Annotated in this window: 47 protein-coding genes, 2 pseudogenes and 1 riboswitch (1 of these 50 cut by a window edge); of the genes and pseudogenes, 20 read left to right on the forward strand and 29 right to left on the reverse strand. The window is 71.9% G+C overall.

Going from position 1 to position 57,278, the window contains the following annotated elements; all coding sequences use genetic code 11:
• Positions 1–104: 104 nt before the first annotated feature.
• A complete protein-coding gene (locus ACFQ7Q_RS01330; protein WP_383548318.1) occupies positions 105–992 on the reverse strand; it encodes a bile acid:sodium symporter family protein in 888 nt (295 codons plus the stop codon).
• Between the two features lie 261 nt (positions 993–1,253).
• On the opposite strand from ACFQ7Q_RS01330, the gene ACFQ7Q_RS01335 reads away from it, so the two are divergent.
• Together ACFQ7Q_RS01335 and ACFQ7Q_RS01340 are read left to right on the forward strand one after the other, a co-directional pair.
• The gene (locus ACFQ7Q_RS01335; RefSeq protein WP_383548119.1) at positions 1,254–2,123 is read left to right on the forward strand and encodes a helix-turn-helix domain-containing protein; all 870 of its coding nucleotides are present in this window, start codon (positions 1,254–1,256) and stop codon (positions 2,121–2,123) included.
• Positions 2,124–2,506: 383 nt separating this feature from the next.
• Positions 2,507–3,862, forward strand: coding sequence for an MFS transporter (locus ACFQ7Q_RS01340; protein ID WP_383548122.1), 1,356 nt, complete (start codon positions 2,507–2,509; stop codon positions 3,860–3,862).
• A 188-nt stretch (positions 3,863–4,050) separates the two neighbouring features.
• Here the strand turns inward: ACFQ7Q_RS01340 and ACFQ7Q_RS01345 are convergent, their stop codons facing one another.
• The 4 genes from ACFQ7Q_RS01345 to ACFQ7Q_RS01360 all read right to left on the reverse strand — a co-directional run bounded on the left by ACFQ7Q_RS01345 (position 4,051) and on the right by ACFQ7Q_RS01360 (position 7,980).
• Positions 4,051–4,767 (reverse strand): flavodoxin family protein, encoded by a 717-nt coding sequence (locus tag ACFQ7Q_RS01345; RefSeq protein WP_383548124.1) that lies wholly within the window; start codon positions 4,765–4,767, stop codon positions 4,051–4,053.
• A gap of 327 nt (positions 4,768–5,094) precedes the next feature.
• A complete protein-coding gene (locus ACFQ7Q_RS01350; protein ID WP_383548127.1) occupies positions 5,095–6,039 on the reverse strand; it encodes an endonuclease/exonuclease/phosphatase family protein in 945 nt (314 codons plus the stop codon).
• 148 nt (positions 6,040–6,187) lie between these two features.
• The gene (locus ACFQ7Q_RS01355; protein WP_383548130.1) at positions 6,188–7,360 is read right to left on the reverse strand and encodes a hypothetical protein; all 1,173 of its coding nucleotides are present in this window, start codon (positions 7,358–7,360) and stop codon (positions 6,188–6,190) included.
• A complete protein-coding gene (locus ACFQ7Q_RS01360; RefSeq protein ID WP_383548133.1) occupies positions 7,357–7,980 on the reverse strand; it encodes an ankyrin repeat domain-containing protein in 624 nt (207 codons plus the stop codon). The genes ACFQ7Q_RS01355 and ACFQ7Q_RS01360 overlap by 4 nt, the downstream gene beginning before the upstream one ends.
• 240 nt (positions 7,981–8,220) lie before the next feature.
• On the opposite strand from ACFQ7Q_RS01360, the gene ACFQ7Q_RS01365 reads away from it, so the two are divergent.
• The 10 genes from ACFQ7Q_RS01365 (at position 8,221) to ACFQ7Q_RS01410 (ending at position 20,568) form a co-directional block, all read left to right on the forward strand.
• The gene (locus tag ACFQ7Q_RS01365) at positions 8,221–8,685 is read left to right on the forward strand and encodes a hypothetical protein (RefSeq protein ID WP_383548135.1); all 465 of its coding nucleotides are present in this window, start codon (positions 8,221–8,223) and stop codon (positions 8,683–8,685) included.
• 263 nt (positions 8,686–8,948) lie between these two features.
• Positions 8,949–10,169, forward strand: a complete 1,221-nt coding sequence (locus ACFQ7Q_RS01370) for a T4 RnlA family RNA ligase (RefSeq protein WP_383548138.1) — start codon at positions 8,949–8,951, stop codon at positions 10,167–10,169.
• Positions 10,170–10,171: 2 nt separating this feature from the next.
• The gene (locus ACFQ7Q_RS01375; protein ID WP_383548140.1) at positions 10,172–11,089 is read left to right on the forward strand and encodes an AAA family ATPase; all 918 of its coding nucleotides are present in this window, start codon (positions 10,172–10,174) and stop codon (positions 11,087–11,089) included.
• Positions 11,090–11,299: 210 nt separating this feature from the next.
• The gene (locus ACFQ7Q_RS01380) at positions 11,300–12,055 is read left to right on the forward strand and encodes a (Fe-S)-binding protein (protein ID WP_383548142.1); all 756 of its coding nucleotides are present in this window, start codon (positions 11,300–11,302) and stop codon (positions 12,053–12,055) included.
• On the forward strand, positions 12,052–13,536 hold the full coding sequence (locus ACFQ7Q_RS01385; RefSeq protein ID WP_383548144.1) for a LutB/LldF family L-lactate oxidation iron-sulfur protein: 1,485 nt from the start codon (positions 12,052–12,054) through the stop codon (positions 13,534–13,536). Before ACFQ7Q_RS01380 ends, ACFQ7Q_RS01385 begins: the two co-directional genes overlap by 4 nt.
• Complete coding sequence (locus ACFQ7Q_RS01390; RefSeq protein WP_383548146.1) at positions 13,533–14,189, forward strand: lactate utilization protein C; 657 nt, start codon at positions 13,533–13,535, stop codon at positions 14,187–14,189. The genes ACFQ7Q_RS01385 and ACFQ7Q_RS01390 overlap by 4 nt, the downstream gene beginning before the upstream one ends.
• A 40-nt stretch (positions 14,190–14,229) precedes the next feature.
• A complete protein-coding gene (locus ACFQ7Q_RS01395) occupies positions 14,230–15,342 on the forward strand; it encodes a CapA family protein (RefSeq protein WP_383548149.1) in 1,113 nt (370 codons plus the stop codon).
• Positions 15,343–15,397: 55 nt separating this feature from the next.
• A complete protein-coding gene (locus tag ACFQ7Q_RS01400) occupies positions 15,398–16,675 on the forward strand; it encodes a phosphoribosyltransferase family protein (RefSeq protein WP_383548151.1) in 1,278 nt (425 codons plus the stop codon).
• A 289-nt stretch (positions 16,676–16,964) separates the two neighbouring features.
• A complete protein-coding gene (locus ACFQ7Q_RS01405; RefSeq protein ID WP_383548154.1) occupies positions 16,965–19,241 on the forward strand; it encodes a DPP IV N-terminal domain-containing protein in 2,277 nt (758 codons plus the stop codon).
• Between the two features lie 154 nt (positions 19,242–19,395).
• On the forward strand, positions 19,396–20,568 hold the full coding sequence (locus ACFQ7Q_RS01410; protein WP_383548157.1) for a hypothetical protein: 1,173 nt from the start codon (positions 19,396–19,398) through the stop codon (positions 20,566–20,568).
• Positions 20,569–20,680: 112 nt separating this feature from the next.
• Here the strand turns inward: ACFQ7Q_RS01410 and ACFQ7Q_RS01415 are convergent, their stop codons facing one another.
• The 4 genes from ACFQ7Q_RS01415 to ACFQ7Q_RS01430 all read right to left on the reverse strand — a co-directional run bounded on the left by ACFQ7Q_RS01415 (position 20,681) and on the right by ACFQ7Q_RS01430 (position 27,103).
• Complete coding sequence (locus ACFQ7Q_RS01415) at positions 20,681–21,850, reverse strand: hypothetical protein (protein WP_383548159.1); 1,170 nt, start codon at positions 21,848–21,850, stop codon at positions 20,681–20,683.
• A gap of 176 nt (positions 21,851–22,026) precedes the next feature.
• Positions 22,027–22,917: a transglycosylase SLT domain-containing protein gene (locus ACFQ7Q_RS01420; protein ID WP_383548162.1), complete on the reverse strand. Its 891-nt coding sequence runs from the start codon at positions 22,915–22,917 to the stop codon at positions 22,027–22,029.
• A 4-nt stretch (positions 22,918–22,921) separates the two neighbouring features.
• Positions 22,922–23,081: riboswitch (cyclic di-AMP (ydaO/yuaA leader) on the reverse strand.
• Between the two features lie 301 nt (positions 23,082–23,382).
• On the reverse strand, positions 23,383–25,407 hold the full coding sequence (locus ACFQ7Q_RS01425; protein ID WP_383548165.1) for a phosphocholine-specific phospholipase C: 2,025 nt from the start codon (positions 25,405–25,407) through the stop codon (positions 23,383–23,385).
• Positions 25,408–25,534: 127 nt separating this feature from the next.
• Complete coding sequence (locus ACFQ7Q_RS01430) at positions 25,535–27,103, reverse strand: flavin-containing monooxygenase (protein ID WP_383548167.1); 1,569 nt, start codon at positions 27,101–27,103, stop codon at positions 25,535–25,537.
• 69 nt (positions 27,104–27,172) lie between these two features.
• Between ACFQ7Q_RS01430 and ACFQ7Q_RS01435 the strand changes: the two genes are divergently transcribed.
• Complete coding sequence (locus tag ACFQ7Q_RS01435) at positions 27,173–28,180, forward strand: AraC family transcriptional regulator ligand-binding domain-containing protein (RefSeq protein ID WP_383548170.1); 1,008 nt, start codon at positions 27,173–27,175, stop codon at positions 28,178–28,180.
• Positions 28,181–28,260: 80 nt separating this feature from the next.
• Here ACFQ7Q_RS01435 and ACFQ7Q_RS01440 read toward each other — a convergent pair whose 3' ends face one another.
• From ACFQ7Q_RS01440 to ACFQ7Q_RS01475, 8 genes are all read right to left on the reverse strand, one after another.
• Positions 28,261–29,895 carry a SpoIIE family protein phosphatase gene (locus tag ACFQ7Q_RS01440; protein WP_383548173.1) on the reverse strand — a complete coding sequence of 545 codons (1,635 nt, stop codon included), beginning with the start codon at positions 29,893–29,895 and terminating at the stop codon, positions 28,261–28,263.
• An 11-nt stretch (positions 29,896–29,906) separates the two neighbouring features.
• Entirely contained in the window at positions 29,907–30,164 is a 258-nt protein-coding gene (locus tag ACFQ7Q_RS01445) for a LapA family protein (RefSeq protein ID WP_383548176.1), read from the reverse strand.
• A gap of 38 nt (positions 30,165–30,202) precedes the next feature.
• Positions 30,203–30,919, reverse strand: a complete 717-nt coding sequence (locus tag ACFQ7Q_RS01450; protein WP_383548179.1) for a GntR family transcriptional regulator — start codon at positions 30,917–30,919, stop codon at positions 30,203–30,205.
• A 96-nt stretch (positions 30,920–31,015) separates the two neighbouring features.
• Complete coding sequence (locus tag ACFQ7Q_RS01455; RefSeq protein WP_383548181.1) at positions 31,016–32,017, reverse strand: proline racemase family protein; 1,002 nt, start codon at positions 32,015–32,017, stop codon at positions 31,016–31,018.
• Between the two features lie 12 nt (positions 32,018–32,029).
• Entirely contained in the window at positions 32,030–32,983 is a 954-nt protein-coding gene (locus tag ACFQ7Q_RS01460) for a dihydrodipicolinate synthase family protein (protein ID WP_383548184.1), read from the reverse strand.
• A 41-nt stretch (positions 32,984–33,024) separates the two neighbouring features.
• The gene (locus tag ACFQ7Q_RS01465) at positions 33,025–34,560 is read right to left on the reverse strand and encodes an NAD(P)/FAD-dependent oxidoreductase (RefSeq protein ID WP_383548187.1); all 1,536 of its coding nucleotides are present in this window, start codon (positions 34,558–34,560) and stop codon (positions 33,025–33,027) included.
• Positions 34,538–34,885 carry a (2Fe-2S)-binding protein gene (locus tag ACFQ7Q_RS01470; protein WP_383548190.1) on the reverse strand — a complete coding sequence of 116 codons (348 nt, stop codon included), beginning with the start codon at positions 34,883–34,885 and terminating at the stop codon, positions 34,538–34,540. The genes ACFQ7Q_RS01465 and ACFQ7Q_RS01470 overlap by 23 nt, the downstream gene beginning before the upstream one ends.
• A gap of 44 nt (positions 34,886–34,929) precedes the next feature.
• Positions 34,930–36,123, reverse strand: a complete 1,194-nt coding sequence (locus tag ACFQ7Q_RS01475; RefSeq protein ID WP_383548192.1) for an NAD(P)/FAD-dependent oxidoreductase — start codon at positions 36,121–36,123, stop codon at positions 34,930–34,932.
• 254 nt (positions 36,124–36,377) lie between these two features.
• Here ACFQ7Q_RS01475 and ACFQ7Q_RS01480 point away from each other — a divergent pair, with 254 nt between their 5' ends.
• Positions 36,378–38,726, forward strand: a complete 2,349-nt coding sequence (locus ACFQ7Q_RS01480) for a collagenase (RefSeq protein WP_383548195.1) — start codon at positions 36,378–36,380, stop codon at positions 38,724–38,726.
• Here ACFQ7Q_RS01480 and ACFQ7Q_RS01485 read toward each other — a convergent pair.
• Positions 38,698–40,161: an FAD-dependent oxidoreductase gene (locus ACFQ7Q_RS01485; RefSeq protein ID WP_383548198.1), complete on the reverse strand. Its 1,464-nt coding sequence runs from the start codon at positions 40,159–40,161 to the stop codon at positions 38,698–38,700. The genes ACFQ7Q_RS01480 and ACFQ7Q_RS01485 overlap by 29 nt on opposite strands.
• A gap of 164 nt (positions 40,162–40,325) precedes the next feature.
• On the opposite strand from ACFQ7Q_RS01485, the gene ACFQ7Q_RS01490 reads away from it, so the two are divergent.
• A complete protein-coding gene (locus ACFQ7Q_RS01490) occupies positions 40,326–40,853 on the forward strand; it encodes a DUF3093 family protein (RefSeq protein ID WP_383548201.1) in 528 nt (175 codons plus the stop codon).
• Positions 40,854–40,867: 14 nt separating this feature from the next.
• On the opposite strand, the gene ACFQ7Q_RS01495 is transcribed toward ACFQ7Q_RS01490, so the two are convergent.
• From ACFQ7Q_RS01495 to ACFQ7Q_RS01525, 7 genes are all read right to left on the reverse strand, one after another.
• Complete coding sequence (locus ACFQ7Q_RS01495; RefSeq protein ID WP_383548204.1) at positions 40,868–42,004, reverse strand: PP2C family protein-serine/threonine phosphatase; 1,137 nt, start codon at positions 42,002–42,004, stop codon at positions 40,868–40,870.
• A 146-nt stretch (positions 42,005–42,150) separates the two neighbouring features.
• Complete coding sequence (locus ACFQ7Q_RS01500) at positions 42,151–43,062, reverse strand: NAD-dependent epimerase/dehydratase family protein (protein WP_383548207.1); 912 nt, start codon at positions 43,060–43,062, stop codon at positions 42,151–42,153.
• On the reverse strand, positions 43,059–44,195 hold the full coding sequence (locus ACFQ7Q_RS01505) for a cytochrome P450 (protein ID WP_383548210.1): 1,137 nt from the start codon (positions 44,193–44,195) through the stop codon (positions 43,059–43,061). The genes ACFQ7Q_RS01500 and ACFQ7Q_RS01505 overlap by 4 nt, the downstream gene beginning before the upstream one ends.
• Complete coding sequence (locus ACFQ7Q_RS01510; RefSeq protein ID WP_383548213.1) at positions 44,192–44,965, reverse strand: glycosyltransferase family A protein; 774 nt, start codon at positions 44,963–44,965, stop codon at positions 44,192–44,194. The genes ACFQ7Q_RS01505 and ACFQ7Q_RS01510 overlap by 4 nt, the downstream gene beginning before the upstream one ends.
• Positions 44,962–46,440 (reverse strand): AMP-binding protein, encoded by a 1,479-nt coding sequence (locus tag ACFQ7Q_RS01515; RefSeq protein WP_383548216.1) that lies wholly within the window; start codon positions 46,438–46,440, stop codon positions 44,962–44,964. Before ACFQ7Q_RS01515 ends, ACFQ7Q_RS01510 begins: the two co-directional genes overlap by 4 nt.
• Positions 46,440–47,180 (reverse strand): glycosyltransferase family A protein, encoded by a 741-nt coding sequence (locus tag ACFQ7Q_RS01520; RefSeq protein WP_383548219.1) that lies wholly within the window; start codon positions 47,178–47,180, stop codon positions 46,440–46,442. The genes ACFQ7Q_RS01515 and ACFQ7Q_RS01520 overlap by 1 nt, the downstream gene beginning before the upstream one ends.
• On the reverse strand, positions 47,177–48,205 hold the full coding sequence (locus tag ACFQ7Q_RS01525) for a 3-oxoacyl-ACP synthase III family protein (RefSeq protein ID WP_383548222.1): 1,029 nt from the start codon (positions 48,203–48,205) through the stop codon (positions 47,177–47,179). Before ACFQ7Q_RS01525 ends, ACFQ7Q_RS01520 begins: the two co-directional genes overlap by 4 nt.
• Positions 48,206–48,740: 535 nt before the next feature.
• Between ACFQ7Q_RS01525 and ACFQ7Q_RS01530 the strand changes: the two genes are divergently transcribed.
• On the forward strand, positions 48,741–49,787 hold the full coding sequence (locus tag ACFQ7Q_RS01530; protein ID WP_383548225.1) for an enoyl-CoA hydratase/isomerase family protein: 1,047 nt from the start codon (positions 48,741–48,743) through the stop codon (positions 49,785–49,787).
• On the opposite strand, the gene ACFQ7Q_RS01535 is transcribed toward ACFQ7Q_RS01530, so the two are convergent.
• A complete protein-coding gene (locus tag ACFQ7Q_RS01535) occupies positions 49,745–50,914 on the reverse strand; it encodes an Lrp/AsnC family transcriptional regulator (RefSeq protein ID WP_383548228.1) in 1,170 nt (389 codons plus the stop codon). The two genes, ACFQ7Q_RS01530 and ACFQ7Q_RS01535, sit on opposite strands and share 43 nt — an antisense overlap.
• A gap of 65 nt (positions 50,915–50,979) precedes the next feature.
• Here ACFQ7Q_RS01535 and ACFQ7Q_RS01540 point away from each other — a divergent pair, with 65 nt between their 5' ends.
• Complete coding sequence (locus ACFQ7Q_RS01540) at positions 50,980–52,245, forward strand: MFS transporter (RefSeq protein WP_383548231.1); 1,266 nt, start codon at positions 50,980–50,982, stop codon at positions 52,243–52,245.
• Positions 52,242–53,552 (forward strand): amidohydrolase, encoded by a 1,311-nt coding sequence (locus tag ACFQ7Q_RS01545; protein ID WP_383548233.1) that lies wholly within the window; start codon positions 52,242–52,244, stop codon positions 53,550–53,552. The genes ACFQ7Q_RS01540 and ACFQ7Q_RS01545 overlap by 4 nt, the downstream gene beginning before the upstream one ends.
• Positions 53,553–53,623: 71 nt before the next feature.
• On the opposite strand, the pseudogene ACFQ7Q_RS01550 reads toward ACFQ7Q_RS01545, so the two are convergent.
• The 3 genes and pseudogenes from ACFQ7Q_RS01550 to ACFQ7Q_RS01560 all read right to left on the reverse strand — a co-directional run.
• Positions 53,624–53,707, reverse strand: a pseudogene (locus tag ACFQ7Q_RS01550) (IS5/IS1182 family transposase); the annotation flags it as partial.
• A 3-nt stretch (positions 53,708–53,710) separates the two neighbouring features.
• Positions 53,711–54,352 carry a maleylpyruvate isomerase N-terminal domain-containing protein gene (locus ACFQ7Q_RS01555; RefSeq protein ID WP_383548236.1) on the reverse strand — a complete coding sequence of 214 codons (642 nt, stop codon included), beginning with the start codon at positions 54,350–54,352 and terminating at the stop codon, positions 53,711–53,713.
• 182 nt (positions 54,353–54,534) lie between these two features.
• Entirely contained in the window at positions 54,535–55,461 is a 927-nt protein-coding gene (locus tag ACFQ7Q_RS01560) for a dihydrodipicolinate synthase family protein (protein WP_383548239.1), read from the reverse strand.
• Between the two features lie 71 nt (positions 55,462–55,532).
• On the opposite strand from ACFQ7Q_RS01560, the gene ACFQ7Q_RS01565 reads away from it, so the two are divergent.
• Complete coding sequence (locus ACFQ7Q_RS01565) at positions 55,533–56,474, forward strand: LysR family transcriptional regulator (protein WP_383548242.1); 942 nt, start codon at positions 55,533–55,535, stop codon at positions 56,472–56,474.
• A 45-nt stretch (positions 56,475–56,519) separates the two neighbouring features.
• Positions 56,520–57,278, forward strand: a pseudogene (locus ACFQ7Q_RS01570) (IS5 family transposase); it runs 26 nt beyond the window's last position.

The raw sequence follows: 57,278 nt of genomic DNA on the forward strand, positions 1-57,278 counted from the left end.
TGGTGGAGGCAGGGAAAGCGCCGGCGCGGGCGTTGGGCGGTATCGAGGAGGCGGATTCCTTCACAGACCTCCCTCGGTGAGCGCCTTGGCGGACAGCGGTCCGATCAGATCATCGGCGCTGGATCCTCGGAGGTTCGGGACCCCCGGGTCATCAGTACTCCGGCGAGTGCCGCGACGGGATACATGATCACTCCGTAGACGGCAGCGGGCACCGCCAGGCTGACGCTGCCGAGCACGCTGATCGCCAAAGTCATGGCGACAGCACTGTTGTGCACACCGATCTCCATCGAGCAGGCGATCGACTGCGGCTTGTCGAGCCTGAACAGGCGCGGCGCGAAGTACCCGATCGTGAGGCTCGCGATGCAGAAGGCCAGCGCTGCCGGCCCTACATCCAAGAGGTAGCCGACGATGTTGCTCCGCTCGGCCACCAGCGCGCCGATGATCACGGCGACGAGGACGATGATCGACAGCTGTCGCACCGGACGGTCCATGCTCCGCGCGAACGCTTCCGAACGGCGGCGCACGGCCAGGCCGAGCGCCACCGGCACGAGCACCAGGGCGAAGACCTGCAGCACCTTCCCGAACTGCAGCCCCATTCCGTCGGGACCGATGTCCGGCTCGAAGTGCTGAAGGGCGAGGTTGGTGATGATCGGCAGCGTCACGATGGCCAGTACTGCGTTCATCGCAGTGAGCGTGACGTTCAGCGCCACGTCGCCGCCGAAGAGATGACTGAAGAGGTTTGCTGTCGTCCCACCGGGTGAGGCGGCCAGCAGCATCATGCCGACGGCGAGTACGGGGGAGAGGTCGAAGGCTATGACCAGCCCCAGACACAGGGCGGGCAGGAACAGGAGCTGGCAGAACATCGCCACGACCACGGCCCGGGGATGACGTCGCACCCGGCGGAAGTCGTCGACGGTCAGGGACAGGCCCAACCCGAACATGATGACGGCGAGGGCAAGGGGAAGGAACACGGTAGCGAGGGGAGTGTCCATGCGCGGCTTCGTCTCCAAGGGCGAGGGGGCGCGGAGGGAAGTGCAGAGTGACAGCCGTATGGCACCTGCATGGCAGCCGTATGTCCGGCAACCTGAGGGCCAACTGTTCCGCGCACAGTAGGTGCAGGCGTAAGCACTGTCAACATCAGGTGTCGGCGGCAAAGACGAACTGTGCCGCGCTCGTTGCCATGCCGAGCGATCGATCTGCACATCTCGACAACACCTGGGCCAGAGAGATCCGATCAACGCTACTGTTTGGCCATGCCAAACAGTAGCGTCTCCGGGGTAAACGCCGGAGCGAGAGTGCGAGCGCTGAGGACCGTGCGGGGGCATTCCCTGCGGGCCTTCGCCGACATGCTCGGAGTGAGTCCGGCCACCCTCAGCCACATCGAGACGGGGAAGGCCAGACTCAGCGTCGACCGACTGGAGCGCATCGCCGAACTGCTCGGAACCACTGTGGAGGGAGTGCTGACCGACAGGACGGTCGCGATGGATGCGCCGGCGCCGCGGCGCCGGCGCGGCGATATGTCGCTGCCCCTGGCGGGCTGGCGCGACTATCCACCCCTGGAGCTCGATCCGGTACTGACGGCGGCCCTCGCCGAGTTCGTGAGGGCCGGATACCACGGCACATCCGTGCGTGACATCGCGCGTGCTGCGGGTCTATCGGTGTCCGGGCTCTACCACTACCACGCCAGCAAACAGGACATGCTGCAAGCAATCCTCCATCTGACGATGTCGGATCTGCTGGAACGCTCCACCGCCGCGCGGGACGAAGGGAGCGACCCGGTCGAGCGGTTCAGCCTTCTCGTGGAGCACCTGGTGCTGTGGCACACCTATCGGCGAACACTCGGATTCGTCGGTGCCAGCGAGATGCGCAGCCTCGAGCCCCGCAACCGGCACGAGATTGCCGCGATGCGCATCGCGCAGCAGCGGATGGTCGAACGGGAAGTGGAAGCGGCAGTCCGCCTCGGCCGTTTCACGACACTCCACCCACATGAGGCCACCCGCGCGGTCGTCACGATGTGCGTGGCCATTCCCAGCTGGTACCAAGCCGACGGCCCCCTGTCACCCGAGCAGATCGCCGGCCAGTACATCGAGTTCGCACTCGATGCCATGCGCCCCAAAGCCTGACCACCCCCCCGCGCGAGGCGCGAACGACGACCTCGCCCCGCTCACAGCCGGCCGCGCCATGCCCGGGGCAGCCACCGAACAGGCCGGCCATAGCAGTTGTTCGAGAATCCTAAACAGTGGCCGATCGGTTCTGTTTGGTCCTCACCTACGCGTTGACATGGGAAATGCCTCTCATCATCGTGTTGCAACAGAGCGAGCGCTCGGATGGGTCACGAGATCACCATCGCCAGCGGAAAGCGAGAAGACCGGCGAAGGCAGCGTGACCACGTGCCGGGCGGTGCGGGGCCATTCCCTGCACGGGACGCAGACCAGATGCTCACGCCACGGCAGACAGCGTCGAAATCGACATGCCCGGACGCTCCTTCGCTGCCGAGAGGATCCCCATGGAAAGAACGGTTGCGGCCGACGTCACGGCCGGCGCGGAGAGAAACCCGCACCCCATGCGCCGGGTCGCCACAGCATCACTCGTCGGCACCACCATCGAGTTCTACGACTTCTTCATCTACGGAACCGCCGCTTCGCTCGTCTTCGGCCCCTTGTTCTTCCCGTCCCTGGGAGCGTCCGCAGCCACAGTCGCCGCGTTCGCGACGTTCGGCGTCGCCTTCTTCTTCCGGCCGCTGGGCGCCATCGTCTTCGGCCACTACGGCGACCGGCTGGGACGCAAGGCAACGCTGGTCACCACCCTCCTCATGATGGGCCTGTCGACCTTCGCGATCGGTCTGCTGCCCACCACCGACACCCTCGGCGCTGCCGCACCGATCATCCTGGTGGCACTGCGCGCCGTACAAGGCCTGGCTCTGGGCGGTGAATGGGCCGGGGCGGCCCTGCTCACCTCGGAGTACAGCACCCCCGAGACGAGGGGGAAGCACAGCATGTTCCCCCAACTGGGCCCCAGCATCGGGCTGGCACTGTCCAGCGCCACCTTCCTCGCCTCGGATCTGCTGCTGACCACGGCGGACTTCGCAGCCTGGGGCTGGCGCATCCCCTTCCTGCTCAGCGTCGTACTCATCGGCGCGGGTCTGTGGGTGCGACTGAACATCGACGAGACACCCGCCTTCAAGACCTCCACCGCACGCCAGAAGCACACCGGCTTCCCCTTCACCGATGCCCTTCGCGAACAGTGGCGAGAAGTCCTGCTCACCGGTGGCATGCTCACCATGACGTTCGGCTGCTTCTACATCAGCGTCGTCTACCTGACGACCTACGCGGGCTCACAGCCCGGAGTGGGCGTCCTCGGACTGTCCCGGGGAAGCATCCTGCTGGTCAACATCCTCACCGCGATCGTGTTCGGCCTGACCACGATCATCTCGGCCGTCCTCTCCGACCGCCTGGGGCGACGCCGAGTCCTCATCGCAGGAACCCTGTTCGGCATCGCTGCGGGCCCGCTGGCCTTCCAGATCATGCAGCCAGGCAGCACGGCATCCTTCTTCGCCGGCGTGAGCGTCCTGATGATCGCCCTGGGCATCCCCTACGGCCCCGCCGCCGCGTACCTGCCCGAACTGTTCAAGACCCGCTACCGCTACACCGGTGCAGGCATGGGATACAACCTTGCCGGGATCCTCGGCGGCGGCGTGCCACTCCTCCTCGCGCCGCCTCTGGCCGAGCGCTACGGCGGCATGGGAGTCGGCTGGTACCTGTCGGCACTCGGCGTCATCAGCACCCTGTGCCTGCTGCGCCTGAGAGAGACACGCGGCGTGGAGATCGAGATCGAGGAAGCCGCAGCGCCCGAACCCGCTTGATCTGACGACAGGCGCGGCCGCCCGGTGCTGCCTGCCCGTCTGCTCCGGTACACGTTCGAGTCGCCGGTCCCGGCGGACCAGCTCCGACAACTACCCACCCGCGACGTCGCGCTCGCGGGTACTCCGCGCGACGGACCTGCTTGATCCGGAGCTGACTTCCACCAGACTTCCGACCGTTCCGCCCGCACTCAGCGGTGTTCGGGGTTCTCGAAGTCGAAGCGGCAGCCGGCGTCCCATTCGGAGCGCTGGTTTCCGTGGGCGGGGATGCCGCCGGTGTCCTTGAGCATCCTCGCCAGGTGGAGCTGGTTCCAGGTCATGAAGGTCGCGTTGCGGTTCGTGAAGTCGTTGTCCGGTCCGCCGGAGCCGGGGTCGAGGTACGACGGGCCCGGGCCGGCCTCGCCGACCCAGCCCGCGTCGGCCTGCGGCGGGATGACGTATCCGAGGTGCTGGAGGCTGTAGAGGACGTTCATCGCGCAGTGCTTGGCGCCGTCCTCGTTGCCGGTGATCAGGCAGCCGCCCACGCGACCGTAGTAGGCGTACTGACCCTGATCGTTGAGGATCGACGAGCAGGCGTACAACCGCTCGATCACCTTCTTCATGATCGAGGAGTTGTCTCCCAGCCACACAGGCCCCGCCAGGGTCAGGATGTCGGCGGCCATCACCTGCGAGTAGATCACCGGCCACTCGTCCGTCTCCCACCCGTGCTCCGTCATGTCCGGCCAGACACCGGTCGCGATGTCGATGTCCACCGCCCTGAGCACCTCGACCTGTACGCCCTGGCGCTCCATGATCCCGGTGCTGATGTCGATCAGCCCCTGTGTATGGCTGCGCTCCGGGGAACGTTTCAGGGTGCAGTTGATCACCAGGGCGCGCAGGTCGGCGTACGACGTCGTTGAGTCCGGCACGGATTCCTCCTCCATACGCTTTGGGAGTACGGATGTGAAGGCACCGGAGATCTCCCAGTACAGCTCACCAGGCCTTCGCCCCGGGCGCTCGCGGGGCTGGGCCGGTTGCCTGACAGTCCGCCCGTCGCTCCAGGCGGACAGCCGGCGTGCAGTTGACGTACAGGGCGCGTAGATCGTCGTAGCGGTACGGAGTCGCGGACATCGGCCGTCTCCTGGCGAGGGTCGGGGCTGAGGGCACCGCCGGGGCGCGACACCCTCTCCACCTCCGGCCGGACCGGCCATCCCGGGCGGCCGACCGGATGACGGCGGGTCGCCGTACGCGCGTCGTCAGAAGCGCACTCGCGCCGCCACCGGCAGATGGTCGCTGCCGGTGGCGGGCAGCGTCCACGTCGTGGTGACCGTGGCGCCCCGGGCCAGCACGTGGTCGATGCGCGCGAGGGGCACGTCGGCGGGCCAGCTGAAGGCGAACTCGCCGCGGCTGCCGCGCACCTGGTCCATGACCGGATCGAGTCCCCGGTCGGCGGCGGTGCCGTTGAGGTCGCCGAGGACCAGCACCGCGGCGGCCCGCTCCGAAGCGAGGGCGCGGCCGAGCCGCCCCGCGCTCTCGTCGCGCCACTCCGTGGCGTACCCCTCGGTGGCCCGCACCCTGACGGACGGCAGGTGGGCCACGAACGTCGCCACCTTCCCGTGCGGGCCGTTCACGACGGCGCGGAGCCCGCGGTCCCAACCGTCGCCCACCTCACGCGGCTTGATGTCGACCCGGGCGACATCCGTCAGGGGATACTTCGACCACAGCCCGACCGTCCCCACCGTCGCGTGATGCGGATGCGTCCGGCCGAGGGCGATCCGGTACGCGGGGAGGCTCGACTCCGTCAGCTCCTCGAGAGCGACGACATCGGGGTCCGGACCGAGGAGGATCCTCGCGACCCGGGACGGGCTGGTGTTCTCGTCGCTCACGTTGTGCTGGACCACGGTCATGTCCTCGGCGCCCCGCGCGCCCGGCGCCGAGGAGGGCGGCAGCGCCGCCCGGAACACGACCAGCCAGACGGCGGCGACCACCAGGGACGCCACCGCCGCGACCGCCGACCGGCGGACGACGGCCACCACCAGCCCGACCGGCACGGCGAGGCCCAGCCACGGCAGGAAGGTCTCCACCAGGCTCATCACGTTCCCCGGCAGGCGGGGCACGGAGGAGGCGAACAGCAGCAGTCCCCCCGCGACGGCCAGCGCCGCTCCGGTGACCAGCCCCCGCGTCCCTCTGATCGCTTCCATCGCTTGCCTCCCGGGGTGAGGACGTGGTTCGAACGGAACCAGTTCCGTGCCGGGGGCATTCTCCGTGGTCGGGGCCGGTGTGCGGGGCAGGGCCGGAGACGCTGCGCGGGTCGGGCGCGCGTCGCGGGGAGTCGGCTTTCCGTGGGTCTCAGGAACCGGCCGACGGCCCGCCCGGCCGCAGGACCGCGATGCCGAGCGGCCGCTCCCCGACGGCGAGGCGCCGGGTGTCCCCGGTCCCCAGGTCGACCACGGTGATGCCGTTCCAGTAGCCGTCCCGGGTGAAGCCGCCCGTGACGTACGCGGTGCGGCCGTCCTCCGACACGGTGACGTCCTCGTGGGGGCCTTCGAGCGGGTGGACCTTCTCCGTGCCGTCGGGCGCGCGGACCGTGAGCGAGGGGCCCCGGTCCTCGTCGGGGTCGATGGGGCCCGTACCGACGACGAGGAGCGTGCCGTCGGGGGTGATCGCGGCACCGTGCTGGTGGGTGTCGGCGGTCATCGTCTCGATCTCCGTGCGGCCGGTCCGCGGATCGACGACCGCGAGCCGCTCGCCCTCGAAGGGGAGCAGCAACCTGCCGTCGGAGGGGCGGACGGCGGTGTAGTGCGGCTTGAGCCAGGAGCCGAGACCGCCTTCGGTGCCGTACGGGGCGACCTCGATGCGGCGCGGATCGAGCGTGTCCGCGCGGACCACCGTCACATCGAAGGAGTCGTGGTTCGTCGCGTACACCTCGGTGCCGTCCCGTGAGACGTCGACGTCGAAGGGCCGCCGGCCCACGGGGACGGTGGCGGTCACCTCACGGCTCGCGGTGTCGATCACCTCCAGGGTGCCGTTCCCGTCGGGAACGTTGACGCCGACGTAGACCCGCTTGCCGTCGGGAGCCAGCGCGATGCCCATGCCGCCGCCGCGGTACTCGCCGGAGGTGACGGGACCGGTGTCGGTCTCGTACGGGATGAGGGCGAGCCGTTCGCGGGTGCGGGTGTCGACGACGGCGACGCCCTCGGCGGTGGCCACCCAGGCGCGCCCGTCGGCGCCGACGACCAGGCCGTACGGGGCTGTCCCCACCTCGACCGAGCCGAGCGTGCCGCGCTCCGGGTCGACGAAGGTGACGGTGTCGGAGCCGAAGTCGGCGACGAGGAGGGTGCCTGCCGGGGTGGGGGTGGGAGCCGCCGCGGCGGCAGACGTCGAGGGGGACGAGGCGGGGGCGGAGGTGTCGCGTGCCGAGGCGTCTGCGCCCTGGCCGGGCGCGCAACCGGCGAGGACGGCCGCGACCGCGGCGGCGGGTACGAGGACGCGCGCGGCGCGCCCCGGGCGGAGGGAGCTCATCGGGCGGCCCTCCGTCCGGCGCGCGCCGAAGCGGCCTCGAGGAGGCCGGCGATGCCGGCGAAGCCGCGCCGCCGCGCGTGTTCGAGCGGAGTCGTACCGTCGTGGTCCGCGAGCAGGGGATCCGCCCCGGCGGTGATCAGCAGCTCGACGATCTCCTCGTGCCGCCGACCGCCGTCACCGAGGATGACCGCCTCCAGCAGAGCGGTCCAGCCGAGCCGGTTGACGTGGTCGACGTCCATGTCGGTCTCGCGCAGCACGGCCCGTACGTACGCGACATGGCCGCACTCCGCCGCGGGGATGAGCGAGGTCCCGCCGAAACGGTTGGTGAGCGTCAGATCGGGGTTCGCGCGGAGCAGCACGCGCATCATCGACACGCTGCCCGTCACTCCGGTGACCAGCCACGGCGTGTCCGCGCGGCTGTCGGGCGCGTCGGGATCGGCGCCCGCCTCGACCAACAGGACGGCTGCGTCCACGTGGTCCGCCCGCGCGGCCAGCAGCAGGGGGGTACGACGCTCAGGGTCGCGGCACTCGACGTCCGCTCCGGAACCGAGGGCGACGGCGATTCCGGCGGTGTCTCCGCGGTGGGCGGCCGCGAGCAGCAGCCGGTCGTTCGGATCCATGGACGTTCTCCTTCTCACGGCTGTCGGCAGCACGGACGTCGCCCCTTTCCGGTGGACGGCGGAGGCGGTCGGTCCGCGCTCCTCTCGATCGTGCGTCCACCGACGACCACCGCCGGTCGACCCGGTGGATCTCCGTGGGGAACCGTCCGGTGGACAGCGGGGTCATCCGAACGGATGACCCCTTAAGCGCGGCTAAAGTGATCATCTACGACCAACTCTGCATAATGTTTTGGGGGATTCGTGCGCTTCAAGCACACTCTGGCCGCCGCCTGCGCGACGGCCGTGGCCGCCCTGATCGTGCCGCTCGCCGCCACGCCCGCGGCGGCCGCCGTCCCGACCACGGGTGACTCCGTGACGGCGGGGGACTTCTCGTTCTCCGGAAGCTTCGAGATCGGCTGGCGGGCGGACAAGCTGGACCCCGTCAAGATCACTCTTCGGGACCAGCGGACCGACGGCTACGCGGTAGGCGCGCGGCTGGTGACCGGCGGCGCGAACGGCAAGATCACGTGGCGGATGCGGACCATCCCGTCCGGCCAGGACACCGCCTCGTGGACCACGTACGCGGCGCCCGGGGGCTGGATCAGCTACGCCTACTTCGAGGTGTGCAAGGTCAACGTGAGCAACGGCGCCGTCTCGTACTGCCACACCACGCGCGTGATGAACAACCCGATCTCGGACGAGGACAACGTCCCCTTCCCGGGCTGACCGCGACGGCCCGCGTGGGCCGAGAGCCCGCGTGAGCCGTGAGAGCTCGGGCGAGCCGAGTGAGCCCGCGTGAGCCGAGAGAGTTCGGGCGAGCCGTGAGCACCCCGGCGAGCCGTGAGCGCTCGGGCGCGCGGCGGGTTCGTGCGAGTGCAGGGGAGGGACGCCCGGCCGACGGGCGCCCCTCCTCTCCCTCACCACGAAAAGCACTGTCCGACCAGGTTCTTCGCAGGTGAGAATGGGCCATCACCGACCAGGAGGAACCCATGAGCCAGGCATACCTGACTCTCCAGGAGCTGCTGCCGCCGCAGGAGTTGACCGCGGCCATCGACGCCGGGCACGTCACCCGCAAGGCACACCCCGAGCTGCCGCTGTCGATCTACACGTACACCCGCGCCTGCCAGTACGAGCGGATCTGGAACCGGGTGACCACGCGCTGCCGTGGACTGGTCGCCGACGACACCACCGGCGAGATCGTCGCGCTGCCCCTGCCGAAGTTCTTCAACATCGGTGAGCACGAGACCGGTCAGCCCTACGCGCCCGCGCTGCCCGACGAGCCCTTCGACGTCTACGACAAGGTCGACGGCAGCCTCGCCGTGATCTTCCACTACGCGGGCCGTTGGCAGGTGGCCTCCAAGGGCTCCTTCATCAGCGCCCAGGCGACCTGGGCGCAGCGCCGGCTCGACGCCCGGGACACCGGCGCGCTGACTCCCGGAGTCACGTACCTCGCCGAGATCCTCTACCCGCAGAACCGCATCGTCGTGGACTACGGCGACCGCCGGGACCTGGTCCTCCTCGCCGCCTTCGGCCCTGACGGCACCGAGGTGCCCCTGGCCGAGGCCGCGACCGCGTGGACGGAGATCGGAACGGTCGTACGGACCTGGCCCGCGATGTCCCTCACCGAGCTGATCGCGCTCACCGAGTCGAACACGCTGCCCGGCGGCCGCGCCGCCACCGGCACCGACGCCGAGGGCTTCGTCCTGCGGTACGCCTCGGGCGTGCGGGCGAAGGCCAAGCTGAGCGAGTACGTACGGCTGCACAAGGTGCTGACCGGGGTCACCGAGCGGGACATCTGGCGCAGCCACGGCATCCAGCGGTTCGCCGGGATGTCCGTCAAGCGGCTGGCGTCGGGCCTGGGCTGCTCGGTCGCCGAACTCGGCGGCATCAGGGCCTCGGGCGGCCGGCCGCTGGACGCTCTGCTGGAACAGGTTCCGGACGAATTCGACACCTGGGTGCGCGGGGTCATCGCCCGGCTGGAGGGCGAGGCGGCGGCCCGCGAGCAGGCCATCGACGAGGCGTACAAGAGCGTCACCCACCTGGCCGCGGACCGGGGCGCCTTCGCCCGGGCGGTCAAGGCGCTGCCGGTCGCCCCGGAGATCCGTTCGGCCCTCTTCCTGCGTCTCGACGGACGACCGACCGACCTGGTCGTCTGGCGCTCCGTCAGGCCGGAGGCGGCCGACCCCTTCACCACCGACGAGGAGAACTGACCGTGCCCGTAGTACACGTCATGACGGGACTCCCCGCCTCGGGGAAGACCACGGCCGCCCGGCGGCTGCAGGCGGAGTCCGAGGGCCGGATGCGGCGCGTCAACCTCGACGACCTGCGCACCATGCTCGACGTCCCCGCCCCCGAGCGCGGCCGCTCGCACGCGCACGAGCGGACCGTCCTCGACATCCAGGACGCCGCGGTCCGCTCGGCCGTCGAGGGCGGCTTCGACGTGGTCGTCGACAACACGCATCTGACCCCGCACATCCCCAAGCGGCTCATGGCCGCCGTGACCGGCCTCGACGCCGGCTTCGTCGTGCACGACTTCACCGACGTGCCCGTGGAGGAGTGCGTACGACGCGATGCCGCCCGCGAGCGATCCGTCGGCGAGGAGATCATCCGCATCCTTGCCGACAAGCACGCCAAGGCCACCCGCGGCGGCTGGCGGCTGACCGCCGAGTGGCTGGGCAAGCGGCCCTCCGCCGCGCCCTACGTCCCCGACCCGGCGCTGCCGTCCGCGGTGATGTGCGACATCGACGGCACGCTCGCGCTGCGCGGCGACCGAGGCCCGTACGACTTCACGCGCTGCGACCTCGACCTGATCAACGTCTCGGTCCGGCAGGCCCTGCGGGCCTTCCGCAGTGCCGAGAACGACACGATCGTCCTGGTCTCCGGCCGCAGCGAGGACCACCGGGCGATGACCGAGGCATGGCTCGCGCAGCACGGAGTTCCGTACGACGAGCTGTGGATGCGGGCTTCGGACGACGGGCGCAGCGACGACATCGTGAAGGCCGAGCTCTTCGACGCGCATGTACGACACCGGTACGCGGTGCGGGTCTCGCTCGACGACCGCGACCGCGTGGTCGCCCTCTGGCGTCACATGGGCCTGCCGACCTGGCAGGTCAACTACGGCAACTTCTAGGCCCGGCCGGTGGGCGGGCGTGGAACAGGCACGCTCCTCGGCCGGGCGATCACCCGCATCGTGAGTCCGGCGCACGTGGTTCGACATCCTCGTGGTCCGCGCGCCGCCGACGCCGAAGCCACCGTCCACGTCCTGAGCGGCGGTTCCGCATCCGACCGCCGGTGCGGTATGAACCTCGGGGGAGGCCACCGACCGATACGAAGGAGCCCGATGCGTGTCGCACTGTTCCTGACCTGCGTGAACGACACGCTCTATCCGGACACCGGTCGGGCGGTGGTGAGGCTTCTGGGGCGGCTCGGCGTGGACGTGGACTTCCCGCTGGGCCAGACGTGTTGCGGCCAGGCTCACTACAACACCGGCTATCGCCGTGAGGCGGAGCCGCTGGCTCACCGGTTCGCGGAGGTGTTCGGCGGTTACGACGCGATCGTGACGCCCTCGGGGTCGTGCGGGGCGATGGTGCGGGAGCTGTATCCGCGGATGGGTGCGCGGGCGCGGGCGGAGGGACGTGGGGAGGGGCTCGCACGGGCGGTGGCACCGGTGGTGCCGAAGACGTACGAACTGACGGAGTTCCTGGTGGACGTGCTGGGCGTGACGGACGTCGGCGCGTACTACCCGCACAAGGTCACGTACCACCCGACGTGCCACGGCCTTCGCAGTCTGGGACTCGGCGACCGGCCCCTGCGGCTCCTGACGGCTGTGAAGGGCCTGGAGCTGGTGGAGCTGCCGGGCGCGGAGGAATGCTGTGGTTTCGGTGGCACCTTCGCCGTGAAGAACGCGGACGTCTCGGCGGCGATGGGCGCCGACAAGGTCCGGAACGCCGTCTCGACCGGCGCGGAGGTGCTCTGCGCGGCGGACAACTCCTGTCTGATGCACATCGGCGGGACGATGACCCGCCTCGACGTCGGGACGCGGCCGGTGCACATCGCCGAGATCCTGGCGAGCACGGAAGCGGAGCCGGTGGCATGAGCGGAACGTTCGTGGGAATGCCGTCCTTCCCCCAGGCCGCGCACGAAGCCCTACGGAACACCACCCTGCGGGCGAACCTGCGGCATGCGACCCACACGATCCGTGACCGGCGGGCCAAGGCGGTCGCCGAACTGGACGACTGGGCGGAACTGCGGGAGGCCGGCAAACAGATCAAGGACCACACGCTGCGCCATCTGGACACGTATCTGATCCAGCTGGAGGAGTCCGTCACGGCGGCGGGCGGCTCCGTGCACTGGGCGGCCGATGCCGAGGAGGCGAACCGGATCGTCGCCGACCTTGTGAAGGCGACCGGCGAGAGCGAGGTCGTCAAGGTCAAGTCGATGGCCACTCAGGAGATCGGTCTGAACGAGGCGCTCGAGGCGGAGGGCATCGCCGCCTACGAGACCGACCTGGCAGAGCTCATCGTCCAGCTCGGCGACGACCGCCCCTCCCACATCCTCGTACCCGCGATCCACCGCAACCGCGGCGAGATCCGTGACATCTTCGCCCGCGAGATGGGCCGTTGGGGCCGGTCGGCGCCGGAAGGGCTGACCGACACTCCCGCCGAGCTGGCGGAGGCGGCCCGGCTGCACCTGCGGGAGAAGTTCCTGCGCGCGAAGGTCGGTGTCTCGGGTGCCAACTTCATGGTCGCCGAGACCGGCACCCTCGTCGTCGTCGAGTCCGAAGGCAACGGGCGCATGTGCCTGACGTTGCCCGAGACCCTGATCTCGGTGGTGGGCATCGAGAAGGTCGTGCCGACCTGGCGCGATCTGGAGGTGTTCCTGCAGACACTGCCGCGTTCGTCGACGGCGGAGCGGATGAATCCGTACACCTCGATGTGGACCGGCACCACCGACGGCGACGGTCCGCGGACCTTCCACCTGGTCCTGCTAGACAACGGCCGCACCGACACCCTCGCCGACGATGTCGGCCGCCAGGCCCTGCGCTGCATCCGCTGCTCCGCCTGCCTCAACGTCTGCCCGGTGTACGAGCGGGCCGGGGGGCACGCGTACGGCTCCGTCTACCCCGGCCCCATCGGCGCGATCCTCAGCCCCCAACTCCGCGGCACGGCAAGCGAGATCGATGCCTCGCTGCCCTATGCCTCCACGCTGTGCGGCGCCTGCTACGACGTCTGTCCCGTCGCCATCGACATCCCCGAAGTCCTCGTCCACCTCCGCGAACGCATCGCCCAGGGAGGCGCGGCCACCCGCGACGGCAACAGGGTCACGCTCAAACCCGCCAAGGGCCACGCGGCCGAGCGCGCCGCCATGCGCGCCGCGCAGTGGGCGTTCCGTCACCCGGGGGCGCTCGCCGCCGGCCAGCGCCTGGCGGCCCGCACCCGCCGTTTCCATCCCCGTACGGTGCCGGGTCCGGGTCGTGCCTGGACGGCGACGAGGGACCTGCCGACCGTGCCGGCCGAGTCGTTCCGGGACTGGTGGCAGCGGACGCACGGCACAGGAGCGAAGGAGACCGGCCGATGAGCGGCAGGGACGTCATTCTGGGGCGGATTCGGCGCGCGCTCGGCCCGCACGAGGCTCCCCGCGCCTACGAGGAGGCCTTCGGGCACGCCGTCGACCGCGAGTATCTGCGCGAGCACGGGTCACGGACGACGGAGCAGACGGTCGATCTGCTGGCCGAGAACCTCGCCGACTACAGGGCGATCGTGCATCGCACGGACGCGGAGGAGCTTCCGTATCTGATCATGAGGCTGCTCGCCGCGCGGGGTCCGCAGTACGTCCTCGTGCCTCCCGGGCTGCCGTCCGAGTGGATGTCGGCGGCGGATCCCACCCGGGTCCACGACCGGGCCGCGAGCACCTCCCACGAGCTCGACCGGGTGGAGAGCGTCGTCACCGGCTGCGCCGTGGCGATCGCCGAGACCGGGACCCTCGTCCTGGACGGCAGCCCCGACCAGGGCCGCCGCCGCATCACCCTCGTACCCGACCACCACATCTGCGTCGTACGCGTCCCCGACCAGGTCGTCTCCTCCGTTCCCCAGGCCCTCGAACGCCTCGACCCCGCCCGCCCGCTCACCTGGATCTCCGGCCCCTCCGCGACCAGCGACATCGAACTCGACCGGGTGGAAGGAGTGCACGGCCCGCGCACCCTGGAGGTCGTCCTGCTGGACGGGTCCTGAGCCCCGACCGTCCCCACCGCACCGCGTCTACCCTGGGTGTATGGGCAGTGACCTGGTCGGACTGTTCCTCTGCGGCGACGTGATGCTCGGCCGCGGGGTCGACCAGATCCTTCCCCATCCAGGCGACCCGGCGCTCCGCGAGCGGTATGTGCATGATGCACGGTCCTATGTGGCGCTCGCGGAGGAGGTCAACGGTCCCATTCCGCACCGCGCGGACTTCGCCTATCCCTGGGGCGTCGCTCTCGGCGCCCTCGACGACGCCGCGCCCGACGTCCGGATCACCAACCTGGAGACGGCCGTCACCACGAACGGCGAGTTCGCCCCCGGCAAGGCGGTCCACTACCGGATGCACCCGGAGAACCTGCCGAGCCTGACGGCCGTCCGCCCCGACGTGTGCGTCCTGGCCAACAACCACGTCCTGGACTACGGCCGGGTCGGCCTCGACGACACCCTCAAAGCCCTGGCCGGCAGCGGGCTGCGCGCGGTGGGAGCGGGCGCGAACGCCGAGGAGGCCGGGCGGCCCGTGGTCGTCGACCTCCCGGGCGGCGGACGGCTCGTCGTCCATGCCCTGGGCATGGCCTCCAGCGGCATCCCACGCCATTGGGCGGCCACGGACGAACTCGGCGGTGTCCATTTCGCCGCGGCGCCGGCCGCTGCCACCGCCAAGCGCCTCACCACCCGGATACGGGAGACCAAGAGACCGGGCGACATCGTCGTGGTGTCGGTCCACTGGGGTTCGAACTGGGGTTACGCGCTCTCCCGCGCCGACGTCGACTTCGCGCACGCCCTGATCGACAGCGGCGCCGACATCGTGCACGGGCACTCCTCGCACCACCCCAGGCCCGTGGAGGTGTACCGGGGCAGACTCGTCCTCCACGGCTGCGGCGATCTGATCAACGACTACGAGGGCATCACGGGCTACGAGCAGTACCGCGACGACCTGCGGCTGCTTCCCGTGGCCTCGGTGAGGCCCGAAGACGGCGGACTCCAGGAGGTGCGCATCATTCCCCTGCGGGCCCGGCGCATGAGGCTGGAGCACGCCCCCGGCCGGGATGCGCGGTGGCTCCACGACGTACTGGGCCGGACGAGCCGGCCCTACGGCGCGCAGGTCGCCCTCGACGAGGACGGAACCCTCGTCGCCCGTCCCGCCTGACGGGACACGCACGGCGGCGACCGCGCACGCTCCGGACCAGGGAGACGAGCGGGACATGTACTTCACCGATCGTACGGACGCCGGACGGCAACTCGCCGCCCGCCTGGACCATCTCAAGGGCCACGACGTCGTGGTCCTGGGCCTTCCGCGCGGCGGCGTGCCGGTCGCCGAACAGGTCGCCGACGCGCTCGGGGCCCCGCTCGACGTCTGTCTGGTACGCAAGTTGGGGGTGCCCTTCCAGCCCGAGCTGGCCATGGGGGCCATCGGGGAGGGAGACGTGCGGGTCCTCAACGACAACGTGCTGGTCGAGACCGGGGTCTCCGACCGTGACGTCGCCGCGGTCGAGGAACGGGAACGGGTGGTGCTGCGGCAGCGGGCCGATCGCTACCGCGGGACGACGCCACCGGCCCGTCTCGACGGCCGCACGGCCGTGGTGGTCGACGACGGACTGGCGACGGGCGCCACGGCGTTGGCCGCCTGCCGGGTCGTCCGCGCGCGGGGGGCCGCGCGGATCGTGCTCGCGGTCCCGGTCGCGCCCGCCGGCTGGCCGGCCCGGATCGGCGGCGAGGCGGACGAGACGGCCAGTGTGCACGAGCCGGAGTTCTTCTACGCGATCGGCCAGTTCTACGAGGACTTCTCGCAGACCGCCGACGAGGAGGTCCTGGCCTGTCTGGCTCGCAACCGCGCAGCACGTGGATCGGGCGCCCAGGATGCTGAAGTGCGCATCCAGGCAGGGGAGTTGGAGCTGGCAGGGCATCTGGTGGTGCCCCAGGGCGCCGCGGGGGTCGTCCTGTTCGCCCACGGCAGCGGCAGCAGCCGGCACAGTCCGCGCAACCGAGCCGTCGCGGAGGACCTGAACCGAGCCGGCCTGGGCACGCTCCTCTTCGACCTGCTCACCGAGAGGGAGGCGGCCGACCGGGCCAACGTGTTCGACACCGAACTACTGGCCGACCGCCTCTCCCGGGCCACGGCATGGCTCGGGGAACAGGACGGCATCGGCGGCCTGCGTACCGGCTACTTCGGCGCCAGCACCGGCGCGGCGGCCGCCCTCTGGGCCGCCGCCGACCCCACCGCCACCGTGGCCGCCGTGGTCTCCCGCGGCGGACGCCCCGACCTCGCCGGCCCACGCCTCGGCGCGGTACGCGCTCCCACTCTCCTCATCGTGGGCGGTCACGACCCGCTCGTCGTGGACCTGAACGAACAGGCCCAGAGTCAACTGCGTTGCGAGAGCGAGCTGGTCGTCGTCCCCGGAGCCACTCATCTCTTCGAGGAGCCGGGCACGCTGGAGCGCGTCGGTGAACTCGCGGCCGGCTGGTTCGCCGACCACTTCTGAACGGTTTCGGAGCTCCGTGGTGTCTCCCGTATAGCGTTCACGTCCATCCATTGCAACGAGTGGGTGCATGGGTCGTTGCGTTAGGCTCGAACCGGTTGCAACGATTCCCCTGTTCCTACCTGCAGAGATGTCGATTCTTCGCGACGAATGTGTTGCAGTAATCCTAAACGCAACGTAGCTTTCCATCATCAGAAACGGCGGGGCGACGGAGTGCCCGTCGCTCCCCGAGGCACCATCGCGCGCCTCGATCAAGATCATTACCGATCAACACCAAGGACGGACAAGAAGTATGAGTACCACTCAGGACTACCAGGCCGCCGAGCAGCTCCTGCGCCGTCCCGCCCGTCCCGGCGAGCTCGTCGTCGGCGACAAGGTCAGGCCGCAGTGGATCGACGGGGGCGCCCGGTTCTGGTACGCGGTGAGCAACGGTGCCGGCCGACGGTTCGAGCTGGTCGACCCGGCGGCGGGCACGTGCGAGCCGGCCTTCGACCACACCCTGCTCGCCACCGCGCTGGCCGACGCCTCCGGGCAGCAGGTCGACCCTGAAGCCCTGCCGTTCATGGGCATCGAATGGGCAGGGAACGCCGTGGAGTTCTTCGCGCTCGGCGAGTACTGGCGCTGCGAACTGGACGGCTATGTCTGTGAGCGGGCCGAGTTCACCCCGCCGGGCAACCCCCTCGAAGTACCGTCGCCCGACGGGAAGGTCGCCGTGTCCAGGCGGGGGCACGACCTGTGGGCGCGCTCGCTGACCGACGGGCAGGAGTGGGCGCTGACCACCGACGGCGAGCCCGACCACGGGTACGGCTACGGCCCGGAGTGCACGAGCAACGGCACCCTGCTGCGCAAGATAGGTCTCCCGCACCTGCCGCCGGCGGTGGCGTGGTCGCCCGACTCGACGAAGGTCCTCGCGCACCGGACCGACGAGCGCAGTGTCCGACGGACCCACCTCGTGGAGGCCCGGCCCGCCGACGGCGGCGCGCCTCGCCTCCACACCCAGCGGTTCGCCTACACCGGGGACGAGAACCTGCCGCAGGCCGAACTGGTCGTGCTGGACGTCGCCGAGGGCACCGTGGTCCGCGCGCAGGCCGACCCGCTGCTCATGCCGGTGATGTCGCCGATCACGGCCAAGTGGGCGTGGTGGGCTCCGGACGGCTCCGCGGTCTACTACCTCGGCCGACCCCGCGATCTGCGCACGCTCACGCTGTACCGCCTCGACCCGGTCACCGGCGAGGTCGCCACGGTGCTCAGCGAGACCGGGGCCACCCGGGTGGAGCCCAACCAGTCGCTGTACGAGCCGCCGATCGTGCACCTCCGTGCCGACGAAGTCCTGTGGTATTCGCAGCGGGACGGCTGGGGCCACCTGTACCGGTACGACCTGACCTCCGGCGCGTTGCTCGGGCAGGTCACCTCCGGGCAGTGGGCGGTACGGCAGATCCTGCGCGTCGACGAGAACGAGCGGGTGGTGTACTTCATCGCCAGTGGTCTGGTGGACGAGGATCCGTACCGGCGCACCGTGTGCCGTGTCGGCCTGGACGGCTCCGGCTTCGCCAAGGTCACGGACGACGCGCTGGACCACATCGTCACCATGGGGGACGACCGGGGGTTCTTCATCGACGCCGCGTCCACCGTCGACATCGCGCCGGTGACCAGCGTCCGTGACTGGAGCGGGCGGGTCCTCGTCGAGCTGGAGCGTGCCGACATCGGCAAGCTCATCGCCACCGGCTGGACGGCGCCGGAGCGTTTCCGCGTCAAGGCGGCCGACGGCGTGACGGACATCTACGGGGTGCTGTACCGGCCGCGGGGGTTCGACCCCGCTGAGCGCTACCCGGTGGTGGACAACGTCTACCCCGGCCCGCAGGTCACCCGGGTCGCCCCGTGTTTCGACCCGGGCGGCATGGGCCTCGACGCGGAACCGCTCGCGGCACTCGGCTTCGTCGTGGTGGCGCTGGACGGGCGAGGAACCCCGGGCCGCAGCAAGGCCTTCCACGACGCCTCCTACGGTCACCTGGCCGACGCGGGTTGTCTGGCCGACCACGCTGCCGCGCTGCGACAGCTGGCCGAGACCCGGCCTTGGATGGACCTGGACCGGACGGGAGTGCTCGGCCACTCCGGCGGCGGGTTCGCCGCGGCGCGGGCGATGCTGGACTTCCCCGAGCTGTACAAGGTCGGAGTCGCCCTCTCCGGATCGCACGACGCCCCCCACTTCAACCCGGGGTTCGTGGAGACCTACGACGGCGCGGACAATCCCGAGGCATGGGCCCGCACCTCCAACCTGGACCTGGCGGACCGGCTGGCGGGCAAACTGCTGCTCGTCCACGGCGAGATGGACGACCAGGTCCACCCGGAGCAGACGTTGCGGCTCGCCGACCGTCTCCTCGCCGCCGGCAAGGACTTCGAGCTGCACATCGTGCCCGGCGCCGAGCACACGTTCATCGACTGCCTGGCCCACGTCCGCACCCGCTGCTGGGACTACCTGGTGCGCGAGCTGATGGGTACGCAGCCCCCTGCGTACCGTCCGGCCCCCATAGCCATCGGGCCCGAGCTGCTGGGCGAGCTGTTCGGCTGAGGGGGGCGGGTGCCGGAGGAGGACGTCTTCGCCCTCCTCCGGCACAACGACACCGGGCGCGTCGTGGGTGGGCCCCTGACGCGTGTGTGATCAAGAACCCGTAACCTCCACCCGACAAGGCGAAGCACGGGTTGGACCAACACGGGGGACGGACATGACCTATCGACGCGCGGCGATACCGGCACTGATGGGAGGGCTGCTGCTCACGGCGTTGCTGTGGTGGGCGGGGGCGAGTGCGCAGGCACTGCACCTGCCCGGCTCCACCGACGTCCTCGGCGGTCAGGCCGCCGCCGAGCTCGAGCGCTGGCTGCTTCCCTGGTCGTACGAGCCTCCGGCCTCGGTCCGGTTCGACGCCGAGTCCGGCGCGATCGGGGACTCGGCCGCGACCGACGCCGGCCGCTATCTCGGCCTGTACTCCACCGCGATGCAGATCCGGTTCTTCGCGGTGTTCGCCTTCTTCGTGCCCGGGGCGCTGCTCCTGATCCGCAGGCTGCCACCGGTACGGGGCAGGCTGACCGCCGCGCTGCTCGCACTGTGGGCCTGGGGTCTGGTGGCCGGGACGCTGGCGGTCACCGTCTCCGCACCGTGGCTGATCGCCTCGCACGGGCGAGGCAGTTACCGTCTCCTGCCCCAGCTGGCGAGCGTGATCGCCACCGGGCGGCAGGCCCTGGTCGCGACCGCACTGGTCACGGCGTTGGCGACCGTGCTCGTCGCGCGGATCACCGCGAAGGGTGCCGGACCGCTGCCGCAGGAGGTGGTCCCGGCGCGGGCCGCCCGCCTGGCCGCCACCGTCGGGACGGCTGCGATCGCCCTGTCCCTGGTGGTCCTCTCGTACCAGCCGGTCGCCGCCGCCATCCAGACGGTCTCCCCGGACGGCGGGCTCTTCGCCGAGCCGGGGGACCTCCTGCGCACCTGGCTGCTGCTCGGCGCCTGGGACAGCCCGGCGGGCGTGCAGCTCGGCGACTGGCTCCTGTACCGGGCCGCCGACGTGCTGATTCTCGTCGTCGTGTGGTGGGCGCTGCGACGGCTGCCCGTGCTGCTGACCAGGGTCACCGTCCCGGCGATGGCGGCGGGCGCGGTCTGCGCGACCGTCGTCGCTCTGCTGGCGAGCCAGCTGCTGCGGATCGCGACGGACGGATCCGGCCTGCGCTGGGGGATCCTGCACATGTCCGCCGTCCTCGGCGGCGGCGTCCCGGCCGCGGTGACCTGGGGCCTGGTGGGCGGGGTCGCGGCCGCCGTGACGCTCCGGGTGTCCGTGGGCCGCACGGAGACCACGGCCGCCACGACCTTGGTACCGGAGTCCTCCCGGCCCCGGCTCGACGCCTGACCTGATCCGGTGAGGGGCGCGGACCCGGCCTGTCCTGTCCGTGCCCCTCACCGGGTCCGGGGCGCGGACCCTGGTGTCCCGTCCGCGCCCCACCTGTCGTCTGCCGGTCGCGCTACGAGCCCTGGGGTGCGTACGCCTGACGGCTCGCGCAGGTCCAGACGACCGGATGCGCGACCCACGACGCGTCCACGGCGACTCCGCCGACCCGGTCGTCGTCGGAGACGGCGCGGGCCGTCGCGTCGCGGTCCGCGGCGAGCGACGGCAGTGCGAGGACCGGGCCGTGGCCCGGCCACAACTGTGCCTGGTAGGGCAGGACCGGGGCGCCCTCCCTGTGGGTCGTCGCCGTGCCGACCGCGACGCCCGTCGTCGGGCTGATCGCCCCGAACTCGCCCTCCTCCTGCCCGGCCAGGACGCCGGGGGACGAGCCGTGATCCTGGTACGGGGGCGTCCAGGTCCATGGCTCGCCCTCCGGGTCGAACTGATCGCTGACCGACACGTACCCGACGACCCGCCCCGTGTCGTCGATGCCCTCGGCCATGTTGTGGACCAGATACTCCGCGCGGGCGACCGGCAGCGCGCGGGCCGGCCCGCCGTCCGCGGGCCACAGGACGGGGAAGGAACTCCAGGTGAAACCGTCGGGGCCGTCGTACGCCTGCTCGGCCGCGCCGATCACATCCCCGCGCGCGTTGACTGCGGTGACCCGCGTCACGACCGTGCCGGGCCCCGCGTCCGGCGGCAGCGCCAGGACCCGCGTGACATTCCCGTCCCGCCACACCTTCGCCGTGCCGTCGGCGTCGACGGCCGCGATCCGCCCGGCGTCGTCGACGTCCACATCGGATGCGGCCCGTGCCACACCCACGGAGAACAGCCGCACCGACGCGGCGCCGGGGCGGTAGCTGAACAGGGCGGTCGAACCGTCGGAGCGGCGGCCCACCCAGCCGGCCATGAGCCCCTGCCGGTTGACGGCCCGGACCGCGCCCTCGTCGTAACCCTCGGGCAGCGGCACCCGGTGGAGCCGCTCACCCCTCCAGTACACGGGCAGGCCGCCGCTCGCGCCCACGGCCAGGCCGCGCGGGCCGAGATCGTGCACGCCCTCGGTGGAGATCCCGCCGCGGGCGTCCGGCGGGAGCGAGGGCAGTACGGTCGGGCCGGACGTGCATCGTGCGGCGCCGGAATCACCGTCGGCGTCGGCGCCCGGCGTCTGTGCCACGGCCGGACCTGCGGCCGTGAGCAGCCCGGCCAGCGCGGCCGCGGCCGCGCACACGGCAAGCGTTCTCTTCATGCGTCGTTCCCCCCAGGGACGGGATCCGCGATCCCCGCCGCGGATCATCAGTCGCCCATGCTGCACGCCAAGTACGTCGCGTGGGTACGGAATGCCCCATGCCGCTTCGCCGGAACGCCGAAGCCCCGGCCCATGAGGAACCGGGGCCGGGGCGTGGAGTCGACGCGGAGCGGGGGTCAGTACGCCCCGTTGACGTTGTCGATGGAGCCGTAGCGGTCCGCGGCGTAGTTGCAGGCCGCGGTGATGTTGGCGACGGGGTCGAAGAGGTCCATCGACGTGCCCGGCACGTGGTAGGCGAGGAAGGTCGGCTCGATGACCTGGAGGAGACCCTTGGACGGGGTGCCCTTGACGGCGTTCGAGTCCCAGAGGTTGATGGCCTGCGGGTTGCCCGAGGACTCGCGCATGATGTTGCGGTGGATGCCCTCGTACGAGCCGGGGATCCCGTAGCGCGCCATGACGTCCAGCGACTCGCGGATCCAGCCGTCGAGGTTGTCGGCGTACATCTTCGCCGGGGCGGCCTGGGCCTTGGGCGCGGCGGCGGCCTTCGCGGAAGCCGCGGCGGCGGGCTTCGCGGGAGCGGCCTTGGCGGGAGCGGCGCTCCGCTGCTGCGAGCGGTCGGCCCTGTCGGCGTCCGAACGGGCCGAGGACTTCGACTGCTTGGGCTGCTTCGGAGCGGTGGCGGAATTCCCGCTGAGCTTCAGCTTGAGCCCAGGGTGGATAAGTGACGGGTTGTCACCCACGGCGCTGCGATTCGCACGGTACAGGGCCTTCCAGCCGCCCTGGACATCCTGCTCGTGTGCGATCACGGAAAGGGAGTCGCCGCGGACGACCTTATAGGTCTTGGCGGCGGAATTCTGGGCTGCCGGAATTGATTCCGCGATCTTCGCGGGGGCGCTGAAGACGGTCTTCGCGACGGGGGCGGTCGCGGGGGCGGCCTGGGGCGTCGCGTGGGCGGTGGCCGTGGCGACCAGGGGCAGGGCCAGTGCGGCGCCACCCGTGCTCGCGAGGGTGATACCGCGGGTCAGGGGACGTCGCTTGGGGCGCCGGTGCTTACCGTGTGCGGGCATGATGCATTCCTCTCCGGCGCCTGCGGGGTGAGCTGTCGGGTTCGGGCTGGAGATGCCCGGCCGCACACGTGCGACTTCACCCCGAGCCGCTCCGGAGAATCCGGACCGGCGAATAGTGGGTCCCCCGCTCCTGCCTTCGGGTGAATGATCGGTCTTTTCGGACGGTGGCAGGATTAGGCGATCCGTCCGGGTCGAGGTGACCGTAGGCGAGAAATGTCGACAGAAACAAGACGTCTCGCACGTGGGTAATTCGCGAAGGCGTTCTTCGCGGCATCCGGCCCGCTGAACTTCCTTGAGGGGTAAGGGGACGGAAGGTGCGAGGAGATCACTGAAGGCCCTTTGGGTGATTCATCTCACCAGGGGCATCAAATCGGTCATTACGGTAAATTCAGCTGAGTTGAGAAAAGGGGCACAAGGGCTAATAAAGACCCTTGTGCCCCTTTTGGTGGGAAGTGCGGTTGTGTGTCAGCCCGTGATGCTCGCGGTGCCGGTCTCGATGTGGCCCGTGTAGCGGCGCGACCAGGTGCCGTCGATGTCGGCGAGGATCGTGAAGTCGTACCAGCCGTTGTGGTACGCCACGGCGTTGAAGTAGTCCTCGCGCGAGGAGTTCGCCGCCACCGTGTACGTCCACGGTCCGTCGGAGCGGTAGGCGTTCGAGCGGATCGTGAAGGTCACCGGACCGGCGGAGCTGTTGGTCATCCTGAAGTGGATCGCCGTCTTCCCCGTGCCCGGCTCGGTCGCGAAGCGCGCCGCGACCTCGACGGCCTTGCCCGGCTTCGAGGCGTCGCCGATGAAGCGTCGCAGGAAGCGGTTGGGGCCCATCATCGAGATGTCGTACTTGCCCGACCCGGACCCGAGCCCGATGTTGAAGTAGTCCGTGGACGTCGCGCCCGGGTCCACGGTGTACTGCCAGGCCGCCGTGTCCCGGTGCTGGTGCGGGTGGATCGTGAAGTGCGCGGCGCGCGTCGCCTGCGTGCCCTGGTTCGTCATGGAGAACCAGGCCAGGATCTTGCCGGCCGCGCCGAACTCGAACCGGTCGAGGTTGCCGTTCACCTGGTACGGCAGGGCGCGCGCCGGGCGGGTTCCGGTCTCCTGAGCGGGCAGGGCGTTGTCCTGCGGGACCGGGTTGGGCAGGGGGCCGCAGGTCGACTGCCCGATCACCTTGGCGGTGGAGGGGAGCCCCGAGGGAACGCCGAAGACGGGGTGCGCGAAGTCGAAGACCCCGGTCAGGTCACCCGTGACCTTGCGCCGCCATGCGCTGATGTTCGGGCAGGCGGCGGGGGTGCCGAGGGCGGCCGTCCAGGTCTCCATGAACCGCAGGACGGAGGTGTGGTCGAAGACCTCGGAGCTGACCCACCCGCCGCGCGTCCAGGGGGACATGACGAGCATCGGGACCCGGAAGCCGAGACCGATCGGGACGCCGTCGAGATACTCGCCGGGGGTGCCGGGCGGGGCGACCGGCGGCGGCACGTGGTCGAAGAAGCCGTCGTTTTCGTCGTAGTTGAGGAAGAGGACCGTCCCGTCGAACACCTCCGGGTTCGCGGCGAGCGCGCGGTAGACGAGGTCCACGAAGTGCGCGCCGTCGCCGGGCGGGGCGTACGGGTGCTCGGAGAAGGCCTCGTTGGCCACGACCCAGGAGACCTGGGGGAGCGTGCCGGCGAGGACGTCGGCACGGATCGCGGCGGCGATGTCGTCCGGGGTCGAGCCGGTGACCTTGGGGACCGACCCCATGCCGCGGTCGTACAGCGGGTCGCCCGGTCGCGCGTCGGTGAACTTCTTGAAGTACGCGAGGCCGTTGTCGCCGTAGTTGTCCTGCGCGTTCTGGTAGACCTTCCAGCTCACCCCGGCGCGCTGGAGCGCTTCGGCGTACGTCTCCCAGGTGAGCCCGGACTCGTCGCCGCCGTCCTTGCTGGAGGCGTCGATCCTGCCGCTCCACAGGAAGGTGCGGTTGGGGCCCGTGGCGCTGAGCGCCGAGCAGAAGTACGCGTCGCAGATCGTGTAGTTGTCGGCGAGGGCGTAGTGGAACGGGATGTCGCCGCGGTCGAGATAGCCGAGGGTGCGGGTGTTGCCGACGCCCGTCACCCAGTTGTCCATACGGCCCTTGTTCCACGCCGCGTGCTGCGAGGTCCAGCTGTGCGGAAGGTCGCCGTTGCACTGGGCCAGGGTCTCGCCGTCGACGCCCCCGGCGGGCGGGGTGGCGCTCAGCTTCCACGGGTGCTGACGGCCGCCCCAGTTGGGCTGGTTGAACGTTCCCCAGCCGCCCGGGATGTTGCCCGCGGCCCGGTCGCCGAAGCCGCGGACCCCCCGCAGCCTGCCGAAGTAGTGGTCGAAGCTGCGGTTCTCCTGCATGAGGATCACGACGTGCTTGACGTCGGTGAGCGTACCGGTGGCGGCCGCTGCGGTGGCCGATGCCGTGCCCGGGGGGAGCGCGGCGCCCGCCATGAGACCTGCCCCGATCCCGACGAATCCCCTGCGACTGATGGGAGTCATGCCCCGCCTCTCGCGTCACTGCGTGCCCCAGCGGCACATCGAGGAAAGGATGGGGGAGGGCGGCCTAAAGGTATAGATCCGTGCGGTAATTCTTGAGTGAACTTCCGAGGAGTGGTGGGTTCTCCGCCTATGATTGGTGAGCGGGCAGACCAATGACTTGCTCCCCGGCCGTCCGGGCCGCGAGCACCTCCGCGAGGGGGATCGGCGCCAGGGTGCGGTCCAGATTCGTGCGCATCGTCGTCGCCGCGTCCAGGACGTAGTTCTGGCGGACCTTCCACGGGCTCCGGTCGCCCTGGCGCGGGAACGCGTCGATCGAGCGCCGGACGTAGCCCGAGGCCAGGTCGAGCAGGGGACGCTCGCGCAGCGTGCCCTCCGGCTTGGGCACCACCGCCGCGTACCGCCGACCGCCCATGTGGTTGAGCACCTTGCAGACGAGGCGCGAGGTGAGGTCGGCGCGCAACGTCCAGGAGGCGTTCGTGTAGCCGATGCAGAAGGCGAAGTTGGGGACCGAGGTGAGCATCGTGCCCTGCCACACGAACTGGTCTGACAGCTTCACCGGTCGGCCGTCCACGGTCGGCTCGATGCCGCCGAAGGCCTGCAGTTCGAGTCCGGTGGCCGTCACGACGACGTCCGCCTCCAGCACCCGGCCCGATGTCAGCCGGATCCCCTCCGGAACGAAACGATCGATGCGGGCGGTGACGATCTCGGCCTCGCGCTTCTTCAGGGCATGGAAGAGATCGGCGTCCGGTACGGCGCAGAGCCGCTGGTCCCAAGGGTCGTAGCTGGGCGTCAGATGCTCCCGGATCAGCCCCTTGTCCCGCAGGACCCGCTGGTTCAGCCCGCTCAGGACACGGCGTGCCGTCCTGGGCGCGCGCCGACAGAACTGGTACACGCCGATGGTGAACAGGATGTTCTTCGTACGGACGACCCGGTGCGCCGCCTTCGCCGGCAGCACCGCCCGCACGGCGTCGGCCACCACGTCCCTCGACGGGAGCGAGCTGATCCAGGTGGGGGTGCGCTGGAGCATCGTCACATGCGCGGCCCGGCCGGCCATGGCGGGCACGAGAGTGACCGCGGTCGCCCCGGAGCCGATGACGACCACGCGCTTGCCGGTGTGGTCGAGGTCCGCGGGCCAGAACTGCGGGTGCACGACCCGCCCCTCGAACGAATCGATCCCCGGGAAGTCGGGGGAGTGCCCTCGCTCGTAGTTGTAGTAGCCCGCGCAGGTGTAGAGGAAGTCGCAGGTCAGGGTCTGCCGTGTGACCTCGCCGCCCGCGTCGGTGCGCTCCAGCGTGAGCGTCCACCGGGCGGTCGGCGACGACCAGTCGGCGGCCAGGACCCGCGTGCCGTAGTGGATGTGCCGGTCGATGCCGAACTCGGCCGCCGTCTCCTTGATGTAGCCGAGGATGGACGCGCCGTCGGCGAGCACCTTGGAGTCCCGCCACGGCTTGAACGGGTACCCCAGCGTGAACATGTCGGAGTCGGAGCGCACACCCGGGTAGCGGAACAGGTCCCACGTCCCACCCATGCTCTGCCGGGCCTCGAGGATCGCGTAGGAGCGGTCCGGGCACTCCGTTCGGAGCCGGTAGCCCGCACCGACGCCGGACAGGCCGGCCCCGACGACCACGACGTCGATGTGCTCGGGCAGTGCGTCGGATGCAGGGGGCGTGGTCGATGGACCGGTGCTCGTCGTCATGTACCTAGTGTCGGAAGCAACACGGAGCAGGAATTGACTCCGGACGACAGATTCTTGACCCTGGGCGACATGCCAGTGATCAGGTCCGCCGGTCTGCGGGGCTTCCGTGCGACCGTCGCGGAGCTCGGAGGCGACGCCGAGGAGTTCGTACGAAGGGTGAATCTGCCCCTCGCGGCCCTCGACTCCGACGACCTCCTGGTCGAGGACGAAGCCGTCGCCACCGTCCTGGAACTCGCCGCGGCCGAGCTCGGCTGCCCCGACCTCGGCCTGCGCATGGCGGCACGTCAGGAGCTCGGGCTGCTCGGCGCCCTGGCGCTCGCCATCCAGAACTCGCCCACTCTCGGCGACGCTCTCGCATGCACCGTCCGCTATCTCTTCGTCCACACCGAATCCATGCGGTTCGGCCTGGAGCCGGATCCGTACGGGACACCCGGCATCGTGGCGCTCGGACTGGGCGTCGCGCCCGGGCGGGAGTTCCCGCCGCAGGCGCTGGAACTGAGCCTCGGCTTCATCCACCGCTCGATCATGTTCCTGACCGGACCGTACGGGCTGTGCACGGTGGAGCTGCCGCACGTACCGGCCGCGCCCGTGTCGGTTTATGAGGACTTCTACGGCGTACCCGTACGCACGGGGCGGCCCGCCGCCCTGCTGCGCGTGCCGCACACGCTCGAAAGCCGTCCGCTCGCCGGCGGTGACACCCATCTGCGGGACCTGGCGCTCGCGTTCCTGGCCGAGCACACCCCCGGCGGGAGCCCTGACCTCCCCACCCGGGTCCGTGCCGCCGTCCGCCAGTCGCTGGGCACGTCGGTTCCCACGATCGCGACCGTCGCCGACCTGCTGAACCTCCACCCCCGCACGCTCCAACGCAGGCTCGCGGAGCAGGACACCACGTTCGCCGCCCTCCTCGACGAGGAACGGCGACGCGCCGCCCGCCGCTATCTCACCGCCACCGACCTTCCCTTCGGCCAGATCGCGGGACTGCTCGCCCTCTCCGAACAGTCGGCCCTCAACCGCTGCTGCCGCAGATGGTGGGGCACGACCCCCAAGGAGGCCCGCCGCCACGGTGTCCCCGCCTGAAACACGGCGCCCCCCCGCCACGTGAGCCACGGCGCCCCGCCGCCTGAGCCTCGGCGCCCCCGCCACCTGAGCCACGGCGGTTACGACCCGTCGCAGCGCAGCATCAGCAGCGCGGCGTCGTCCTCCGCATGCGGGCCGGGGGTGAGCGTGTCGAGGAGATGGTCGGCCAGCTCCTCCAGATCGGCCGGGCCGGCCGAGAACGCCGCGGCCAGCCTGTCCAGGCCGCCGTCGATGTCCTCGCCCGGCCGCTCGACCAGTCCGTCGCTGTACAGCAGCAGGGTCTCGCCGGGGGCGAGCCGCGCCGTCGTCGGTGCGTACGGCGTGAGGTCCCACTCGGCGGGGAGTCCCAGGGGTGGCCCGCCGGTCAGCTCCAGTCGGTCCACCGTGCCGTCGGTACGACGCAGCAGCGGCAGCGGATGACCGGCGTTGGCCGCCTCGACCGCGCCGGTGGCGAGAGTGATCCGCAGATACTGACAGGTGGCGAAGCGGTCGGCGCCCAGCTCGGCGAGGAACGCCGACGCCTTGGCGAGGACCCACTCGCACGGATGGCCCTCTGCCGCGTACACGGTCATGGCCACGCGCAACTGCCCCATGAGTGCCGCGGCCTCGGTGTCATGGCCCTGCACGTCCCCGATGGCGACGCCCACCGCGCCGTCGGACAGTGTCACCGCGTCATACCAGTCCCCGCCGACCCGCACCCCCTGCCGAGCGGTCCGGTACCGCACGGTGATCCGGCCGCCGGGGGTCTCGGGGATCCTGCGCGGCAGCATGGCGTTCTGCAGACCCGCGGCGATCTCCCTCGAACGGTCGAGCATGGTGACCCGGTGCAGGGCCCGGGCCACCGCCTTCGACCACGCGGTCATCAGGGTGTGGTCCGCGAGGGAGAACGAGTTCGTGTTGTCGTAGAACATGCCCAGGGCGCCGAGCGGCTGCCCCTGCTCGACCAGCGGAAGGAACGCGGCGGCCGTCGCGTGGAAGCCGTGCTGGTGCGGCCTCAGCCCCGGGTAGCGGTCGAGGAAGTCGGGCACGGAGGTGAAGTAGAGCGGCCTGGCGGAGCGTACGACGTCGTTCAGCGGCCAGGAGTCGGCGAGCCGGGACTTCTGCGGGGGCTCGGCGTCGCCCAGGGACAGTACCGAGCGGACGAGCCGGAGCCGTCCCTGCTCGAGCACGGCGAGTGACATGGCCTTCACCCCGAGCCTGCGCAGGGACGGCTCGTCGCCGAGGACCGCGGCGACCTCGCACACGCTCATCGCCCGGGCCAGTGCGATCGCCGCCTCGCCCAGAGTGTGCAGGTGGTCGCTGTCCTCGTCGGCCGGGGGGCGGACCGAGGAGGGCGAAAGGTCCAGGGTGGCGTCACGGACCACCCCCACCACCCGGGTGGGCCTGTTCGCGCCCGCGTGCACGACGTTCCCCCGAACGTGTGTCCAGCGGCTGCGGCCGTCGTGCAGGGCCACGCGGAAGTAGGCGCTGTACGCGTCCTTGCGGCCGCCCCGCAGCTCCGCGGCGAGACCCGTCAGCAGGGTCCAGTCGTCCCGGAGGATCTTGGGCCGGAGGTCGGCGGCCAGCCCGTGGTACTCCTCGGGGAACAGATCGAGGGCGTCACGGCCCACGGGGTCGAGGATCAGCCGTCCGGTGGCCGGCACCCACAGAAAGCAGCCCACGCCGGTGACGGCGAGCGCCTCGCCGCGGTCCAGCCGCGGTTCCGTGTCGCCCATGCGTGGACCTGTCAGCGCCGTGCGCGCCGACGGGCGATGTACAGGCCGAGGACCATTCCGACGAGGAGCGTGACCGTGAGGACGCACCAGAGCGGCAGGGTGACCGTGGGGATCCACAGTCTGATCGTGACCGACCCCGTGTTCGCGGCGATGAACCAGATCGCGGCAACCGCGAGGACCACGAATCCGATCGTGCGCAGACGCATGTCCCGGCCCTTGTAGGACAGGGTCGACGGCGGATGGGACGGAGCTGCTGCCTTACGGCTCATGAGGTCCATTATCAGCTGTTTTGCCCAGGAGCTCGACCTCACCCGGTCGCGCTGCGCGGAGCAGGCGTCACGGCGGCCGGTGCCGTACGGGCTTCGTCCCGCGCCCACAGGGACCGTACGTGGCTGAGATGCCGGACCATGCAGGCCTCGGCGCCCATCGCGTCACCCGCCAGCATGAAGTCGAGCAGCTCCAGATGCTCCTCCGCGGAGGGGAGCAGCTCACCCCGCTCGTCCAGTGCCGTCAGGCCGTAGAGCCGGGATCGTTTGCGCAGGTCACCGACCGTCTCCACCAGGCGTTCGTTGCCCGAGAGGCCGAGCAGCGTGAGATGGAAGCGGCGGTCGGACTCCAGATAGCCGATGAGGTCGTGGGCGCGGGCCGCCGCCACGATCTCCTCCGCGATCGGCCGCAGCGCCCGAAGCTCGTCACGGTCCGCAGTCAGCGTCACCCGGCCCACCGTCGGCACCTCGATGAGCAGCCGGATGTCCGTGTACTGGTCGAGGTCGCGTTCATTGACCTCGGTGACCCGGAAGCCCTTGTTGCGCACCGGCTCGACCAGGCCCTCACGGGCCAGGTCGAGCATCGCCTCCCGTACCGGAGTGGCCGAGATCCCGAAGTCCTCGGCCAGACCCGGCGCCGAGTACACCTCGCCGGGCTTGAGCTCGCCGGAGATCAGCGCCGCTCGCAGAGCGTGGGCCACCTGGTCGCGCAGGCGCTCCCGAGTGGTGATCAGATGACTCTGCTTCAGATGGCCCATGTGCCGTTCTCCGACTTCCGCTTGTCGCGCCGTCCGGCCGCCGGGGCGTGGCGCCGCACCACCGTACAATTTCACGTTTTCACGGCGCGTGACAGCTCACAGCAGGAACCCGCCGGGGAAGGGGTCCTCCGGGTCGAGGAAGTACTGCGCGGTGCCCGTGAGCCACGCGCGCCCCGTGATCGTCGGCACCACCGCGGGCACGCCGCCCACCTCGGTCTCCTCGACCAGCCGACCGGTGAACCGGGTCCCGATGAAGGACTCGTTGACGAAGTCCCGGTGCAGCGGCAGCTCACCGCGGGCATGGAGTTGCGCCATGCGCGCGGACGTTCCCGTGCCGCAGGGAGAGCGGTCGAACCAACCAGGATGGATGGCCATGGCGTGGCGCGAGTGGCGCGCGTCCGAGCCGGGCGCGGTGAGATGGACGTGCTTGACGCCGCCGATCTCCGGCCGGACCGGGTGGACGGGCCGGTCGTCGGTGTTGATCGCCTCCATGATGGCAAGCCCCGCCCTGAGCAGCTCGTCCTTGCGATCGCGGTCGAACGGCAGCCCCAGCGCGTCCAGATCGACGAACGCGTAGAAGTTGCCACCGAAGGCCAGGTCGTAGGGGACCGTGCCGAAGCCGGGCACCTTCACCTCGCGGTCCAGGCCGGCACAGAACGCGGGCACGTTGGTCAGCGTCACCGCCTTCGCGGCGCCGCCCTCCACCCGTACCTCCGCGCGCACCAGGCCGGCGGGGGTGTCGAGGCGGACGGTGGTCACCGGTTCCACGACCGGCACCATCCCGGTCTCCACCAGCACGGTCGCCACCCCGATCGTGCCGTGCCCGCACATCGGCAGCAGGCCGGACACCTCGATGAACAGCACGCCGACATCGGCGTCCGGCCTGGTCGGCGGCTGCAGGATCGCCCCGCTCATGGAGGCGTGACCGCGGGGTTCGTACATCAGCAGGGTTCGGAGGCGGTCCATGTGCTCGATGAAGTGCAGCCGGCGTTCTGCCATGGTGGCGCCGGGGACGGGTCCCACACCGCCGGTGATGACACGGGTGGGCATGCCCTCGGTGTGCGAGTCGACGGCGTGGAACACATGACGGGTGCGCACGACGGGCTCCTCTCAGTGCCGGCCGTCGGCGACGGCCTTCTCGGTGGCGGCGCGGACCTCGGCCTCGGTGATGCCGGCGAGCGGCGAGCGCGGTGGGCGGCAAGGGCCGCCGCGCCGGCCCGCGATGTCCATGGACAGCTTGATCGACTGGACGAACTCCGTCTTCGAGTCCCAGCGCAGCAGCGGGTGCAGCGCGCGGTAGAGCGGCAGGGCGCGCTCGAGGTCGCCGGCGACGGCCGCACGGTACAGCTCCGCGCAGGAGGCCGGGAAGGCGTTGGGGTAGCCGGCGACCCAGCCGACCGCGCCCGCGACGGCCAGTTCGAGCAGGACGTCGTCGGCGCCGATCAACAGGTCGAGTTCCGGGGCGCGTTCGGCGATCTCGTACGCCCGGCGGACGTCGCCGCTGAACTCCTTCACCGCGACGATGTGTCCGTCCGCGTGGAGCGTGGCGAGCAGCTCGGGGGTCAGGTCCACCTTGGTGTCGTGCGGATTGTTGTACGCGACGACCGGCAGCCCGACACCGGCGGCCTCGGCGTAGTGAGCGCGCACGGCCGGGGCGTCACACCTGTAGGCGTTGGGCGGGAGCAGCAGGACCGATCCGCAGCCCGCCTCGGCGGCCTGTTCGGTCCAGCGGCGCGCCTCTGCGCTGCCGTAGGCCGCGACCCCGGGCATCACCCGAGCTCCGTCGCCGGCCGCCTCGACGGCCGTACGGACGACCCGGGCGCGCTCCTCGTCGCCGAGGGTCTGGTACTCGCCGAGCGAACCGTTCGGGACGACGCCGTCGCAGCCGTTGTCGAGGAGCCATCGGACGTGCGCGGCGTAGGCGTCGTGGTCGACGGTGAGGTCGTCGTCACGGAAGGGGAGGGCGGTGGCGACCATGATGCCGCGCCAGGGGCGCGTGGCGGTCCAGTCGGCAGGGGCGGGGGTGACGGTCACATGAAGCCCTTCGTCAGTGAGATGTGACATGTTACTGATGGATCGTCAGTTACGTCTCTGTCGGTACGGGGTCATTCGCCGTCCCGTCGACGGTCCGGCTCGTGTTCGAGCGCCGCGAGCGCGCCGAGCGTCACCGGGACGGCCAGCGGCCGGCGTTCGGGGGAGCCGGGGAGAACGGCGTCCCGCGCCGCACCCCCGCGCGCGAGGCAGGCGACGGCGGTCCCGCACACCCGCCCCTGGCACCAGCCCATGCCCGCCCGGGTCAGCAGCTTCACCGCGCGGGCGTCGCCCGCGCCCAGCCGCTCGACCGCCTCGCGGACGCGCCCCGCGTCGACCTCCTCGCAACGGCATACCTCCGTGTCGTCGTCGAGCCAGCCGCCCGGACCGCACCAGCCGTCGGACGGGGCATGCGCGGCGGACATCAACGAGGCGAAGGCCCGCAGCCGGGCGCGCGCACGCAGCAGCGACCGCGTCCGTCCCGACGGCCCCCCGACGCCCGCGCCGCGCAGGCGTGCCGCGATCGCCGCACCGGCCAACTCGCCCTCGACCACGGCCAGTCGGGAGCCGCCGACACCGGCCGTCTCGCCCGCCGACCAGAGGCCCGCGACCGTGGTCCGCTGCCCGGCGTCGACCACGAGAGCCGTCGCACCGTCCGGCGTGGTGCGGGTGGCGCAGCCGAGGGCCGTGCCCAGGTCGATCCGGGGAACGAGACCGTGGCCCACGGCCACCGCGTCGCAGGCGATCCGCCGCTCGGTGCCGGGCACCGGCCGCCAGTCGCCGTCCAGGCGGGCGACGGTCACCGCCTCCACCCGCTCGGCGCCGTGCGCGCGGACGACGGCATGCCGCGCGTACGGGCGCACACCGTTCAACGCCAGCGGCGCCACGTGCCCGACGGCTTCCGCCAACTTGCCCGGGCCCGCGGCCAGTACGCCGGGGCGCCGGGCGTAGCCGAGATACCCCGACGCCTCGACCACGGCGGGTACCCGGGCTCCCGCCGCCACCAGGGAGGAGGCCACGGCGAGCAGTAGCGGGCCACTGCCCGCGACCACGACCCGGCCGCCGGGCAGCACGAGCCCGGACTTGAGCATCGCCTGTGCACCGCCCGCACCGATCACACCCGGCAAGGTCCAGCCGGGGAAAGGAAGTTGGCGCTCGGCCGCACCGGTCGCCAGCAGGACGGCCCGACCCCGCACCACCGCGGGCCGGTCGCCGTCCCCGTCGGCCCCGGTGACGGCATGCACGGCCCAGGAAGCGCCGTCCGCGCCCGCCCCCGGCGCGGCGGTCCGCTCCGAAGCCACGGTCCAGACGTGGTGCCGGGGCAGATGGACGCCGCCGCTCGCCTCCCACCGCCGCCGCAACCCGTCGAACGCCGCCCAGTCGTGGTGCAGCGCCTCCGGCCGCGCGGCTCCGAGGGAGGCCACGGGCTGCCGGTAGAACTGGCCGCCGAGCCCGGGGTCACCGTCGAGCAGCGCCACCGACAGACCGCGCTCGGCGGCGGTGACGGCCCCCGCGAGCCCGGCGGGCCCGGCACCGACGACGACCACGTCGTACGTAACCGATGCCGTCGGTGGGTCCGGGTGGTCGCTAGCGGGCGTCGAGTTCGGCACGGCCGTGTCCCTCCTGGGTGGTGACGACGTCGCCCGTCCCCGCCGGCACGAGACAGGCACGCCGATTCGGGCGGCCGTCGACCGTGACCAGACAGTCGAAGCACTGGCCGATCCCGCAGAACACCCCGCGCGGCTTCCCGCCGACGCGCGTCGTCCGCCAGGAGAGGATCCCCGCGGCCCAGAGCGCGGCGGCGATCGACTGCCCGGGCAGCGCGGTGACGGGCCGCCCGTCGAACGTGAACGTGATCTCCGGCCCGGGCCGGGCGTCGACGAGCGAACGCGGGGTACGGGCACGGCTCACGCGGTGCCTGAGGCGACGGATCATGCGCACTCCCAGCCGAAGGGGAACGGTGGACGGGTCGTCCCGGGTCATGGCGCCGCCCCGGGCGGCCGGGCGGAGCGCCCTGCCGAGTCGGAGAAGCGTTCCGGGCGGAAGGGGCGGGCGTCCATCGGCGGCGCGGTCCCGGTCAGGAAGTGGGAGATCAACAGGCCCGTCGCCGGCGCCAGTCCGATCCCGGCGCCTTCGTGTCCGCAGGCATGGAGGAGACCGGGAACGCGTGGGTCCGGACCGATCGCCGGAAGATGATCCGGCAGATACGGGCGAAAGCCCGCGTACGCCCGCGTCACCCGCACGCCGGCGAGCACCGGGAACAGCCGCGCGGCACCCTGGGCCAGTCGGCTCAGGGCCGGTGTGGAGAGTGTCCGGTCGAAGCCGACGCGCTCCCGGCTCGCACCGATCAGGACCGGCCCCGCCGGAGTTCCCTCGACGACCGGCGAGGTCTGCAGAGCGGCGGAGTCGCTCGCGACGTCGGCGACGTAGTCCGCCGCGTACACCTTGTGCCGCACCACGCGCGGCAGCGGTTCGGTGACCAGCACGAAGCCGCGGCGGGGAAGGACCGGCAGCTCCGTGCCGGCCAGTCGGGCAAGCGCGCCGCCCCAGCTTCCTGCCGCGTTCACCACGTACGGGGCGTACAGCGCGCCTCCCCCGGAGGTCCGTACCCCGCGCACGGAACCGTCCGCACCGGTGAGGACGGAGGTGACCTCCGCGCCGGTGCGGACGGTGGCGCGAGAGGCGCGCAGCAGCCGGGACGCTGCCAGCGCCGGTTGCACCTGCGCGTCCTGCGGGTAGTGGAACGCGCCCGCGAGGCCCGGTGCGAGATGGGGCTCCAGGTCGTGGAGCCCCTCACCGGGGATCTCGTACGCCTCGACGCCGGCCGAGCCCTGCGCCTTCGCGAACCGGCGCAGGGCTTCGAGCCCGCTCTCGTCCGAGGCGACCACCAGGCCGCCCTTGGGTTCGAACTCGGCCTCCGTCCGCAGAGCGGGGGAGAGTTCGCGCCACAGGCGGTTCGACAGGAGCGCGAGGTCCAGCTCGGGCCCCGGCTCCTTGTCGGAGACCAGGAGGTTGCCCTCACCGGCGCCGGTCGTGCCGCCCGCGACGGGGCCGCGGTCGAGGACGGTGACGGAGAGGCCCGCGCGTACGGCGTAGTAAGCGCAGGCCGCGCCGATCATTCCGGCGCCGACGATGATGACGTCGGTCGCCGCGGAGAGGTGTCTCGTGGGCACGGCAGTAATATTTCACACTCCACTGAGCTTGCCAAGAGGCCCAACAGGCCCTGTCCGCAACGGCTTTCGCGCACGGTTCGGAGCTGCTCCTCACGGCGCCGGACCGTCAAGCGATGTGCGGCTCGCGGAATCTGACGATGCATAAGGCTTCTCAGTGCAATTTCACATTGCTATGTTACATGTCATGTTCAGGGCAGCGTCATGTCAACAGCCCTGCCCTCAAGGGAAGTTCACCCCCCATCACAGGAGACTTCGTGTCCCAGCACAGAGCCGTGCGCACGACCCTTCTCGCCGCAGTGCTCGCCACCGGCCTCACCGCCCCGCTCGCGTACTCGGCGCAGGCCGCCGCCCCGACACCGGCCACCTTCGCGCCCCGGAACGCCGGCCCGACCGCCCCGGCGGCCTACGCCCCGAACCCGCACGACGAGGTCGACCGACTCGCCGAGGCGCCCGTGGCGAAGACGGGACCCGCCGCCGCACCCCGCGGCGTCACCGCCGGACGTGTCCCCGGCCCGCAGAGCGGCCCGATCCCCCAGGACCGGACCCGGGCCGCGTCGGCGGCCACCACCCTGGCCGGCGTGCCCTGCACGCTCGACGGCATCACCGGGCTGACCCCCGCCCAGCTCGCCGACTTCCTCGCCGATCCCGCCGTCGAGGCCGACGGCTGCCTCCGCGGACTGATCTGGACCTGGGACGCCCGTCTCGCCCCCGTGATGTCGGACGCGCACGTGCAGGCCGTCGCCCGGCGGATCAAGGGCCTCAGCCCCGACCACGACGGGACGAACTCCACCCACCTCCTGGAGATGTTCACCTACCTCCACGCGGTGGCCTACCACGACTTCAGCCGCTCCGAGATAGACATCACCGACGCCCCCACCGTCGAGACCATGCGCGCGGCCACCGCGGCCTACGCCTACGCCTCACACACCTTCGACGTCACCCCGGAGAACGCACAGACGCTCCGCGAGGCCCTGTACACCGGCAGCGCCCCCGGCCTGCGACAGCACCAGCTCGGCCTGATCGCCCAGGTCCTCGCCCGCATGGGCGCCGGCCACCCGCAGACCTCCGGCGACCCCGGCTGGGGCGGTGCGGCCCTCGCCGCGCTCTCGGTCAACTACCTCGGCGTCTACCCCGGCAACCAGGACACCGCGTTCCGTACCGCCGTCTCCCAGAACGCGGGCTACCGGGCGGCGTTCAAGGACTTCGCCACCCACACGCACCTCAGGAACACCCCCAACGCCTGGGTCGTCCGCGACGCCCTCGGGGAGTACGGCCGCTTCGGCCAGATCGACAGCCTCAAGAGCAGGATCGTCGCCGACCTCGGTGGGCTCCTCGGCCCGGTCGAGACCGGCTTCGGCACGGGAAGCGCCCCCTGGGCCTCGCTCGTCGGCTGGCTCAACTTCTACGACGCCTGCGCGCCGTACAAGGTCTGCAAGGCCGACATCGAGGCGAGGATCTTCCCGCACACGTACACCTACGACAACGGGGCGATCAAGGTCCGCACCGGCCTCGACCGCGCCACCGTCGACCAGCTCTACTACGCGAGCAAGCAGGTCAAGGCCCAGTTCCACCGGGTGCTCGGCACGGAGCAGCCGCTCGCCGGAGACCCGAACACCGCCCTGAATATCGTGCTCTACGCCTCTCGCCAGGACTACGAGACGTACCACCCGATCCTCACCGGGATGGGCACCGAGAACGGCGGCATCTACATCGAGCGCGGCGCGACCTTCTACACGTACCAGCGGCGGGTGCCGCAGGACTCCAGCCTCACGCTCGAAGAGCTCTTCCGGCACGAGTACGTCCACTACCTCAACGGCCGCTACGCCGTCCCCGGCTTCTTCGGCGAGGGACCGTGGTACGAGAACGACCGCACCACGGCCATGGACGAGGGCACCGCGGAGTTCTTTGACGGCGCCACCCGCGACGACGGCATCGCCGTCCGCAAGTCACTCGTCCAGAGCGTCATCAGGGACACCGCCTCGGGCGGCCCGCGCATGACCGTTGACCAGATCCTGCACGCCACCTACGACGGCGACGGCTTCCGCTTCTACAGCTACGCGGGCACGTTCTTCGAGTACCTGTGGACCGAGCGCCCCGCGCTGCTGCGCGCCATGTACGGCTACCTCCGCGCGGGAGACGTCCGGGGCTACGACACCTGGCGCGACACCGTCGGCAAGGACGCGGGGACACAAGCCGCCTACGACGCCTTCCTCGACCGGCAGATCGCCCGGGTCGACGAGCTGTTCGTGCCCGACACCACCCACGAGCCGACCGCCGGCCTGCGACACGCCACCCCCGACCAGATACGGTCCGCCTTCGCGGCCGCCACCGGCAACACGCCCGGCTGCACCGGAACCGGCGACCCGCTGCTGCCGCGCTTCGTCTGCAACGGCCGGATCACCGCCAACCTCGCCGACGCCACCGACCCCGACCGGGTCTTCAAGGACATGTCCGAGTCCGTCGACTACTTCGTCCTCGACCGGAGCCGGAGCGGCGGAGACAACTTCAACGACATGAACTGCTCCTTCGGCGCGGTGGAGATCTGGACCGGCGGCCGGGCCGGAACGGCCGCCTTCACGTGCGAGGGTCCGCTGCGCCGCTGACCCCGCCCGCACCCTCCAGGGCCGGACCCGCCTCCTGAAGGGGGCGGGTCGCGGGCCCCTGGAGCACCCGCCCGTCGGCCGCCGCGAAACGCGAACCGTGACAGGGGCACTCCCAGGCGTCCTCCAGCTCGTTGAAGCCGAGCTCGCAGCCCATGTGAGTGCAGCGCGGGGCGCGCGCGATCAGGTAGTGCCGGGCCACGGACGCCTGCGCCCGCACCACGTCCGGGAACTCCCGCAGAGGCAGATGACGGCGCGGATCGAAGAGCTCGGTCCAGTCGGGGCGCGGCGCGCCCGTGACATGGGCGGCCAGCAGACGGCCCGCCATGACCCCGTTGCTCATGCCCCAGCCGCCGAACCCGGTGGCGACGAAGACATGCTGCGTGTCCGGGTGCTCATGACCCACGTACGGAAGGTGGTCCGCCGACCGCACGTCCTGCGCGGCCCACCGGAAGGTGGTCCCGGACGCGCCGAAGGCCGGGAAGGTCCGGCCGGCCCACGCGGTCAGCCGCTCCAGCCGCTCGCCCGCGTGATCGGTACCGGGCTCGAAGGCCTCGCCGGTGACGATGAGCAGCCGGCGGCCGTCGTCGTACGGGGCGGTGCGCACCGACCGGGTGCGGTCCTCGGGCGTCAGATACATGCCCTCGGGCGCCGTCGCCTCGGGGACAGGGGCTGCGACCACCAGCTCCCGGCGAACCGCCAGCCTGGTGATCAGCGAACTGTGCACGACCAGCGGGAAGTTCGTCGCCACGACCACGTCCTCGGCGTGGACGGACACGCCGCCCTCCGTGACCAGCCTGCACTCCGCGAACTCCCGCAGCTCGGTGACCCGGGTGTGCTCGTGGACGACGCCGCCCCGGGCGACCAGATCGTCGGCGAGACCCAGCAGGAACCTGCGCGGGTGGAAGAGGAGCTGGCCGTCCAGCCGCACCGCCGCCGCGACCGGGAAGGGCAGATCGGTCTCGGTCACGTACGCCGCGTCGAGCCCGGCCTCCAGTGCCGCGGCCGCCTCCGCGCGGATCTCCCCGACCCGTTCCTCGTCCGTGACGTAGGTGAAGGCCGGTGCCCGCTCCAGCTCGGCGTCGATGCCGAGCTCCGCGCACAGGCTCACCACATGATCGAGAGCCTCCTGCTGCGCGCTGGCGTACCGGGTGGCGGCGAGGAGGCCGTGGGCGTCGCGCAGCCGCGCGTAGGTGAGGCCGTGCAGGGCGGTGAGTTTGCCGGTGGTGTGGCCGGAGACCCCGCCGGCGACCCGCTCGGCCTCCAGCAGCACCACCTCACGTCCTGCGCGTACCAGCTCGTGTGCCGTGCACAGGCCGGCGATCCCGCCCCCGATGACGACGACGTCGGTCGTCAGGTCGTCGGCGAGGGCGGGGCGGTCGGGAGAGGGCGTGCCGTGCATCCAGTACGGGGTACCGATCTGCGCGTCCGCGGGCATGGCGCACTCCTTCCCGAAGGGGCTCCTGCCCCGCGGGTGCCCGTCCGGCGGCCGGCCATGCGCCGCCCGGCCGTCGACCTCCGCGAAGTGAGTACGGGTACTCAGGACGACGGCCCGCGAAGTACCGAGGATGGGACCCAGCCGTCGAAGATCGAGGAACCCGCATGTACGTCGAGAAGCTGCCCAAGACCTGGACCGTCTTCTGCGTGGCCGTCTACCTGGTGATGGTCGTCCGGCTGGCGGTGGACGCGCTGCCCGAGGACACCGGCGTCTGGCTGCTCGTGTCGGCGGCCTACCTGCTGGTTCTGGTGCCCTGCATCGCTGTCCCGATCTCGAAGGCGATCTACCATCGCGTCCGCGTCGATCCGGGCGGCGGGGTGCTCCGCGTCGGGCGCGAGCGCATCCCCCTCGCCGAGGTGGACCCGGTCTCCGTCCACGCGGCGCTACGGCTCGTGAAGCCCCGCCCCGCCCGGCGGTACGCCGCGTCGGCCGGTGTGGTGCAGAGCCCCCTCTCCGGCCTCCAGGCGGTCGACCACGGCGCCCCGCGGCTGGTGGGAGGCGGCTGGGCCGTGCCGATGGGCATGGACAGCGTGGTCGTCACCACGTACCGGGGCGAACGCCTCGCGATCGCGACTCACGACGGCGCCGCCCTCCTCACGGCACTGGCCCGGGCACTGACCCCCGCGTCCTAGGAAGCATCGAGGCCCTACGGCTCCGGTGCCAGCCGCTCGACCGCGACGAGCGCCGCGTCGTCGCCGAGGTGGCCGCCCACGTACGCGCGGAGGTCGTCCCGGAGACGGCCGAGCAAGGTCTGCGGATCGTCCCCCGCCCACGCCGTGAGCCGCTCGACCAAGGGGTAGAAGACCCGGTCGTGGCCGCGTGCCTCGACGACACCGTCGGTGTAGAGCAGCAGCACGTCCCCGACGTCGAACGGGAAGGAGTCCACGGCGACCATGGGGGCCAGGACGTCCGCGAGCCCCAGCGGCGGGCTCGGTTCGGCGCTGTCGAGGGCGCGAACCCGTCCCTTCCGCAGGAGCAGCGGCGGGGGATGCCCGCAGTTGACGAGGCGGACGACCGGTTCGTGATCGGGGATGTCCAGGACCAGCGCGGTGACGAACGCCTCCTGGGCCTCGTCGTCGTCCACGGACATCCCTACCCGGTCCCCGCGCACGTCCCTCTCGGCCGAACCGACACCGGCCTCCAGGTGCCCGATCAGCTCGGGGAGCTCCCGCTCCCGGCGCGCGGTGACCCGAAAGGCGCCGAGCACGAGCGAGGCCTCGCTGATCGCGTCGAGCCCCTTGCCGCGGGCGTCGCCGATCAGCAGTCTCGTCCCCGACTCCGTACGTGCGGCCGCGTACAGGTCGCCGCCCATCTGCGCCTCCTCCTCGGCCGCCAGATAGATCGACGCGATCCGCAGCGGGCCCGACCGGCGGGGGAGCGGTCGAAGGACGACGCTCTGCGCGGCCTGCGCGATGGAGCGCAGTTGGGTCACCTTGCGCTCGTGGGCCTCGCGCAGGTACGCGAAGAAGGTGACGATGATCGAGATCAGGATCAGCGCGGCGATCTGATACGTGTGGTTGAGGTCCGTCAGGCTCGTCCGCGCGATCGCCACCACCGCCTGCGCGAGGACCGCGATCGCGCCCACGAAGGCCGTCATCCGAGGACCCGCGAACGATGCCGTCACCGCCGGCGCCGCGATCAGGAACGGGCCGAGGTGGACCTCCGGCGGCAGCAGGATGTCCATCACCGTGACCGTCGCGATCAGCGCGAAGGGAGCGGCCAGAAGCAACCGCCCACCGCGCCGGGAGAGGCGGGGAGCGATGCCTCGCGGCCGGGGATCCATGGAAAAGGCATACCGCAGGTGGCGGGGCATGTCCTGTTGCCGGGCCCTCCGGCGCGGCGCCCTTCCGGGCCCGCGGGAGACGTCGGCGGGGCGTTCGGCGAGGTCGGTGGCGCTTCGCGGCAGGCGCGCCGATGGCGCGTGCCGCGTCAGCCTCCGGACACGGCCGACGTGAAGTCGGCGAGGGTGCGCCGCGCCCGCCAGCCCTGGCCCTCGGCCCTGGAGACGTCGAGGACGACCGTGTGGGCCAGCTGGTCCACGGCGTACCGGGTCAGTGGGGGCTCGGTGTGCGGCCTGAGGCGGGACAGGGACTCCGCGGTGGCGGCCGCGGCGCGCGCCAGGGGCAGGGGAAGCCGGCCGATCCGCGCGTGCACGCCATGGGCGCGCAGGACGGTCCGTACCGCCTCGTCACGGTGGTACGGCACCGGGTCGGCGATGTTGTACCCGCCCGGCTGCCAGTCGGCGGCGGAGAGACACGCGTCGGCGAGGTTCTCCACGGCCGTCAGGCTCAGGAGCACGTCGCGGCCGGGCAGGAGCAGCAGTCCGGCCCGGACGCGGGCGAGCAGGCGCGGCACGAGATGGGGGTCGCCGGGGCCGTAGACCGCACGGGGGCGGAGCACCACCGCCCCGGCCGCGAGCGCGAGGGCCTCCCCGGCCGCCTTCGTACGGCCGTAGGCGTTCAACTGTCCGCGCACGGGATGGTCCTCCGTGATCCTGGCCCGCCCGGGCCCGGGGGCGTACACGCTGGCGCTGCTCACCCAGACCACCGGCCGGCCGGCGGCCGCGGCCAGAAGGCGGGCGGTGCCGTCGACGTTCACGGCCCGCATCGTGGCCTCGGCCGGCGAACCGGGCACCGGGTCGCCGACGGCCGCCGCGCAGTGCACGACGAGATCGGCGCCGCCCAGGTCGGGCGTCCCGCTCTCGGCGTCCCAGCGCACATGCCGGCCGACGGGGCCGGGCCGCCGCCCCACACACAGCACGTCGGCACCGCGCGCGGCGGCGAGGGCGGCGACATGGGAGCCACAGAAGCCACTGGCTCCGGTGACGGCGATCGTGGTCATGTTCGGGTCTCCGTACGGATGTCGGACGTGGTCGCGCGAATCGTCAGCTCGCGCCAGCCGGGGAGTGCCGCACGCCGGTCCACGCGGGCGCGGACGACGGACGGGCGGTGCGGGGCGAGCGCGGCCAGGAGGTCGTCCAGTTGCGCGCGGGCCAGGCGGGCGCCCGGGCAGGCGTGGGGGCCGGCGCCGAAGACGAGTTGGGCGACGGCCGGCGGCGCGGGGTGGTGGGCGTCCGGCGGAGTGCTGTGCGCGCCCACGGCGTTGCGTGCCACCAGCACCAACCGGTCCCCGGCCCCGACCGGGCACCCGCCGACCACGGCGTCGGCCGCGGCCACGCGCGGCAGCAGCGGGGACGGCGCGACGACCCGGAGCAGCTCGGTCACCAGGGCCGGCCGCAGACCTTCGTCGCCGGCCTGCCCCCACAGCCCGCCGTCCGCACACCAGGCGACCGCGCGCGGCAGCGCGGCGACCGTCGTGTTGACGGCGGCGACGGCGAGCATCGCCCGCAGCCCCGCGTCGTCGTCCTCCCCGCCCGCGAGCAGCGCCTCCAGTCGGGCCGTCGCCTCGGCCGCCGCTCGGGCGGCGCCCGGTCGCCGAGGGCCGGGCAGATGGTCCCGGACAGCGGCCGCCGCCGCGTCGGCGGCGGCATCGGCCAGCGCCGACGGGTCGGCGGTGGCATCCAGCAGGGCACGGACCGTCGCTCCGGACAACTCGCGTGCCAGCGGGACGAGATCGACCGCGAGCCCCGCACCGAGCGGGGCGAGCCGACGCGTCAGGACGGCCTGCCAGACCGGCCGCAGCCGCGCCACACCGTCCGCCCCCAGACCCTCGGCCACGGCCCGCCGCGCATCGCGGTGCCCCGCGCCGTCCTGGTCGAACAGCAGCCCGCCACCGGACAGTTCACGGGCCGCGCCCCCGGTGGTGCCCGCCGCCGCGCGGTCCAGCGGGACCCGGGTGAGGGCCTGGCGGTACGGCTCCGCTCCGCTCACCAGCACGGCCCGGCCCACGCGGACCACGGGCCGGCGCCGGACCGCCGCGAGCAGGGCGAACAGCAGCGGGTGGGAGCGCGTGTACACCCGCCGGTCGCGGCGGCGCGCCGCGCGGACGGCGGACGTCGTCGGGAAGCCGGTCACCGGACGTGCACCTTCCGCGGGTCGCTCGGCCGGTAGCGGCGGTCCCAGGACCACAGCAGGGTCCGACGGGCGCCCCACGCCCGCAACCTGCGCAGGCTCGCCCGTACCACCATCCGCTCGGCCCGTGTGATCCGATCGCTGTGCATGCGCGCCCGGTTGAGCAGCACGACATCCTCGGGCGGCCCCTCAAGCGGGACCCTCGGCGCGCCACCGCACCGTACGTACAGATCGGCGGTGACGGCGATGTTGTGCCCGTGACACAGGACGTACGGGGTGCGGTAGCGCGGATCCCGGTGCTCCTTGCGCAGGCGTCCGTAGACCGCCGTCGCCCGGACCACCATCGGCAGGACGTACCGCTCCGCGACGGACGGGGACTCGTCCGGCCGCGGGAGGCTGCGCCCGCAGGCCATCTCCGCGCCCCCGGCGAACGCCGCCTTCGCGGCGGCGATCCAGTCGCGCGCCGGCAGACAGTCGGAGTCCGTACGAACCAACAGCGCGGCGCCCCGGGCGATGGCGTACCGGAACCCGGTGTCGGCGGCCGCGCCCGCGCCCGGTTCACGCTCCTCGACGAGATGGACGGGGAAGGGCGCGGCGGCGGCGAAGCGCCGCACGATGCCGGGGGTCCCGTCGGTGGAGGCGTTGTCCACGACGACGAGGGTGAACCGGGTGTCGGACTGCGCCGCGAGCGCGGCGAGCGTCGCGCCGAGCGAGGCCTCCTCGTCGAAGGCGGGCACCACCGCCCACAGCGCCGTCTCCGCTGCTGCCGTCATCGGGCGGCACCACGGGTGCGGGCGGCCGCCAGCCTCGCCGTCGCCGCCCGGTCGGGCTTCGACGAGCGGCCGGACAGCGGGATGTCGGCGAGCAGCAGCGTGTCCGGGCGAGCCGCGCCCATCCGCTCCAGCGGCCCGGCCAGCGCGGCACGCACCCGGCCGTGGTCCGCCGCCCGGTGCGGCTGGACGACGGCGACGAGACGCTCGTCCCCGTCCCCGGCCGGAACGCCCACCAGGACGGCCAGCTCGACACCGGCCACGTGCAGCGCGGGCTCGTAGAGGCCCGGGTAGATGTTCTCCGCCCGCCGCAGGATCATGTCCTTGCAGCGGCCCTCGAGCACGATCCGGCCGTCGGCGTCGAGCCGGGCCCGGTCGCCGGTGTCGACCCAGGGCGCCGGCTCCTCCCCGAGGTAGCGATCCCGAGCCGCCGGACCGGAGAGCAGCAACTCCCCGGCCGGTCCGGTCTTGGCCTCGACCCCCGGCAGCGGCGCGCCCACCAGATCGCCCTCGCCGCCGAACGCGGCCTTGTCCGCCTGTTCGACGGCAGCCGCGGGAAAGAGTTCCGTGAGCGCGTACACGCCCCAGGCCTCGTCCGCGCCCGCCCCCTTCACCCGCGTGAGCAGCTCCGCGCTCGCCGGCGCGGAGCCGGTCCAGACCCGTCCCGTGAACCGTGCCTCCTCGGCCAGCGCCGCCCGCAGTTGAGGAGGTGTCAGATAGGTGGCCTGCGGGGCCAGTCGGCGCATCTGCCGCGCCAGGACGCGTGGCGACCGGGCGGGCAGCGCGACCGGCGCACCGCTCGCCAGGGACGGCACGAGGACGAAGAACGTACCGCCGAGGACCGGGCGACCGGGCTCGGGCGCCACGAGGTCGGTCACGGTGGCCATGCCGGCGGCGAGCGAGGAGCGGGTGTGGACCACCGCGCGGGGCCGCGAGGTGGTGCCCGAGGTGAAGACGATCACCGCGTCGCCGTCCCCGTCCACCGGGCGCGGCAGCACCGCCGTACTGACGTCGGCGCCGAGTGCGGGCGCGCTTCCCGGCAGCCGCGGGCCGACCGTGGCCACCGGTCCGAGCTCGGCGAGGTCCGGCAGCGCGAGACGGGCCCGGCGCGCCAGCGGCCTCGCCCATCCGGCCACCGCCTGCGCCGTCGCGTCGGCGAGGACCACGTCCGGGCGGGCCAACGCGAGCCGGGCACGCAGGACGTCCGGACCGGCCGAGGGGTCGAGCACCGCGGCGCGCAGTCCCAGCCGGTGCACGGCGAGCATCACGGCCAGCGCGCGCGGCCCGGGCCGCACCGCGACCCCGACCGTGCCGCCGCGCGCGATCCCGCGCGCGTGCAGGGCGGCGGCGTACGCGTCGGCGAGGTCGGCGAGCTCTCCGCAGGTGGCCTTCGTGCGGACGGCGCCGGTGCGCGAGGTACCGAGAACGGCCGGCCGGTCGGGGCGCGACCGCAGGGTGTGGGCGAGAGCCTCCAGCATCAGCGCGGGTCCTCTCCGTGACGGCCCGGGCCCTTGTCCAGGTACCAGCGGGCGGTTCCGACGACTCCGTAGGCGCGCAGGCGCCGGGTGGAGTTCTCCACCACCATGTCGCGGGCGTGGACGATGGCGGTCGTCCGGCGCCGTACCCGGTTCAGGAAGAGCCGGTCGGTGGGGGAGGGGCGGCGGGGCATCCCGCCGACGGCCTCGTACAGGCGCGCGGTGATGGCCATGTTGTTGCCGGCATGCATCCGGTACGGCGCCAGGTAGCCGTTCCCTCGCCGGTGCGCGGGGCGCACCCGGCCGAAGAACGCCGCGACCCGCACGAGCGCACGGAACACGGCGCGGCCCAGCGGGCCGTGCTCGTCCCTGCGCGCGTCGATCCGTCCGCACACCAGCCCGGCCCCGCTCCGCAGCGCGTCCCGGGCCGCCGCCGTCCAGCCGGGGTGCGGCAGACAGTCGGCGTCCGTACGCGCGAGCAGCGTGGCCCCGCGCCCGATCGCGTACCGGAACCCGGTGTCGACGGCGCAGCCCACCCCCTTGTCCCGCTCGTCGAGCACATGCACCGGGAACGGGGCCCGCTCGGCGAAGGCGCGTGCGATCGCCGCGGTGTCGTCCTCGGAGGCGTTGTCGACCACGACCAGCTGGAAGTCCCGGTCCGTCTGCGCGGCGAGCGCCGTCAGCGTGTCACCGATGCGCGCGGCCTCCTGATGCGCGGGCACCACCACCCACAGCGCGCTCACGCCTTCTCCCAGACCATCGTCATGATGCTGACGCCACCGCCGAGACCGACGAACAGAACGCGGTCTCCCGGACGCAACCCGTCGTGTATCCGGTCGAGTTGCACGCCCAGGCTCGCACTGGCGATGTTCCCGAGCTCGGGGACGGTGACCACGAGCCGGTCCCTGGGGACGCCGGTGATCTCCACGAAGCGCTCCAGGTACGGCACGGTGACCTGATGGACCAGGACGTACCGGAAGTGACGCCACTCGAGACCCGTGCGGTGCCGGACCCGGTCGATCACCGAGGTGCCGACCTTCTCGAACACCTCGCGCAGCTCGCTGCCGTCGCCGTGGAAGTACGTGTGCTCGTCGCCCCGAGGATGGCGTGAACCGCCGCCGAATATCCCGCCGACGCGCCAGTGCTCGGAGTGGGTCTCGCTGTCCACGTCGAGGATCCCGCCACGGTCCACCGCTTCGAGGACCACCGCCGCGCCCGCGTCGCCGAAGGTGTAGCCGGCGAAGCCGTCACGGAACTCGGCCAGATCGGCCGGGTCGTGCCGTACGGCACGGCTCGGCGTCTCACCGGTGACGACGAGGGCCCGCCGGGCGCGCCCCGCGAGGATCATGGTGCGGGCGAGGTCGATGCCGTTGACGAAGCTGTTGCAGGCGTTGGTCACGTCCAGGGCGTGTGCCCGGGAGCCGAGCTCGGCCTGCACGATGTGTGCGGTGGCAGGCTCCACCATGTCGCGCGTGGCGGAGGCGAACACCAGCAGGTCGATGTCGGCGGGCCCGACCCCGGCCCGCCCCAGCGCCTGGTGGGCGGCCCCGACCGCGAGGGTGGAGGCGTACTCGTCGGGCCGGGCGACCCGACGGGTCAGGATCCCGGTGGCCCGCTCGAACATCCCGTCCGGCAGCGTCAACCCACTGCCCGCGACCACCCGCTGCCGCAACTGCTCCGAGTCCAGCACCTGCTCGGGCAGGCAGGAACCGGTCCCGGTGATCCCGACGCGGAGGGAGCCGTCGGCGACGGCATCATGACTTTCCATGCCACGGAGGCTACGAGCGGATCGCGGCGGGCGTCCTGAGTGCGCGTACTCATCTCCCGTGGGGAAAAGCCCCTGTTGGCCGGTGGGCAGAAGCGGTCCGGGGCGGCCTGGAACCGCCACCGGCGGCGGCTCGGCTCGGGGGCGGCTCGGAGCCGCCGGCGACGGCTCGGCTCGGGGCGGGCCGGACCCCACAGCGCCTCGGCCCGGGGGCGGCCCGAACCCCACCGCCGGCGCCTCGGCTCGGGGCGGGCAGGAACCCGCAGCCGCGCTCAGCCGAGGGCAGCCATGATCCCGCCGCGGGACACACCGCCGGTCAGCGGGCCCTCCCGATCGAGCTCGGTCGGCAGCTCGGGCAGCGGGGACGCCCGCCCGCTCGACGTCCTCGCACCGGCCCATCATGTCGTCAGGGCCCCCCGAGCCGCCGAGGCTGTCGCCCGGGAGGGCGCACCGGATACGGTGGTCGGAAGATCGTCCTGGAGGGAAGTGACGGGATCATGCGACTCTTGGCGGCCCCCGGCCCGGCGGAGCCCCTGCGATGACCGCGACCGACAGCCCGCACGTCCTGGTGCGTACCGAAGGGCGGGCCGGGTTCCTCACGCTGAACCGGCCCAGGGCCATCAACGCGCTCACCCACGCCATGGTGTGCCGCATCGACGAAGCCCTCACAGCGTGGGAGGACGATCCGGCGATCGAGACCGTCGTCCTCCAGGGCGCCGGTGAAAGGGGGCTGTGCGCCGGCGGCGACATCCGGGCCATCCACGACGACGCCCGCGCCGGCGGCCGCGCCACCGTCGACTTCTGGCGCGACGAGTACCGGCTCAACGCCCGTATCGCCCGCTATCCCAAGCCCTATGTCGCCTTCATGGACGGCATCGTGATGGGCGGCGGCGTCGGTGTCTCCGCCCACGGCTCCGTGCGCCTCGTCACCGAACGCTCCCGGCTGGCGATGCCCGAGACCGGCATCGGCTTCGTGCCCGACGTCGGCGGCACGTATCTGCTCGGCCGGGCGCCCGGCGAGCTGGGCACCCATCTCGCCCTGACCGGCACCCAGGCCGGCGCAGCCGACGCGCTCCTGACCGGGCTCGCGGACCACTACGTACCGTCGGCCGAACTGCCCCGGCTGGCCGAGGAGCTCACGCGAGCCCCCGCGCACGAGGTCGTGCCGCGGTTCGCCCAGCCGGCCCCGCCCGGCGACCTGGCCGCCCGGCGCGAGTGGATCGACGGCTGCTACGCGGCGGAGACCGTCGAGGCCGTCATCGACCGGCTGATCGACTCCGGGGTCCCCGAGGCGAAGGAAACGGCGACCACGCTCCTCGGCCGCTCGCCCGTCGCCCTCAAGACCACCCTGGCGGCGCTCCGGCGCGCCCGGCACCTGGACTCCCTGGAAGCAGTCCTGAACATGGAGTTCCGGCTCTCCTGTGCCGCCCTGTCCTCCGCGGATCTCGTCGAGGGCATCCGCGCGCAGGTCGTCGACAAGGACCGCGACCCCCACTGGTCCCCGCCCACGCTCGCCGAGGTCACGGACGAGTCCGTGGCCCGCTACTTCGATCCGGCGGGGGCCCCGGAGCCGTTCCCCGCGTGACGGCCTGACCGGGGCCGCTCGTCCGGCGGCGTCTCGTCCCAGGTCATCCCCAGCGGGACGCGGCCGATCGCGCGGCCCTGCGCGTCGAGGAGCCGGCCCATGCGCTTGGGGGTGTGGAGAGCGACGGTCCGGTCCTTGACCTCCAGCGCGGGGAAGCGCTCCGCGAGCAGGGCCTCGAACGGGTCGATCGCGTCGAGGCCGCGCAGCCACACCAGGACCAGGAGGTTGTGCGGCCCGCTCACCGAGACGCACATCCGGACCTGATCCATCCGCGCCAACGCGTTCCCGGTCGCCTCCAGATGCGGGTACGGGACGCAGCCGCGATAGACGACCATGGTCGGCAGACCCGCGAGCGGGTGCGCCAGATCGCAGCGGATCGTGATCGCACCCTCCCGCGTCATCCGCTGCACCCGGCGCCGGGCCGTGTGCTCGCTCATGCCCGTCATCGCCCCCAGCTCCGTGTAGCCGAGCCGGCCGTCCCCGCCGAGCGCCGCGAGCAGGGCACGGTCCTCGGGAGAGACACGGTCGAACGCCCGCAAGCCGTGCACGACGCGCCCCCGGGCCCTCGGCGAGCTGGACAGTGCCGCGCGCTCCGCCGGCTCCATCGCGCGCATCCGCCAGTCGCGGCCCTCCCCGTACAGGGTGATGCTCAGCCGCGTCCGCGTCGAACGGACCCCGCGCAGACCGCCGATGACCCGGTGCACCGACCTGCCGAGGGTGGGCAGATCGGGCGCCGCCACGGAGAGGAACAGGTCGAAGTCACCGGCCGTCTCGTCCACGCTGAAGACCCAGGGGAGCGCGGCCGCGGCGGCGCTCACCGCCTCCAGATGCCGGGGCCGGCAGCGGACCTCGACATAGGCGACGGCGGTCGTCCCCGCGCTGTTGTACGCGGTGATCCAGGCCAGACCGCTCGTGCGCAGTCGCTCCCAGCGGCGGGCCGCGGTCGTCGGGTCCACGCCGAGCGCGCGCCCGATGCGGGACCACGGGGCGCGCGGGGCGGCCTGGAGGGCGTCGATGAGCGCCAGATCGAGCTCGGAGAACCCGGCGTCGGGATCGATGGTGCCGGAATCCGGCATCAGAGCCCTGCCCCTGAGGCTTTCCGGCAGTTTCAAGGCTTCTTCGCTCACGGACCGGATCGTAGGGGCACTTCCGGCCGGGGGGAACACCCGGCCACAGGAGAGTGAGGAGTGCCGTGTCAGCTCCGCCCCCGAGCTCGGTCCGGGCCCGACGGACCGTCCGGATCACGATCGTCCTGCTGTTCGCCGCCTGGCTCGTCGACTATGCCGACCGCCTTGTCATCAACCTCGTCCTGCCCTCCATCGGCGAGGAGTTCGACCTCGGCCGGGGACAACAGGGACTCGTGGTCTCCGCGTTCTTCCTCGCCTACGCGCTCTGCCAGATTCCCGGCGGCCTGCTCGCCGATCGCTTCGGCGCTCGGCGGGTGACCTGCTGGGCCCTGCTGTCCTGGTCGGTCTTCACGGCCCTGACCGGCTTCGCCTGGTCGTTCGCGGTGCTGCTGGTCCTCCGGTTCGCGTTCGGCGTCGCCGAGGGGATCTTCCCGCCCGCCTCGATGAAGGTCCTCGTGGAACGGACCACGCCGGAGGAACGGATGGGCGCCAACGGGCTGATCATGAGCTCCAACGCCCTCGCCGCCGTGCTCACCCCGCTCGCCGTCGCCCCGCTCATCGCCGTCTTCGGCTGGCGCTCGGCGTTCTTCTCGACGGCCGCGCTGGGCGTGTTCGTGCTCGCGGCGGTACGGATGTGGCTGCCGGCGCCGCTGGTGGGAACCGATCCGGAGACGCCTGCTGTCCGCAACGGCCTCCGGCTGATGCTGCGCGAAGGCGTGCTGTGGCGCTTCGCCCTGATGTTGTTCGGTTACAGCACGATCATGTGGGGCCTCACCACCTGGATCCCCTCGTACCTCCACGACGAACGCGGCATCCCGCTGGCCTCCGCCGGCGCGCTCGTCGCCATTCCGGCGCTCGCCTCGGCGATCGCGACGGTCGCGGGCGGGAGGCTGGTCGACCGGCTCGGCGGCCATCACCGGAGGATCGCCGTGCCCGCGATGACGGTCGCCGCGATCGCCCTGCCCCTGATGTCCTACTCGGCCTCCCTCACCGGCTTCGTCCTCTTCGCCACCGTCGCCGCGTGCGCCGCCTCGCTCACGTACATGCCGATCTTCGCCGTGCCGCTGCGCGGACTCGACCCCCGCCACGTCGGCGTCGGCAGCGCCGTCATCGTCCTCGGCGGTCAGATCGCGGGCATGATCGCGCCGCCCGTCATGGGCGTGCTCGCCGACGCCTTCTCCTTCCAGGTCGCCTTCGCTTTCCTGGTTCTCGGGGCCGTGACCGTCGCCGTGACGTCACTCGTCACCCCGCAGGACGCCGACTCCTTCCGAGCCGCGCTCGGCGTGGCCCACCAGCCCGACCCGTCCTCACTCACCACGGAGCAGACATGATGCGTACGCCTCTCTCCACCACCGCCGGTCCCGTCGCCCCGCTGCTCGTCGGGCTGGGCGAGCGGTTGCCCGGACTGCGCGCCCTCTACGAGGACCTGCACGCCCACCCTGAGCTGTCGTTCCAGGAGTTCCGTACGGCCGACATCGCCGCCGTCCGGCTGCGGGAACAGGGCTGGGAGGTCACCGAGGGCGTCGGCGGCACCGGCGTCGTCGGCGTGCTGGCCAACGGCGAGGGCCCGGTCGTGCTGTTGCGCGCCGACATGGACGGCCTGCCGGTGCGGGAGCGGACCGGACTGCCGTACGCGTCCACCGCGACCGGGACGGACCCGGACGGCAACGAGGTCCCGGTCATGCACGCCTGCGGTCACGACATGCACGTCGCCTGCCTGCTCGGCGCCACCGCCCAACTCGCCGCCACCCGCGACCGATGGCGGGGCACGGTCGTCGCGGTCTTCCAGCCCGCCGAGGAGATCGGCGGCGCCCCGGCGATGATCGACGACGGATTCCCGGACCGCTTCCCGCGTGCCGACATCTGTCTCGGCCAGCACGTGGCGCCCACACCGGTCGGCTTCGTCGGAACCCGTCCCGGTCCGGTCATGGCCGCCTCCGACAACCTCAGGGTCCGGCTCCACGGCCGCGGCGGCCACGGCTCGATGCCCGAGACCACCGTCGACCCGGTGGTCCTGGCCGCCGCGATCGTCATGCGGCTGCAGACCGTGGTCTCCCGCGAGATCGCCGCCGCCCAGACGGCGGTCGTGACCGTCGGCTCGCTGCACGCCGGGACCAAGGAGAACATCATCCCCGACACCGCCGAGCTGATGGTCAACATCCGCAGCACGACCCCGGAGGTACGGGAGCGGGTCCTGCGGGCCGTCAAGCGGATCATCCACGCGGAGGCCGCCGCGTCCGGTGCCCCGAAGGAACCGGAGATCGTCCCCTTCAACACCTTCCCCGTGACGGTCAACGACCATGACGCCACCCGCGCGGTCCAGGACGCCCTCACGGCCGCGCTCGGCGAGGGCCGTGTCTTCACACTGCCGCAGCCCGTCACCGGCAGCGAGGACTTCGGCACCTTCGGCACCGCGCTTCACGCGCCCTCCGTCTTCTGGCACTTCGGCGGCGCCGACCCGGACCTCTACCGCGACATCGACCCCGCGTCCGTGCTGGAGCACGGCATCCCCGACACGGTCCCGGCCAACCACTCCCCCTACTTCGCGCCCGTACCGGAGCCGACCCTGGAGATCGGCGTGACGACCCTCCTCGCGGCCGCCGCGCACTGGCTGACCACGCCCAACGGCGGCGCCTGACACCGCCCTCGGAGCGCCGACCGGGCCGACCGGCCGGCGCTCCCGCACACTGGAACTAACTGATCGTTCCAGAATGAGGTTCGCAGGCGGCGGAAGCAGATGAGGCTGCAGGCCAGTTCGAGCAGCCCCTGGTGGAGATCGGCGCGTCGTTCGTATACCTACAACACACGTAGGGCCTGGTCGACGTCACGCTCACGCCTGGCGAGCGCATGCAACACGGCTTGGTCGCCGTGCCGGTCCCGGGCGGCGGCAACGAGCACGTCCACCGCGATGGCGAGTGCAGCATCGGGCACTCGGCATGGCGCGTCGACACTGAGCGCGAGGTCATCAAGGTGAACCGCTAGCTCGACGCAACGGGTCTGCAGGTATCCGTCGAGCAACATCTCCTCTCCCGGCCGGTGAAGGACAGCCACCCGCCGATCGGCCGACTCCATGCCCAGCCGCTGCGTCAGCCGCATCCACGCTGCCCGGGCCTGCTCAGCCACGACAGCGGACCCGGCTGCGGCAGTTTCCTCGCTGCGGGCACGCACTCCGACGTTCAGCGCAGAGTCCGGCAATGACGTATCGGCGAGCCGCGCGTAGTACCGAACCGCTGACACCGGTTCTGCGCCGACTACCTGACCGTCGAGGAACCACTCGACTTGGAGGACGCTACGCGCAAGGTGGCCGGCCAGCCCACCCACTGACATCCCGGGGAGCACGGATTCGGTCTCCCAGCGTCGGGCTACCTGCTCTGTGGCCAGTAGGTGCACCGCCTTCTCGGCAGCCTGCAGATAGGTCTTCCGGATCTCATCAGTCATTCGGGCATCGTCGCAATCTCATCATCACAGCCGCTGACAGGTCCACGTTGTGGATCGACCCGCCGCCTTGGCCCCCCTGGACAGCTCGCCCATGTGGGGAGTGTGGCGACACGGGAACGGGCCGGGCCCAATCGGCGTGCATCGAAGGTCTACGGGGCTTCGCCGGGGACCACGGGTCTGTCTCAGGCCGCGGTCCCTTGGTCGGCTTGGTGGGTCCTGGTGGCGGACAGGGCCGCCGCTAGCCGGACCGAATCAGCGGAGGCGGCCAGCAGCGGCAGCCGGACGGCCGGGCTGGGAATACGGCCCTGGGCGTGCAACACCCCCTTGATCACGGTCGGGTTCGGCTCGGCGAAGAGCGCGGCGGACAGCCGGGCCAGCTCCGTTCCCAGCCTGCGGGCCGGTCCGGTGGCGTCTCGCTGCCACAGCGAGATCAGCTCGGCGAAGTCAGCAGTGCGGACATTGGCCGACGCCAGGATGCCACCGTGGGCGCCCGACGCGAGCAGCGGCGAGATGACGGTGTCATCGCCGCCGAGCACCGCGAAGCCCGGTGTCGACGAGCCGAGCAGTTCCATCGCGGCCGCGTCGATCGCACCGGTCGCGTACTTGACCCCGACGACCTCCGGTAGGTGCCCGAGCGCGTTCAGAGTGCCGGTGCTGAGCGACTGACCGGTGCGGTACGGGATGTCGTAGACGACCAGCGGCAGGCCCCCGCCTTCGGCGAGTGCCGTGAAGTGCGCCAGCGTTCCCGCCTCACCGGGCCGGGTGTAGGGCGGCGCGGGAACCAGCGCCGCGGCGACGTCACCGCTCTGAGCGAGCTCCCGCAGTGTCGTGATGGCGGCGGCGGTGTCGTTGGTGCCGACGCCGACGATCAGCGGAGCTCCGTGTGCCCGGCAGGCGGCCGCGCAGATGCGGACCACCGCCCGCTTCTCCTCGGTGGTCAGCGTGGCCGCCTCCGCAGTGGTGCCCAGGGCGACGAGTCCCCGAGCGCCGCCGACCGACAGCGCCTCGTCGGCGAGGCAGGCGAGCGCGTCCGGGGCGAGGCGCAGGTCGTCGGTGAACGGAGTCACCAAAGGGACAAACAGGCCGGTGAGATTCGCTTCGGGCTTCATGCGCCCAGCCTGACCGACACAAACCCGGTAGATCCAGTTCATGTTTCTTCGCTTATACGTAAGCTCACCTTATGCTCGATGTTCGACGACTCCACCTGCTGCGCGAACTGGACCGACGCGGCACCATCGCGGCCGTCGCCGAAGCGCTGACCTTCACCGCCTCGGCCGTCTCCCAGCAGCTGAGCGTGCTTGAGCGCGAGGCGGGCGTACCCCTGCTGGAACGAAGCGGCAGACGGGTGGTGCTCACCCCCGCGGGCCGCACCCTCGTCACCCACGCCGATGCCGTCCTCGAACGCCTCGAACTGGCCGTCTCCGAGCTGGCCGGGGCACGCGAGGGCATCGGCGGGCCGCTGCGGATCGGGACGTTTCCCTCTGGCGGCCCCGCAATCGTGCCCGCCACGCTGGCCGAACTGGCCCAGCGGCATCCCGCGCTGGAACCGATGGTGCAGGAGATCGACTCGGCGCGAGTCTCCGACGGCCTACGCGCCGGCGAACTCGACGTGGCCCTCGTCCACGACTACGACTTCGTGCCCGCGTCACCGGACACCACGGTCGACCAGGTGCCCCTGTTGGAGGAGCCGATGTACCTGGCCACCGGCAGCGCGCCCTCCACCGGTCTCTTCGCCCGCGGCGAAACGCTGGCCGAGCTGCTCGGACCGTGGGCCATGTCCCCATGGATCACGGCCCGGGACGGCACGACCGGTCACGCGATGGCCGTGCGCGCCTGTCAGGCAGCCGGATTCCAGCCCCGCATCCGCCATCAGGTCAACGACTTTCGTACGGTCCTGGCACTGGCGGCCATCGGGCAAGGCGCCGGATTCGTACCGGAGATGGCCACCGCACACGCCCCCGAGGACGTGGTCCTGACCCGGCTGCCCCTCTTCCGCCGCTCGAAGGTCGCCTTCCGCGCGGGCGGCGGCACCCACCCGGCGATCGCAGCATTCGTGGCGGCGGCGCGAACGGCGGTGGGTGCCACGGGCCGTGCCTCCTTACTGATCGCTTCAGTGAGCTGAGTCGCGGGTCTTGTGCTCAGTGATCTTGTCGGCAGGGTGTCAGGAATGCGGGCTGATCTTGTTCCTGACGACCTGTGGCAGCGGGTGGCCCCCGCTGCTGCCGCCCGCTCCCGAACGGAGCCGCTGCTACCCCGGTCGGCTGCGTGTTCCCGACCGGGCAGCACTCGCCGGCGTCATGTACGTGCTGCGGACCGGTGTTGCGTGGCGCGATGTCCCCGCGGAGACCGTGGGCTGTTCCGGGGTGACGTCCTGGCGTCGGTTGCGGGACTGGACCGAGGCCGGCGTCTGGCCACGCCTGCACGCCGCCCTGCCGGCCGAGCTTCGGCGCGCCGCCCTGCCGGACCTGGACGACTGTTCCGTGGAAGGGTCGCACGTCCGGCCCTCAAAGGGGGGATCACGTCGGTTCCGGCTCCAGGCACCACCTGATCGTGGACCGCTACGGAACCCCGCTCACCGTGACGCTGACCGGTGGGAACCGGCATGACGTCACCCAGCTCCTGCCGCTGCTGGACGCCGTTCCGCCGATGCGGGTCGGCGGGGACGTCCCCGCCGCAAGCCCCCGCGTCTACACGCGGACCGGAGCTACGACTTCGACAAGTACCGCCGCCTACTGCGGAGACGGGGCATCAAGCCGTTGATCGCACGACGCGGCGTCGCCCACGGGTCCGGACTGGGCAAGGTGCGCTGGGTGGTCGAGCGTGCCCTCGCCTGGCTGCATCAGTTCAAACGGCTCCGTATCCGATACGAACGACGCGCCGATCTCCACCAGGAGCCTCATCGAGCTGGCCTGCAGCCTCATACGCC

This window comes from Streptomyces sp. NPDC056527 (assembly GCF_042794475.1).
GTDB lineage: Bacteria > Actinomycetota > Actinomycetes > Streptomycetales > Streptomycetaceae > Streptomyces.

Coding starts and splice junctions, on each gene's coding strand:
- ACFQ7Q_RS01330 (WP_383548318.1), bottom strand. CDS start 992: ATGGACACTCCCCTCGCTACCGTGTTCCTTCCCCTTGCCCTCGCCGTC.
- ACFQ7Q_RS01335 (WP_383548119.1), top strand. CDS start 1,254: ATGCCAAACAGTAGCGTCTCCGGGGTAAACGCCGGAGCGAGAGTGCGA.
- ACFQ7Q_RS01340 (WP_383548122.1), top strand. CDS start 2,507: ATGGAAAGAACGGTTGCGGCCGACGTCACGGCCGGCGCGGAGAGAAAC.
- ACFQ7Q_RS01350 (WP_383548127.1), bottom strand. CDS start 6,039: ATGGAAGCGATCAGAGGGACGCGGGGGCTGGTCACCGGAGCGGCGCTG.
- ACFQ7Q_RS01355 (WP_383548130.1), bottom strand. CDS start 7,360: ATGAGCTCCCTCCGCCCGGGGCGCGCCGCGCGCGTCCTCGTACCCGCC.
- ACFQ7Q_RS01360 (WP_383548133.1), bottom strand. CDS start 7,980: ATGGATCCGAACGACCGGCTGCTGCTCGCGGCCGCCCACCGCGGAGAC.
- ACFQ7Q_RS01370 (WP_383548138.1), top strand. CDS start 8,949: ATGAGCCAGGCATACCTGACTCTCCAGGAGCTGCTGCCGCCGCAGGAG.
- ACFQ7Q_RS01380 (WP_383548142.1), top strand. CDS start 11,300: ATGCGTGTCGCACTGTTCCTGACCTGCGTGAACGACACGCTCTATCCG.
- ACFQ7Q_RS01385 (WP_383548144.1), top strand. CDS start 12,052: ATGAGCGGAACGTTCGTGGGAATGCCGTCCTTCCCCCAGGCCGCGCAC.
- ACFQ7Q_RS01390 (WP_383548146.1), top strand. CDS start 13,533: ATGAGCGGCAGGGACGTCATTCTGGGGCGGATTCGGCGCGCGCTCGGC.
- ACFQ7Q_RS01395 (WP_383548149.1), top strand. CDS start 14,230: ATGGGCAGTGACCTGGTCGGACTGTTCCTCTGCGGCGACGTGATGCTC.
- ACFQ7Q_RS01400 (WP_383548151.1), top strand. CDS start 15,398: ATGTACTTCACCGATCGTACGGACGCCGGACGGCAACTCGCCGCCCGC.
- ACFQ7Q_RS01405 (WP_383548154.1), top strand. CDS start 16,965: ATGAGTACCACTCAGGACTACCAGGCCGCCGAGCAGCTCCTGCGCCGT.
- ACFQ7Q_RS01410 (WP_383548157.1), top strand. CDS start 19,396: ATGACCTATCGACGCGCGGCGATACCGGCACTGATGGGAGGGCTGCTG.
- ACFQ7Q_RS01415 (WP_383548159.1), bottom strand. CDS start 21,850: ATGAAGAGAACGCTTGCCGTGTGCGCGGCCGCGGCCGCGCTGGCCGGG.
- ACFQ7Q_RS01420 (WP_383548162.1), bottom strand. CDS start 22,917: ATGCCCGCACACGGTAAGCACCGGCGCCCCAAGCGACGTCCCCTGACC.
- ACFQ7Q_RS01425 (WP_383548165.1), bottom strand. CDS start 25,407: ATGACTCCCATCAGTCGCAGGGGATTCGTCGGGATCGGGGCAGGTCTC.
- ACFQ7Q_RS01430 (WP_383548167.1), bottom strand. CDS start 27,103: ATGACGACGAGCACCGGTCCATCGACCACGCCCCCTGCATCCGACGCA.
- ACFQ7Q_RS01435 (WP_383548170.1), top strand. CDS start 27,173: ATGCCAGTGATCAGGTCCGCCGGTCTGCGGGGCTTCCGTGCGACCGTC.
- ACFQ7Q_RS01440 (WP_383548173.1), bottom strand. CDS start 29,895: ATGGGCGACACGGAACCGCGGCTGGACCGCGGCGAGGCGCTCGCCGTC.
- ACFQ7Q_RS01445 (WP_383548176.1), bottom strand. CDS start 30,164: ATGAGCCGTAAGGCAGCAGCTCCGTCCCATCCGCCGTCGACCCTGTCC.
- ACFQ7Q_RS01450 (WP_383548179.1), bottom strand. CDS start 30,919: ATGGGCCATCTGAAGCAGAGTCATCTGATCACCACTCGGGAGCGCCTG.
- ACFQ7Q_RS01460 (WP_383548184.1), bottom strand. CDS start 32,983: ATGTCACATCTCACTGACGAAGGGCTTCATGTGACCGTCACCCCCGCC.
- ACFQ7Q_RS01470 (WP_383548190.1), bottom strand. CDS start 34,885: ATGATCCGTCGCCTCAGGCACCGCGTGAGCCGTGCCCGTACCCCGCGT.
- ACFQ7Q_RS01485 (WP_383548198.1), bottom strand. CDS start 40,161: ATGCCCGCGGACGCGCAGATCGGTACCCCGTACTGGATGCACGGCACG.
- ACFQ7Q_RS01490 (WP_383548201.1), top strand. CDS start 40,326: ATGTACGTCGAGAAGCTGCCCAAGACCTGGACCGTCTTCTGCGTGGCC.
- ACFQ7Q_RS01495 (WP_383548204.1), bottom strand. CDS start 42,004: ATGGATCCCCGGCCGCGAGGCATCGCTCCCCGCCTCTCCCGGCGCGGT.
- ACFQ7Q_RS01500 (WP_383548207.1), bottom strand. CDS start 43,062: ATGACCACGATCGCCGTCACCGGAGCCAGTGGCTTCTGTGGCTCCCAT.
- ACFQ7Q_RS01510 (WP_383548213.1), bottom strand. CDS start 44,965: ATGACGGCAGCAGCGGAGACGGCGCTGTGGGCGGTGGTGCCCGCCTTC.
- ACFQ7Q_RS01515 (WP_383548216.1), bottom strand. CDS start 46,440: ATGCTGGAGGCTCTCGCCCACACCCTGCGGTCGCGCCCCGACCGGCCG.
- ACFQ7Q_RS01525 (WP_383548222.1), bottom strand. CDS start 48,205: ATGGAAAGTCATGATGCCGTCGCCGACGGCTCCCTCCGCGTCGGGATC.
- ACFQ7Q_RS01530 (WP_383548225.1), top strand. CDS start 48,741: ATGACCGCGACCGACAGCCCGCACGTCCTGGTGCGTACCGAAGGGCGG.
- ACFQ7Q_RS01545 (WP_383548233.1), top strand. CDS start 52,242: ATGATGCGTACGCCTCTCTCCACCACCGCCGGTCCCGTCGCCCCGCTG.
- ACFQ7Q_RS01555 (WP_383548236.1), bottom strand. CDS start 54,352: ATGACTGATGAGATCCGGAAGACCTATCTGCAGGCTGCCGAGAAGGCG.
- ACFQ7Q_RS01560 (WP_383548239.1), bottom strand. CDS start 55,461: ATGAAGCCCGAAGCGAATCTCACCGGCCTGTTTGTCCCTTTGGTGACT.
- ACFQ7Q_RS01565 (WP_383548242.1), top strand. CDS start 55,533: ATGCTCGATGTTCGACGACTCCACCTGCTGCGCGAACTGGACCGACGC.